We start from the raw sequence: 57,671 nt of genomic DNA, 5'->3' as shown, positions 1-57,671 counted from the left end.
CAGGGACGAACGATGGGATCCTACGAGGCTGGGTCGATGATCAGCTCGTCTTCGAGAAGAGCGACGTGCGAATGCGAGACGTGGACAGTCTCAAGATCGAAACGGTCTGGCTGAACCTCTACTACGGCGGCACCTGGACTGCCAAGTCCGACTACCACGTCTACATCGACGACGTGGCAATCAGCAAATCACGGATCGGCATGGATGACCAGTGAATGACACGTCTGGCGGAACGCATCCAACGTAATAATGACGACAGTCCTGCATCATGAAAGCGATTTGCCTTTTGCTCGTTAGGGACCGTCCGCAAATAAACTATCGAGGTTTGCATCGCTTGCGTGGTGCGATTTCATAATTCCAATCGCCATGGAATGCGTTACGCTTGAGTTTGATTTCTGACATTTCGAAATCTGTAATCTTGCGACCCTTGAGGTACTCGTTCTCATCGAGGTGACAGTGAACTTCCAAGCCCTGTTCTGTGCGAGTGGAACTGACAAGACTGACAACAACTTGATGACTTTCCAATGGAACGCCTCGCCAGTTGCAGGTGATATGGCAAAATAGTCGGTGTTCTATTTTATTCCATTTGCTCGTGCCTGGTGGATAGTGGCACACTTCGATGATCATGCCGGTCTCGTCAGCCAATCGCTGTAACTCAAACTTCCACAAACGATTTCGGTGGCCATTGCTTCCGCCACTCCCCGACGAGAGAATTAAACTTAAGTTCTAGTCCTTCAATAATATGTGCGTCTTGCATCAACGCATTATCGACGAAATAGGTGTTTTTCTCCTATAGCAGTTCGATACTTTATTTGCGGACGGTCCCTTAGCCTTTCGACCGCTAGCCTCGTTGCTGGCGACTACGACCCGCCCTGGGCATTGATCCAACCCAAGCGAACGATCAAGGTTACCGCATTGCCAAACACGAGTGACCGGCAGAACGGCGACGCCCTGCTTGAGGCAATCGAAGGCCTTCGTCCCGGCGATCGACTGGAGATTGGCACGGGGACCTACAGCGTCAGTCGGCTTTGGGATTTGTCCGTCTCAGGAACCGCCGCAGCGCCCATTTGGATCGTCGCCGACCGAGACGCCAACGTCAGCATCACTCGTCCGGATGCTCGACAGAACATCCTAAATGTCGGCCAGGGTAAACCGGTGGGGTATCTTTGTCTGCGTGGTTTGGAGTTCACGGGCGGCAGTCATGGGATTCGTCTCGGTCAATGCCGCAACGTGTGGATTGACCAATGCCATATCCATCACACACAGGAAGTCTGTTTAAGCGCGAACTCAGCCGACACGCATCAGCTTTACCTGACGCGTAACACGATTCACGATGGAAATGGGACCGCGGAAGGAATGTATCTCGGAGGAAACAACGGCGGAGTGATTATGAGCGAGAGCGTCATCGCTCTCAATCATGTCTACAACTGCCGTGGAACTCAGGGAGATGGCATCGAAGTGAAACAAGGTTCGTGGGGAAATCGGATTGCCGAGAACAGGGTCCACGATTGCAACTATCCCTGTATCACCGTTTACGGCACGGGCGGCAAGCAACCGAATGTGATCGAGCGCAATGTCTGCTATCGCAGTCTTGACAGCGTCATGCAGGTACAGGGAGAAGCGATCGTTCGCAACAACCTTCTCATTGATGGCAGGAACGCAGCGTTCGCGAGCACGGATCACCAGGGAAAGACGGTCAATTTGCAGGTCATTCACAATACGTTGGTGAATACGACTCACGCGTTTCGAGGTGGGTCATGGAATGCGCGCCGTAAGATGGTCCTGGCGAACAACGTCATTTACTCGCGTGAGCAAAACGCATTGCACTTCGCCAATGGCCATCAAGGAGTAACGATTGCGGGAAACGTGGTCCTCGGAGATGGACCGAAACGGGGTTGTACGCTTGGTCGCGGCCTTCAGGACTTCAAACAGCTAACTTGGAATGCCGATGATTGCGATGCAACCCCAGTTGCGGAAGCTCCCTTTCATCATGCTGTCGCCGAGTATCGTCTGCCCACGGACCTCTACGGCCAGGCTCGCAATGCCGACTCGATCATCAGCGGCGCGGTGGTCGGGAAAGCGACGCAGAGCAAAAACTGACAAGTGGCGAGAAATGCGGCGGAAGGCCATGCGGATCACCCTCTCGCGGTTGCCTTCACTGACCGATTCTCAGACCGATCGGCCCTGTACTTGTGGATTGTTTCCCGTTGCGATGCGAAGATACGATTCCTCCTCAGGATCCCATGGCGCGAGGAACCGACTATCATGAATGCTTCCCTGCATTCCATTTCGATTACTTCCGACATATAACTGTGCTTTGTCAGGGATGAGAATGAGGATTGGCAGGTGTATTCCTCCTTTCGGGCCATTGATTGTCGCAGTGGAGGAGACACGCGACTTCGCTAAACAACCCTTGGACTCGCCTCGCTACCAAACGCAGTCGTTCTTTTCGACGGTTCTGGCATGCAGATAATCAACTCGAACCTTTCCCGGAAACCTCAATGCAAAATATCAATCGTCGCCAATTCTTGACGCAATCGGCAGCAGTTTCTACAGCCGCCACGATTCTTCCCCGTTATGCCGTTGGCCAGAGTTCACCGAGTGAGAAACTGAATCTAGCGGTCATCGGTTGCACGAATCGTGGTGGGAACATCGGCTCCGAAGCGATCAAGAACAGCTTGACCCACTGCGTCGCGCTCTGCGACGTGGTTCCCTCGCGAGCCGAGGGATTGAAGAAGAAGATGGGCGGCAGGTGCGATGATGCGATCGTCTTTGAAGACTTTCGAGAAATGCTCTCAAAGATGGGCGACAAGATCGACGCGTGCACGATCGGTGTTCCCGATCATGCGCACTTCCCCATCGCGATGCTTGCGATGTCGATGGGCATCCACGTCTACGTTGAAAAGCCACTCGCGCACACGTTCGAGGAATGCGAACTGCTGATGGCGGCCGAAAAGAAATACAAGGTCAAATGTCAGATGGGCAACCAAGGACATTCCAGCGGACAAAGGCTGCAGTTCCAATCTTGGGTAGAAGCCGGAATCATCAAGAACGTTCGCCGAGTCGATGCCTGCATGAACAAGGGGCGACGTTGGCATCCGTGGGGCGATATCAAGGAATTTCCGCCTGCTGAAAAAATGCCTGAGGGAATGAACTGGGACGTCTGGGCCGGGACCGCACCCAAGCACCCCTACAACAGCAAGTACGATCCAGGCAACTGGCGAGGCTGGTACGACTACGGCAACGGTGCCTTTGGCGACTGGGGCCCGCACACATTGGACACGGTTCATCGCTTCCTGAAGCTTGGCCTGCCTCACGAGATTCGAGCCGAAAAGATTGAGAAGCCAAACGATTTGATCTATCCGCACGGAACAACCATTGCGTTCGATTTTGCACAGCGCGGTCCGGATATGCCCGAGATGACCATCAACTGGTATGACGGGACGCACAACCGACCACCGAGCTCGCACGATGTGAAAATCCCAAGTTGCGGCAAAGCCATCTTCAGCGATGACCTAACCTTCGTCGGAGGAACACACAGCGCGTCGCTGAGCATTGTCGGCGGTGAAAGGCAAGACGATGTGAAAGACAGCCTGCCGAAGTCGTCTGCCAGCGAGACATCCACCAACCACATGGACAACTTCTTGCGTGCAGCAGCTGGTCTGGATCCGTATTGCAATTCCTCGTTCGCAATAACCGGTCCGCTGACGCAGGTCTTCATGCTGGGCTGCATCGCACAACGGTTGGGAGAGGACCTGGAATTCGACACCGAGACAAAGCAAATCACGAACAGCGTCAGAGCCAACGAACTCTTGAAAGGCCATGCTCCGCGCCCGGGATGGGAAGCATACTACGAGTTGGCGTAAGGGTAATGCGTAGCTGGCGTCTGATCAATCGTTAACTCTCGTCCGCTTTCATTAAGCGGCGTCGGCCGCAAGAACTCATCCGTAAGCAAGATGGATGGGCGACGCTAACGAGAATTGGCTACAATGAGTGGATGCGAAGATGGTTATCGGATGAGGTTTCGAGTGACATCGACGGAACCACGTTTTCTCCGTGGCGGAATTGCCGTGATGGTCCTGGGCATCCTGTGGTCGAGCCCCGGCACATGCACGGCTCAGTCCGCAGGTGACGAGACGCTGACCGACGATAATCGAGGAGGGATTTTAGGCATGCCTGGGATTCTTGCGGCGACGTCCTTTCCCAATCGCACCAGTCCCGTCATCCGAGGCGTGTGGGTGCTTGAACAAGTGCTCGGGGAGCATGTGCCCTCTGCCCCGCCCGACGTTCCGGCATTGGAGAAACAGGACCAGCAGTCGGTTGCCAATCTAACCCTGCGCCAGCGCACCGAACTGCACCGTACGGATCCTGTCTGCGCCAATTGCCATAGGTTACTCGACCCGATCGGGTTTGGTCTGGAGAATTTCGATGCCATCGGTCGCTGGCGTGAACAGGACGACAACGGTCAGCCGATTGACGCCTCGGGTGAACTTCCCGATGGAAGTCGCTTTTCGAGCCCCCAAGAATTGAAGGGGATGATCGCCGGGCGTCTCGATGTTTTTTCTCGAAATCTGGTAGAGAAAATGTTAGCCTATGCCTTATGCCGAAGGCTGGAAGGCTATGACGAAATTGTGGTGGATGACTTGATGCAGGAGATCGCTCGGGATGGTTACCGCAGGTAGCCGAACGACTCCCAGCACGGTACCGGTTGTACGCCAGGGTGCTGCGACGGCACGACGTTTACTGGTGGAAATGGCCGCCCAGCACTGGAATGTCGAAACGGACAGCCTCAGCGTAGCAAAGGGAATCATCACCCACAGGACGAGTGAACGGACACTTCGTTACGCCGACCTTTCCCAATCGGCTGAAATCGCAGATGCATTCCAGCAAAATGTTGCACCTGATATCGAGTTAACACCACGAATGGATTGGACGGTCATCGGATCGTCGGTGGTCCGTCCCAATCTCCGCGACTTGGTTACCAGTACGCATCGATATCCTTCGGACATCACCCTACCTGAGATGCTTTATGGGAAGATTCTGCGGCCACCGTCCTATGGCGCGACACTCAAGTCGATCGATTTTTCGCCTGCAGAGGCGATGCCGGATGTCGTCGTTGTCCGTGATGGAGCGTTCATCGGATTCGCGGCTCCGACAACTTATCGCGCCGCACAAGCACTCGATGCGGTGGCCTCAACCGCTCGTTGGGAAACGGTCTCTCATCCCTCCAGCGATGAACTGTTTGATTACCTTAAACAACATGTTCGACCCGGCAGAGCTCAGACGCGCGGTGACATTGCGAAGGCTGTTGCCGATGCGCACCAGGTTCTCGAGGCCCGCTATGAAGTGGCCTATGTGCAGCACGCACCGATGGAACCGAGAGCAGCCACGGCGCGGTGGCAAGACGGTAAGCTAACGGTGTGGACTGGCGTGGACGGCCCTCAGCGAGTGCAAGGCGACCTTGCACGTTCGTTGGGGATACCCACCGAACGAGTCCGGGTCATCGTTCCGGACATGGGGGGTGGTTTCGGAGGCAAACATACGGGGGAAGCCGCAGAAGAAGCGGCACGGTTGGCAAGAGCTGCGCGGTGCCCGGTCGCCGTGCATTGGACGCGTGCTGAGGAATTCACTTGGGCTTACTTCCGGCCCGCTGCATTGATCGAAAGTCAAGCGGCGTTGGATCAGAACGGCCGGTTGACCGCCTGGGACTTCACGAACATTAACGCAGGCGGTTCGGCGATCGATCCGCCGTATCAAATACCCTGCACTCGTGTTTTGTCGTCGAATTCAGAGTCACCGCTCCGGCAAGGTGCCTATCGTGGCCTGGCTGCCACGGCAAACAACTTTGCCCGTGAGTCGTTTATCGACGAGTTAGCGCAGATGGCTGCGGTCGATCCGCTTCAGTTTCGGCTTCAACATCTCCAGGATAGTCGGATTCGCACCGTGCTGGAGGTTGCCGCCCAACGATTCGATTGGGCAACACGCCGCGCCAAGGTGACGCCGGAGATCGGTGTGGGTTTGGCCTGCGGAACGGAGAAGAACTCGGTGGTCGCTGCGTGTGTGGAAGTTCGTGTCGATCGGCGCAAAGGCGAGTTTCATGTCAGCGAGGTCTGCGAGGCCTTTGAGTGCGGTCCCATTCAGAACCCAGCCAATCTGACGTCGCAGGTTCAAGGTTGCATCATGATGGGGATGGGCGCGGCGTCACGGGAGGCGATTGAATTCAAGGATGGCAAAATTACGAACGCAGCCTTTTCCGACTACCGTGTACCTCGGTTTCGAGACTTGCCGAAGATCGATGTGCATCTGGTAGACAACACAGAGATTCCGTCGGCGGGTGCCGGCGAAACGCCGATTATCGCCATCGCACCGGCGATCGCGAATGCCATCTTTGCCGCGACGGGAACCCCCGTACGATCGATGCCAATCCGTTTGCCAAGCAGCTAAAGACGGCTTGGTTGTAACATGTAGCCTCGTGGTTTGTCACAGCTACCTAACTCTCGCGATCCGCAATGCATAACAGCTATTCCATCGACGATCTTCACCGGACAATTGCGACCATCGGCGACGACCAACACCTTTGCGCCTTGGCAGTCGTGATGGCAGCAGAGGGACCTGTACCGGCAAAGCTGGGCTCAAAAGCGGTGTTGACTTCGAAGCATGTTCTTTCCGGTACGATCGGAGGAGGTTGGGTAGAAGCGGCAACTCTGCAACGGGTTGCCGAGGCACTCGAAACGGGGCATCCATTGGTTCTTGAATTTAACCTGGCGGGGCACGCTGCGACCGAAGGTCACCCGATTTGTGGAGGCTCGTTGCGTGTGTTACTGACTCCGCTGAATCATGCCTTGTGCAACGCCTGCCGCGCGGCCGCGAACGCCGCTGCCGAGCGGCAACGCGGCGTGCTTGTGACCCACATTCGATGCGGAGGCGAAGTGACCGTGGAAACCGAGTTCTTTCTGCAATCCGCTCTCGCATCGCACGATGGATTTCCTGACTTGGATATGCTACGTCAAGTCGTGACGTCGGAACAAAATCGGCTTTTCCACTGTCCCCCGGACCCGAAGGGTTGCGATGCCTTTGCGCTGGTGGAACCGGTACTTCCCAAACCACTTCTGCTGATTGTCGGTGGCGGGCACATTGGCCAAGCCCTCGCGATGCAGGCCGATGGGGTCGGATTCGACTTAGCAGTGTTCGACGACCGCCCAGAGTTCACTCAGCCGGAGCTGTTTCCCAACAGCACGGCTCTCTACGGTGGCAATGTCGTACAGCAATTAAAGACTTTCCCCTGCGACTCGGATTGTTACATCGTCATCGCAACTCGCGGACATCAACAGGATGCGGCAGCACTCGCCGCCTGCATGAAGCAGGCCGTGGCCTACATCGGTATGATCGGCAGTCGCCGCAAAGTGGCCATGTTGCGCAAGGAACTGACCGCGACGGGATGCTGCACTGTCGAACAGTTCGATCGGATCTACGCTCCGATAGGGTTGGATATCGGGGCGGAGACCGTACCGGAAATTGCGGCGAGCATCGTGGCACAACTGATTCAGGTTCGCCGCACCAGTCACGCGTCGCGGCTTTAGAGACTAAAAAGATGATATCCGCCATTGTCCTTGCCGCCGGTCGCTCACGACGCATGGGAACGCAGAAAATGGTCTTGCCGATGCACGGCAAACCGATGATCGCGCACACCGTCGATACGCTGCTGCAAACCCAGGTGGAACAGGTGTTGGTGGTTGTGGGGCGAGACAAGCAGCTTATCGTGGATACGCTACGTGATCGCAATGTGCAATGTGTTGTTAGCCCGGATGCGAATGAAGAAATGCTGACGTCCGTTCGCACGGGGCTACATGCCTTGACCGAACCAACGACCGCGGTGATTGTGGCTTTGGGGGATCAGCCAGCGATTCAGGTGGATGTTGTGACGCAAATGATTCGCTGCTTCCTGGATACGGGTGCTGGAATCATCGCTCCCGTGTTCGAAGGTAGAAGAGGCCATCCACTACTGATTTCGATCCGATATCGAGACGAGATTCTCACCGAGTTCGAGGGGCTGGGACTACGCGGGTTGCTGGTCAAGCATGCTCAAGACGTCGTTGAGTTGCCCGTTGCTTGCGCTTCGATCCTCGATGACATCGATACTCAAGCCGACTACTGGCGAGTGCTTCAGGCGATGCGCAAAGGATGCCGTGAGTGACCAATTCGGTGATTCCCTATGATGCACGATCGCATTCGGAATAGGTCGCGGAACTCGGTTTCCATCGAATTCTAAAATGAGTTTTGAGGTAAACTATTTTTCGATTACTCTCTGATCTAATGGAAGCGGTTTTGAAACACGAACTCGAGGCGAACAGTGGCTTCGATAGCACTCGGCACACCAGACCCAGTCGCCTGCATTCGATTTGCCCATGGCCAGGCGGATTGGGTATCGCCACTTAAAAAAGCATCCGACGTCAACAGATCTCAAGCAACGTTCGATCTGCTTCTTGCTGTTGAGAGTGTTGGACAGCAAGAATATGAATCCAGATGGCAAGAGATCCATGAACAACAGGACGATCCAAAATTGGCATTGAATGCTCTCTATGTGGCGTTTGTGGAGGGAGCATCCCAAGAAGAAATCAAACGCGCAGCGCAAGAGACGCTGCAGAGCCTTGACGACACGAACTATCAAACAAGCCAGATGAAGAGGATCGTGAAGACAAGCCTGCGTTATCTGGCGGAAGGCAAAAGCGACGATTGGTTGCTATCGCAAACAAAAAACGAACGAAATGCATTGGTCGAAGCAAACTTTTTGATCGCGATGAAACGATTCTCAGAGAGGGATTTCCCCAAAACAAAAGAGCACCTATCTGCTGCGGAAAATGTCTTTGCGCCCTGGGTTAACGAGTACCACTGGTCACGCGCGATCCTTGGATGGTTAGTTCGTCAAAGAACAGAATGAGTAAGCCGTGAAAAACCTGTGCATTTCACACTGGTGACTTCCACTGGGCAAAAGCGTATCTTGAGACAATCGATTGACCGATACGAAACGTGCCAGCGGCCCAGTAGCTTGACTCACATTCCCTCGGCCACTACGTTCGTTATTGATCCCGCGATGCGAATACTATCGGCTAAGCCAAAAAACACAGAGGCTTAACGAATGTCTGAGATTACAAGATTGCTTCAGGCGGCTGAATCAGGCGACCAGAAGGCCGCCGAAGACCTATTGCCACTGGTATATCAGGAGCTGCGGCGATTGGCCAAGGCTCGGCTCTCGCATGAAAAACCCGGCCAGACTCTGCAGGCCACCGATCTGGTCCACGAAGCCTATCAGCGACTGGTGGATGTCACGGGTGGAGACGATGCGAAGTGGAACAGTGTTGGGCACTTCTTTGCCGCGGCAGCCGAAGCGATGCGGCGAATCTTGATTGATCGGGCTCGGGCCAAGGCGGCAGTGAAACGAGGCGGTGACCGACAACGGATCGAGTTCGATGCGATTGAGCATCCGGCGGCCAAACGTCCCGAGCGCTTGCTGCAACTGGATGAGGCTCTGGTCAAACTCGAACAGAGCGATCCTCAGAAAGCGCAACTTGTCAAGCTCCGGTTCTACGCTGGACTCACCGGCGAGCAGGCTGCACAGGCGATGGGGATCTCGTCCGCAACTTCCGATCGCCATTGGGCTTACGCACGCGCCTGGCTCAAGACGGCAATGGACTCCGAGGAGGCGGATTGATCATGGTCAAGAAACGAAGTGTCGATCGCATCCCTTGCCGCGCAAACGAATCGAAAGAGTTCCCCAACTTCTCGGGATGGTTGCGTCTCATCTTGCTGTACGTCGTCACCCTGATGCTACTGGGGCTGGTCATTTACCCTCTCGATGTAGTCGAGGTGCCGTCTTGCGTCACTCACGGCTTCGGTGCGTTTTCAATTTCCGATCGAGTCGACTGCAGCCATTGAGTGAGTTCCTCAATGGCAGCATGGATTTCCGGACGGCGGTCGGCAAACAGGTTGTGAGTCTCGCCGGGGTCTTCCACCAGATCGAAGAACTCGTTTCGTCCCTCATTGAGAGAATCGACGACGAGTTTGAACTTTGGCGTTCGATGAACTTCAACGCGTGGTCAGTCAGGATGTCGATCGTCAGTCCGGTGAATTTCCGAACTTCACCCTTTTCTTCGAGCTCCGGATTGCTTGGCGTCGTTCCACCTCCGGTCAGCCCCATGAAGTAATCGAAACCGTGATGGGTCGGATGAAAACGTTCGCTGCCCTTTGCCGTCCAATCACCCAAATGCCACTTGCCAACCAATCCGGTTTGGTAGCCGTTTTGCTGCAGAACTTCTGCGAACGTAACGCTCTTGTCGGGATCGAGAGCCATTTGATTGTCTGGATCGTACAACTTGTGGCCCGGCTTTGGAATGAAGTCCGTGATTCCGAATTGACTGGCATAGCGTCCGGTCATGAATGCGGCGCGAGCGGGGCTGCAAACCGGCGTCGTGCAAAAAAACTGGCTCATCCGGCGGAAGCGTGCGCAGGAGGTTTTCGAGGCATCTCTCCGGTGTCCCATCATTGCTGGCAGGAGCTATTTTCACTTGTTATCGTGCAGTTGCCGGTAGAAACGGAGTCGAGCTCTGCAGAGTTGCAACTTGACAAGGGATATCCCGGTCGACGGTGCGCCAAGGGTGCTACCGGTTCCCGGCGGACGACCGACCGTCGGGGACTCTTTTCTAAGAGATCATTGGACACCGCAGCCATACCTCCAAAAAACCTCGAGTCTGGGTTCCGCGTGCTTCCGTCGGATGTGCAAAAAAAGTTGCGGAATATCACGCCTTGGTTGGCGAGCGGATCCATGTTCGGCGTTTCGGCTTTTGCCACATCATCGAACGAGCCACGCTGAACTGAGCATGTCAGCCAAACGATAACGTGCACACCAACGACCAATCCACCGCGGCTGCGAGAGTCGAGGTCAAGTGACAAAAAAGTTTTAGCGGAAACGCGTCCAGCATTCCAGCGCTGAGTACGCCTAACATTGACCACCAAACATCCGGTAAAGTACGCTGTTGATACGAATCATTGCCAGCGACAAATCCGTTCCTGCAACTCCCCTGATGATCGCGCGAGATTCCGATGGGTCTCGATCAACCAACCCGTCTGGTGAAAAAACTGAAACCGGCGTTTTGGCTGACCGTTTCCAGGCATGCCACGGCAATGATCGCCCCGAAACAAAGTACTTGGCGATTTTTGTTACCGAGGGCCTTGATCGAAGATAAGATAACGTCATGGGCATTGCAAACAACCTCTCGCCGATCTTGATTGCCGACTATCTGGCCTGAGAATTGCAATCGCATCCCATCCACGAGTACCACTTCAAGGAGAGACAGCGATGAGAAAAGTTCTTTTAGCGGCTATGGTGATCTGGCTTTTGGCACCCTTCGATCTGACCGCGTCGGCGGCGGACATCGAGGAGGGCTACACCTCCCTATTCAACGGCATCGACCTAGCCGGCTGGGTCAAGCGTGGCGGGTCGGCGGAGTACGAAGTCGAGAACGGCTCGATCGTCGGGAACTGCATTCCAAATACGCCGGGCAACACGTTCTTGTGTTCGGAAAAGAAATTTGGCAACTTCGTCCTGAAGCTGCAATACAAGTTCCTTGAAGCCGGGAATTCGGGCATCCAGTTCCGCTCCGCCGCACGTGCTGAAGGCGATGGCCAGCGTGTCTACGGCTATCAGTACGAAATGGGTCCTGGTGGTGACGCGACCGGCCGCATCTACGACGAAGGACGTCGTGGCCATAAATTCGGCATCGTTTGGCTCGATGCCTACACCCCACAGGATCGCATAGACGCCGCTCAGGCAAGCTACCGGGAAGGTGAGTGGAACGACGTGGAAATTCAATGCGTCGGACCGTCCATCAAGACTTGGCTGAACGGCAATCTGGTTGTCGATCTGTTCGATAGCTTCTCGATGAAGGGCTTTTTCGGCCTGCAGATTCACGCCGGAGAGTCCGGCTCGGTCGCTTGGAGGAATATCCGTGTCAAGGATCTAGGCGAGAGCAAGTGGGATCCCTTCTTCGTCAAGGGCGACGATGGCAACTACCAGCTCGCCAATGCCAAGTTTGTCCTCCCCGAGGAATGGTCCTTCACCGAGGACGGCGTACTGTGCGGCGTCCACTCCAAAAGTCAAGGCAAGGACGGACTTGTCATTTCCAGCAAGAATTATGACAACTTCATCGCTCGCGTCACGTATCGGATGCAGGGCGGCAATAGCGCCTTGTATTTCCGCGCCGAGGAAACGAGCGCCCCGTGGGTGCTGCGCGGGTTTCAAAACGAGATCGCCAACAATGGCAAGGACTCCGCCCTCTGGCACACCGCTGGAATTGTTGACGGCAAGACGATTCCGGGGCGCGGATGGGTCGTCACGAACGACGAGTTCGTCGAAAAGGTCCGCAACAAGGATGGCCAGTGGAACACGACCTGCACGGCCGCGTACGGCGACCGTCTGGTCCAAACACTCAACGGGTTCTGCACTTCGGATCTCGTCGACGAAGCGTGCGAGAAGACGGGCAAGCTCGGTCTGCAAATGCACGGCGGGACCGACTGCGAAATGTTCTTCAAAGACTTCGAGGTCATGCCCATCACCGACGACATGATGAAGCTCATCGAGCGGAAGTGAGTCACGGTAGGGGCTGCTCGAACTTTCACGGGCACCGATGATGAATAAATCCTCCGAGAAAATGAGTTCGCGACGGTTGATGCTGAAAAGCGGGTTGGCTGCGATGCTTGCGTGCGACGCAGGGCTGGATGTGTATTGCGAAAAGCCATTAACGCTGACATTGGCAAAGTGGCAAGTGTTGAGGTGCAGAATTGGCTCGGCCCGCTTGCCGATGTGTTGTTGCCGGAAGAACCTGTCCTCAGGGGCCTCGATTGGGATCTATTCTTCGGCCAAGCCGCGATGCGTCCGCATCCTTGGCGGCGGTGGCTGAAAGACGAACGAGAATGGAACGGCGAACAAGTCAACAAAGTTCCCTCTTCAGAAAGTGACACGGCTTTCGCCAACACTTGGAAAAAGAGCGCCTAAGCATGCGACGCTACGAAGACCGGCAATACACCCTCAACGAGTTGGCCAGTCGGCGAAGTGAGCGAAGTCAGATTCATCTCCAAACTTCAGGGGGAGCTGTCATTGCCTAGGCGGGTTTGCATTTAGGCCGGCTTCCACGAATCGCTTCGAAGGATCCGACAGTTTCCCTCCCTTATACGATAGTTGTAAATTGCCCAACTATGTTCTACGATTTGCTGCGCAACACGCTCAAAGTGAGAGCGCGCATTGGTAAACCTCGGCCAATCTTATCTACTTCTTCCGCAACATTAGTGAACCGAAATGAAGACGAACAGAATCTCGACCTTTCTCGTGCTGACGGCTGGCATCCTCGCCGGCTTGGCAGTGTTCCAGGCGGCTCAAGCCCAAACCACGAAGAATCCCAACATCCTCGTCATCTGGGGGGACGACATCGGTACGGAGAACATCAGCTACTACAACCGCGGCATGATGGGCTACCAGACGCCCAACATTGACCGCATCGCTCAGGAAGGTGTTTTCTTTACCGACTATTACGGCCAGCAATCTTGCACCGCCGGCCGCGCCGCCTTCATCAACGGCTCCGTCCCGGTCCGCACCGGCATGACCAAAGTCGGCATCCCCGGCGCGCCCGAGGGCTGGCAAGAAACCGACGTCACGATGGCCACGGTAATGAAGAGCCTCGGCTACGCCACTGGCCAGTTTGGAAAAAACCATCAGGGCGACCGCGACGAGCACCTGCCCACCATGCACGGATTCGACGAGTTCCTGGGAAACCTGTATCACCTTAACGCCGAGGAAGAGCCCGAGAACGAGGACTACCCCAGCGACTTGGTTTTGCCCAGCGGTAAGACCTTTAAACAAGTCTTCGGACCGCGCGGTGTGCTGCGTTGCAAAGCGGACGGCAAGGGCGGCCAGACGATTGAAGACACCGGCCCGCTGACCAAAAAACGAATGGAAACCATCGACGAAGAAACCATCGCTGCCGCCAAAGAATTTATCACCCGTCAAACCAAGGCCGGCAAGCCATTCTTCTGCTGGTGGAATGGTACCCGCATGCATTTCCGCACCCACGTCAAAGCCGAGCACCGTCACAAGGGCAATGACGAATACACCGACGGCATGATTGAGCACGATATGCAAGTCGGCCAGCTTCTAACGCTACTTGATGAACTCGGTATCGCTGACAACACCATCGTTCAGTACTCAACCGACAACGGCCCGCACTACAACACTTGGCCCGATGCTGGGACCACTCCTTTCCGCAGCGAGAAGAATTCGAACTGGGAGGGGGCCTACCGGGTTCCATGTTTCATCAAATGGCCCGGCCATTTCCCAGCTGGTGAGGTCCGCAACGGCATTGTCTCTCACGAAGACTGGCTACCTACCTTCGCCGCTGCGGGGGGCAACGCTGACATCGTAGAGCAGTTGAAGAAAGGAGTTGAATTGAACGGTCGCCCTTACAGGAACTTTATTGATGGTGCGAATCAGATCGACTATATCAGCGGTAAGACCGATCAGTCGCCCCGCAAACAGTTCATGTACGTTAACGACGATGGCCAAATCGTTGCCATGCGCTATCAGGATTGGAAAGCTGTCTTCCTTGAAAATCGAGGCCAAGCGTTCGAGGTCTGGCGTGAGCCGTTCACCGAGCTTCGTGTGCCGCTATTGTTCAACCTGCGCCGCGACCCGTTCGAAAAGTCACAGCACAACTCGAACACTTACAACGACTGGTTCCTCGACCGAGTCTACATCCTCGGACCGATGCAGCGAGTCGCTGGCCAGTTTCTGATGACGATGAAGGAGTATCCGCCGAGCCAGGCCCCCGGGTCTTTCAACCTGGAAGGAATCCAAAAGAAGATCGAAGCCTCCATGGGCGGCCGCTAATCGTGGCGAACAGCTGAACGTGGTTTTGGCCGCCGTCCGTGAGGGGGGCGGCCTTTGCCTTTGGCTCTTCCGCGGAATGGGTGGGTGATCGTAGTCGCCGAACTCCAAAAAAATGAGGTTGAGCCCTGGCTCAGCGAGCACCTCTCGTTTCATCAGCGAAATCGCAGGCCCGGGATTGGAACACTCGGACAACGACACAGAGAGAGGCGTTCAAGGTAAGAATAAACCAAATCGATAACGGTCGTTTCACGTCGTGTTTTCTCGGTATCCGTTTTCGTTACTCTTGATGCCGTTTTCTCATTGGAAACCAGAGTACTGCTGAACGTCCATTTCAACTTCCCATGCCTTCAGTTTTTCCAGTAACAGTTGAACCTTCTCGGGATTCGTGTTGGCCAAATCATCCTGTTCGGATCGATCGTCAACAACGTTGTAAAGACTGACTCGCCCGTCGCGGTAACCAAGCAATTTCCAGTCGCCCTCGCGTACCGAAACGTAGAGATCTTCATAGGCGCGGTAGCCGTAGATTGGCTTGTCTCGCTGAAGTTCGGTGTTGTCTCGAAGGGTAGAAAACAGCGATACGCCATCCAGGTCTCCGTAGTCGGCCGGATTTCCTCCGACTAACTCAACCAGCGTCGGAAGAACATCGGTCGTTTGGATGATGCTGTTGTTGGTCACGCCACGCTCGGTAACACCCGGCCAGCTCACAATGAACGGTACTCTCGCACCCCCTTCGCATAGAGTGTCTACCCGTTTGCCGCCGCGGTAGGGTTCCCACTCGTACAAGCTCCCCTGGTCCGACGTAAAGATGACAAGCGTGTTCTTGTCGATGCCTTTATCTTTGAGTGCTGTACGAATGCGACCAACCGATTCATCGACTGCCGCGACTTGTGCGGCGTACTGTGCTCGCTTGCCCTCGAGACCGGCCCGGCCCTTGAAACGAGGAACCAAGTCCTTCCGACCAATGTTTGGCGTGTGAACATTGTAGTACCACATCGAAACCATGAACGGCTGGTCTTCGTCGTAACCATCAATGAAATGGATCGTTTCGTCGGTGAGTTTGTCTGTCAGATAGGCCTCGGTCTGTTCCTCGAGCACGTCCTCGTCTTGGAAGTAGTCGGGATAGTAACTCGAAGGCGAGCCATGATCCGTCGTGCCGATTTGACGGTCAAAGCCTTGATGGATCGGATGAAATTCCTTCGGCCCCAGATGCCACTTACCGACAAACAAGTTGTAGTAACCGTGCGATTTCAACGCTTCGGCGTAAGTGACGTTTTCGAGATCCACCCAGTTCTTGCTGGGAAATTGTGCGGGATCACTCAGCAACAGATGGTGCGAGGCGCGACCCTGTTCGTCGTAGACCATCTTCACGTTCTTTGCGTTGCCCGAGATATGCCGAACCAGATTTAGTCGTGCGGGATGCTTACCGGTAAGTAGCGTGGAACGACTCGGACTACAGGTCGGACTTGCGACATAACATTGTTGGAAATCAATCCCATCGTTGGCAAGCTGATCGACATTCGGCGTTTCAAACAGGTTCGGATTGCGATAGCCGAGATTGTTCCATCCTAGGTCGTCAACAAAGAACAAGACGATATTTGGATTTTCTAGCGCCTGCGTCGTGCCACAAAGGCCACAAACAAGCAGCGCGAAGGATAACAGTTTCTTCATAGGGTTACTCGGTTTAAATCTCTTCGTTGGGAAAAAGGGGTTTGAAATCACGATAGGCAACGAGCGGTCAATAAGTGTCGGATGCGTAGCACAGGCACCTCTTCTTTGTCGACTACTTGTCACTCCGATTCGAAACGCCGTGCTCGGACTTCCATTTAGCCACGGCAGCCCCCCATTTCCCAGACGGCGAGTCTCTCTCGGTCATGATCGGCTTGTCCGCGTTGTACTTGAAATCCTCCATCGTTACATCCTCAACGATGACTTTGTAATGACCTTCGGTAGTGTCCCTCACTGCGCCAATCGAGGGCCCCTCAAAGAACTTGTTCTCCCATCTCAGATCGAGTTCGTTGCGGTATTCTTCTGGAATACACAGGAAGACGTGGGTCTTCACTTGCGCATGTTTTCCAAAAACTGCGTGAATGTCTTTTACATAGCTACCTTTCGCGAAAATCCCATCCGTCGCATCAGGATTGTTCTTCAGCTCGGCTTCCTTCACTCCGCCCTTCCCGATGGTGACCGCAAAAGCACTGCTGATGGATTTAACCCCATCAATCTTAACGACACCGTTCATCGCGCTGTGCGGGCCAAGCATGACAGCACAACGTCCATTCTCATTGACGATATTCTTGCCGGTGATGTCATAGACCGCTGTTTTGTCTCCCACCGCTCCGGTTTCCAGGCGAAGCGTCACACCACCCTCGGCATACAGATCCTCGAAGTGGACCGACTGTGCGCCGTGCAGTTGCGTCAGCCCATAACCCGGGCTGGCGTTGAAGATGCGACAGTTGCGAACCGTTCCGTCGGTTGCCCGCGAGACCGGCCAGTCGCTTGTCTCGCTCATCGTCTGGATTGGCGTCAGCGTGATGCCGCAATAGACGCTGTAGTTGTCCTTGATGTCGAGATCCGCGATCAGGAAGTTTCGCACCATTTTTGCAAGAATACCGCGGACACCTTCACCCTTCGCTCGCTGTCGGTCGGAATAGTCAATGATCCACCGACCACCAAGCCCACGGATACTGACGTTCTCGATAAACACCTTCTCATGCTCTATCGTTACCTGCTTCCTTTGGGTGGGACGTTCGGAGTCCAGGTCAAAGACGACCGTCTTTTCGCCCGCAGGCCAATACGGTTTGATGACGGTGTCCTTTTCGATCAGCAGATGCACGTTTGATTGGAGACGGACACGTGCGAAACGATAGGTTCCCTTGGGAACAATCAGTCGCCCACCACCCGTAGCGGCAATGTCGTCGATTGCTTTCTGAATAACATCGCTTTGATTGGCTATCGCGTTGTCATCGACCAGTCCATAATCAGCGCCGGCATTCTTCGTCAGCCCATTGGGGTCCATGGTCTCTACGTATTCAGCATTGGCGATTCCCGCAAAGCGGATCAGCATCATGGTGAAAATCGCGAGTTGTCTTTTGGCTTTCAATTGTGATTTCCCGTATATGCAGGTTGTTGATTTACGAAATGAATGTATTTAGTTCTTGAAATATGCGACTCTCGGCATGTTTGGCAGGCAACAAACACAACACTTGGTTTCGGAACATCGGTGCAGCCGAGATTTGCGGGCGTTACCATGAAGTCATCGTGTGCCGCCAGAAAGTCTGGCTGCACACCGGCTAGGATATCGCCTGGCCACCTTTCATGCTTTCCCAGTTGGGTCAATTATCCCGTTTTCATCGGAATCACCTGATTGCTGCCTTTCAAGCTTCCGCTGAGCGATCTTGTCGTTGAAGGTGACCTTGAAGCGAGCCATTCGCGACACGGCAGGCCGTATCGGACGTGACGTGGAGGATTCTCTAAGTCATCCTGAACCAGTACACTGATAAGAATTGGGATGCACGTCTAAGACAACCGATGGGAACGCAAGTGATCAACTGCGGTGAAAAACTGGATCAGGTGCGAGGCGAGATCGGGCAGTTGGTCGTCGGTCAAACGACGCTGATTGACCGTTTGCTGCTGGCCCTCCTTTGCGATGGCCATGTGCTCTTGGAAGGCGTCCCCGGAATCGCCAAGACACTGACCGTGAATAGTCTCGCCAAGGCAATTCATGCCGACTTTAGTCGCATCCAGTTTACGCCTGACCTCTTGCCGAGTGATCTCACTGGCACCTTGGTCTATGATCCTCGCAATCACTCCTTCAGCCCTGAAAAGGGGCCTGTGTTCGCTAACTTGCTGTTGGCCGACGAAGTGAATCGCTCTCCGGCAAAAGTCCAGTCGGCTCTGTTGGAGGCGATGCAAGAAAAACAGGTTACACTTGGCAAGGAGACCTTCAATCTTCCCTTGCCGTTCCTTGTGCTTGCCACACAGAATCCGATTGAACAGGAAGGCACCTACGCGCTACCCGAAGCGCAGGTCGATCGGTTCATGTTCAAATTAAAGATCGGTTATCCGTCGATGGATGACGAACTGCAAATCATGCAGCGGATGGCGACGACCAAGGCGGCTTACGAGATCAATCCGGTCCTTACGCTCGATGAATTGATGCAGATGCGTGAAGCGTTGGAGTCGACGTTTCTGGACGAGAAGATCGAGCGGTATATCGTTCGCTTGGTCGACTGTACACGACACCCCAATCACTATGGCATGGACATTGATCGGTACCTGCGTTTCGGTGCGTCCCCACGAGCTTCGATTTATCTTTCTCTGGCGGCACGAGGCAACGCGCTGATGCAGAAACGCGACTACACCGTCCCTCAAGATGTGAAGGATGTCGCACACGATGTGCTTCGCCATCGGTTGGCAATTTCCTATCGCGCCGAGGCGGAGTCGATCACGTCGGACGACTTACTCGAACAAATGTTATCGACCGTCCCGGTGGCGACGTCATGATCCAAGACGCGGTTACACAACTTTCGCTACTCGAACTGCGGTGTCGTCGACCCGTCGAGCACTTGCTCTCTGGTGAATACCGCAGTGTGTTTCGCGGTCAGGGGATCGAGTTTGAAGATGTGCGGCAATATCAACCGGGCGACGATGTTCGTGCGATGGATTGGAAGGTGACCGCGCGCACGGGCGAGCCTCACATCCGCAGGTACATCGAGCAACGCGAGCAATTCCTCTATCTGCTGGTCGACCTTTCATCTTCGATCCTGACGGCATCGAATGGTCGAAAACGAGCCCTGATCGCGGAACTTGGTTCGCTATTGACCATGGCTGCGCTAAGAAACAACGACCGGGTCAGCTTGATTCTCTTTACGGATTGCGTCGAGTTGATGATCCCGCCTGGCAAAGGCACATCACAGGGATTGCGGATCATGGACGCGCTGCTGAATTTTCGCCCGCAAGGACACGAAACACGGTTTTCAAATGTGTTGTCCCACTTCGGACATCTTGCTCGTAAGCGTTCGATTGCGTTCGTTTTGTCCGATTTCTTTGCTGCTGACTATCTCGAAGAGCTACGAGCCTTGGCGCACCGACACGACATGAACGCTGTGAACGTGCTCGACCCTCCAAGCCAAGCGTCATCGAGCACGGAACTCGTCTTTCTGCAAGATGCCGAATCGGGCGAGAATCGGCATATTGACTTGCGGAAACATCATTGTCGGGACCAGAGTCACCATCTGACACTTCAGGAGGAAATGTTGCAGAGCGGAGTGGACTTGATGGAGATTGCAGTGGGAGAAGATTGTGTGACCGCGCTGACGAGTTTCTTTCGATCCCGCCAACGACGTGTGGCGGACGAGACAGGAGGGTGATGCGTGTTGCGTTCTCCGTCGGCTTGCAATGGACAAGAAAAGACAGCCCTTACGTTTTCGTTCGCAATCGGAGTGTTCCTTTGTTTGGCACCGGTATCGGCCACGGCAACGGATCACTCAGGGATCTCGATAAGATTCTATCCGTCGGCGGTTCAACCCGGAGACGTGTCTGAACTGATTGTCCAGATGGATCGCCAAACGTTTGGCGAATTTGAGTTGCATGTTCCGTCGCATCCGCAACTCCACCTCGTATCGATGCAACGAGCTCCAGTGTCGTTTGAGGACGGTCGATATCGACAACGCCAAATCCTAATATTACAACCTCTGTCGTCGGGGAAAGTGACGATCAACGAAGCCCAAGTCGAATTCACCGATTCCAATGGGCCCCAGTCAATCTTGCTGCCTGCAGCGACACTTGACGTGCTTCCGTTTAATTCGGCCGACCTCAGCGATGTACCGCAGTCGTTGCCGGCAGCGGGTCACGACGTGGTTTCAACAACCATGCCGATTGTCTATGGCGCGGTCCTCCTCGTCTGCATTCTAATCATCGCGGTGGTAATCGCTTACCGGATGCGGATGCAAACTTCGATCACAGACGCAAATCCAAATTGGGAACCCACACTCGACGCGATCGAGCGATTGCAATCAGGAGAGATTCCAATCCGGCTGCTGGAACGCATTTTGGTCCAGGACGGCTACGACTTGTCACCGGAACTGCGCCGCGAAATCGAGCATACGGTCTATGGGAAGCGACGCGAGCCAGCCGCACTTGTAGCGCTATTACGCAAGGAGACGGTGCATTGAATTTCGCCTATCCTTGGCTGCTGCTGCTCACGTCGGTTCCGATTGCATTGACTCTACGATGGCGTCAACAACCTAGAAGTCTATCGGTGCCATCGCTCAGACAATGGGACGATAATGGCCAGGGTCGAGCACGTTACCTTTGGGTTCCGCCAACACTTCGCGTGGTTGGCTTGACACTGCTGATTCTTGCACTTGCACGTCCCCAGGCGGATTCGACGCATTCGACTCATGTCTCCGAAGGGATCGCCATTGAGTTGCTGGTCGATGTATCGAGCAGCATGAGCATGGACATGAAACTGGCCGAGGGTGAGTCGCACAGTCGCATTGATGTTGCCAAGAAACTCGTTGAGCGGTTCATCGCCGGCGATGGCCGACATTTGCATGGGCGTGACGGGGACCTGTTAGGGTTGATCACGTTCGCACGCTATGCCGATACGCGAAGCCCACTCACCTTGGGGCATGATGCGTTGTTAGAGCTAGTCCGAAACCTTGAAATCCAGGAGCGTCCGAATGAAGATGGCACCGGTTACGGTGACGCCTTGGCGATCGCCGCTGCTCGGCTGAAACAACTCGATGACCCCGAGATTCGGCAAATGCAGTCGTTGGAGGGCGAGATAACGAGCCGCGTGATCATCCTGCTGACCGATGGCGAAAACAATTCGGGCCAACACATGCCTGTCGAAGCGGCGGGACTCGCGAAAGAGTGGGGATGCCGTGTCTATTGCATCAGCCTTGGTGATCGTCCACGCGAGTTTTCGGGCCAGGTCATCGAATCCACGCAATTAACGGAAGCGGAACGAGTGCTCAAGCATATTAGTCTCGAAACGGGCGGAGTGTTTCGAACCGCCTTCGATTTTGATTCACTGCTGGCGGTCTATGCTGAAATCGATCAACTCGAACGTTCCCGGGTTGCGACTCGCGGCTTCACTCAAATTGCTGAATGGTTTTGGCTCCCACTGGCCGCTGCAATTTTTGTTTTCTTCTCCGCCCTATTGGTCGAAGCGACCTGGTTGAGGGCAGTACCATGACGCCAATCACGTTCCACAACCCAGCTTTGACATTGCTGCTTCTGCTACTCGTTCCACTCGCTGTGTTGCTGAGACGTGCGAGATGTCGTCGCAATGTGGTTTTGTCGGAAATGGGGGCAGACGAGTCGCTGCGGCGCAGTGTGTGGCCCGATCGTCTTCGGATCTTCGCGGTTACACTACTGATCGTTGCGGTTGCTCGCCCAGGGTACAGTCCACAGCGGCACTCGATTTCGAAACGGGGACGGGACGTTGTGTTTGTCCTGGACGTTTCACGCAGCATGTTGGCCGAGGATGCATATCCGTCTCGGCTAGAAGCAGCCAAGAATGGCATTCGCGACGCACTCGACCACTTTCAAACAGAACGAGCCGGGTTGGTCATTTATGCAGGAAGTGCAAACATCCTTTGCCCCCTGACCTATGACCATGACTTCGTTCGTTTCATGTTAGACCAAGCCATGCCTCGTGCGGTCGATTTTGGTGGCACGACGCTATTATCAGCCGTCGAAAAATGCACCGGCAGCATGCTTTCGGATGATCGAAAAGGGATGCAGGATTTGATTGTTCTCACCGATGGCGAGGACCATGACACCAACAATCGTCGCGTTGCTCAATTGCTCCGCGACCACGAATTGGGGCTGATTGTTATCGGAATCGGCGATGCAAGCTCGGGTTCTCGGATCCCGATCGAGGATGAACAGGGGAAGAGGGTTTACTTGGAGCACGACGGTCGCATGGTCACCACTCGTCTCAACGACGAAGGCTTGCGAGAGTTGGCTTCTCTTGCCGTCGACGCGGCCTATCGCCCGATAGGAACGGCTGGTTACGATCTTGGCACGATCTACACAAGCTACGTCATCAACAAACCTGTTTCTGGGACGTCCGGTTCTGATACTTACATCGTGTACCACGAAGCCGCATTTGGTTTGATCGCTCTTGCGTTAGTTTTGTTGTTGCTGGCTGAACGGATGATCGCCAAGCCACATTCTCTTGCGATAGCAACCCTCATCGCATACTGTGCGGTGAGCGGCACTGTGGCGAAAGCCGCTGATCCTCAGACTGCGCAGCGATTTGCCGAAGCAATGCAATTACACCAACAAGGACGGCATACCGATGCGTTTGCAGAATATGAGCTGCTCGAAAAGGAATTGCCATTTCGCAATTGGACGCTTTCCGAAATCGCAGTGTTGAAATTCAATCAAGGGCTTTGTCGACTAGCCGAAGCGGAAGCAAACGCAACGTTGGAACCTCGAACGGCACTCTCGATGGCACATCAAGCTCAAGCTGCATTCCTAGCCGCTCGACGTATGAGCCCGTCGTTTCGCCGGCCTGCGATGAGACTGGATTCCACGGCTCGACTCATTGCGGACTATCAAGCCCGCATTCAAGAAGAGGAAGCCCGTAATCGGCAGTTCCAGGATCAGATGCAACAACTTGTTGAGCGACTGCGAGAGTTACAACGCAAACAGAGCGAACTGCAAAATGATGTCCCGTCGCGTCCAAATCCGCCTGCGAGGCGACGACGTGACCAGTCCGCTTCGAATCCCGCTCCAACCGTGCGCGAGCCGGAAACAGCCGGCGTCGACTCAAAACGGTTTGCCGACCGCCAGCGAGCGATACGACAAGAAGGCGTCGAAATCGAGAAGCAAATGCAAACGCTCGACCAAGCGATGCTGCCGCCCGGAACTGAGAATCGAGAGGCACCGACCAGCATCCTGGCGGAGCCACTTCGTTTCATGAAGGAAGTGATTGCGACTCAAGAGTTGGCAACGACGATGCTTGCTCAGTGGGGCAGTTGGCACGACGCACGAAATCAACAACAGCTTGCGGTACAAAAGATCCAAGAGATCCTGGATTTATTGGCTAGTGATGATTCAGAGGAGTCGGATGAGAGTGAATGGGATGAAGAGGAGGAAGATTGGGACATGATGGAACCGAGTGATTCCGATCCGTCTATGTCGGAATCGATGCAGGGCCAAGGAGACTTTTCGAGTGACGCCGCGATGCAGCCGTTGCCAGTACCGAACTACTCCGTCGACGACATTTTGCAACAAGAACGTGGCAACCTGCAGTTCCGTCAACAACAACGTGCCCAAGGCAACCAGAAAAGCGTGGAGAAGGACTGGTGAAATCTCGCATCTTCATCGCTCTACTGCTTGCCTTGGTGATTGCGAGTCTCGCACAGGCCAACGAAACCGACTCGGATGCCGCAACGCCTGTGGAACTGGAATGGGGTCAGCATTCTTGGTTCACGGACATCGTGGCAACTGCATGGGTGCGATTCCCTGAACGGGTTGAGCAACCCGATGAGCTACCCAACGAACTGCTGGATGGAGGTGATGACATTTCTCTGCTAAGCGTTGAAGTCGCAAGCGACAAGGGAGCCACGACCAATGGTTCGGTGGCGGCAATCCGTTTCATCCCTCGACATACAGGCCTTGTTGTTTTTCCGTCGCTGGTGTTTGTATCGGGCTCGAATCGCTTCCAGACTTCGGCCACTCAGATCATGGTAAGTCAACCGCAGCGAAGCTCGGAGATGACCTTTGAGCTGACTCCAGAGAAGTCGGTTGTGTATGTGGCACAGCCGCTGCGAGTGGATGTGACTTGGGCAAGTCAGCTGTCGACCAACCAGATACGTTCGTTGCGTTGTTTGCCAGAGTTCTTCAATGACTCGTCGATCGAAACGCTCGTACCTCGCGCTACGGCACCGGAAAAGGAACAGATGGGTCTGCCGTTTGGAGGACGCCGAATCATCGCGAAACGCGTTGCTCCGACGGATTCGCCGGAACAGCTTGGCGTTGTCAACTTTTCGCTGTTCCTGCGATTCTCCAAAGCGGGCACCGTGTCGCTGTCGGCGACCCGTTTGGAGTGTGCGTACCTCAAGGGCGACGGCAGCGATTTCTCGCCGTATGCGGCCTATTTCAACAACGGTTTGTTTGAACCGATGTCTTCGCTGACGGCCTATGATCGGATCTTCACCGAATCGCAACCGCTAACGCTGGACGTCCTGCCTCTGCCGACCGAGGGACGCTCAGAGAATTTCAGTGGTCTGTTCGCTCCGTGTGACATTGATGTGACACTCCGCACCAATGACATCGAAGTGGGCCAAGTGATGGAAGTTGACTTGAGGATGCGTTCGAATGCTCCACACGGTATGTTGGAACTTCCTGCAATGAACCGGCAGCAGAGTCTGCGCGGGCGGTTCTCGGGGGCGAGTGAACTGGGACGCAGGTGGTATCCTGATGGGACCGGTTTTCGTGCTCGGGTGAGACCGTTGACGACAAAGGTAACGGCGTTTCCATCGCTGCAGATTCAGTTGTTTGACCCCGACCTGCGCAGTTACCGTTTTTTGCAGACATCGACCATTCCGCTTCACGTCCGCCCTCGCGATGGTCGCCAATACTTTGACATTCGATCCTTGCACTCCGAAGCGACGCTAACGGATCAGCCAACGGGGATCTGGCATAACCGAGAACCCAATTGGATGAACGATACCTTCAACATGTTAATTGGATTGCTTGCAGAGTATTTCTGGGCACTAATATTGTCCGGCCCTATTCTGTTTGCGTCATTACTGCCATGGGTAAAGGAGCGACGAAAGCGATCGGTCGACGATCGCTACCGTGCCTGTGCTGATGCGTATTACCAACTTCGGAAACAGCCTGATGGAACGCGTGACAAGTGGAACGCGTTTCAGCATTTCCTGGCGATCAGTTTTTCCGTTCCACCCGACGCTTGGACATCAGGTGATGCCGAGAGGTGCCTTCATTCACTGGGGATACCCGAGGACGAGATCCGGCTGATTCTCGACACACACATGCTCAGCGATGCCGCTCGCTATTCATCGGAGAAACCTGCACCCAAATTCCCGAACCTCGATTCGGTCTCGCGACGCTTGTTCGACCGTCTTCGCCGCACGACTCCGCTCCTTGTGATGGCGCTTGCTCTATCGCCAGCGGAATTACGGGCATCGGATTGGTCGGACGCTCAATCGCTGTTCGACACCGCTATCGAGTCGCCAGCGGGGTTTCCGGAGACAGAATCGTTGTATCGTCAGTCCGCATTGAAGTTTGAGGCGTCCGCTCAGCAACGACATCGTATCGGTGAATCCTGGTACAACGCCGGGAACGCATGGTTCCAATCCGGCGAGCTTGGGCGAGCCATCCGTTGCTACCGCCAAGCGGAAATCTACCGACCGTTTGACGGCGAGATCGAACAGAATCTGCGGGCGGCTCGTGCGTTAACTCTCGATGTGGTAGAGCCAGACAGTTCACTTCACATTTCCTCGCTACCGATTCGCTGGATCTGTGCCGCCATCGCCATCACTTCGCTGTTGTTCTGGGGGCTACTGCTGGCTCATCTTCGCTACCGGAATCGGCTGAGTTTGGCTGCATCGCTCCTTTCGCTGGTCGCAACATGGACCTTGCTTCTTGTCTGGTTCATCGCGAATCATCACGCTGGTAAAGAGGGCGTGGTGATCGTCAGCGAAATCTACGGGCGAAAAGGCCCTTCGTATCACTACAGCACTGCTTTTCATGAGCCGCTACATAATGGGCTTGAATTCCACATCACAAAACGACGGTCTGACTGGCTGCTGGTTGAGTTAGCGGATGGCCGCAAGTGTTGGATACCGTCATCGGAGGCTCGGGTGATTCACAACTCACGCTTATAATGTGGCGAACCGCATCCCTTTCCTAGCTCTTGGGTTTGAAGTCGTTGTGCATTACATCACTCCGGTTGAAGCACGCTATATTAAAGTGAACATGCTGGTCAACCGTGCTAACCCCGGCGTGCATGTCAATGAACGATTGGTTAACGAGGCGGAATCACAACTGGAGCGCCGAGCAAATGAGGAGAGAGATGAAGTTGAAACAAACTGCGGTACTGGCGCTGCTGGCATCCTTTTTTGCCCACCAGGGACTGGTTGCCCAGACACTTGATGACAACAACGCCCTGGACCTTCCTACCGGGCAGAAGCCAAACATCATTCTTGTCATGGCGGACGACCAGGGTTGGGGCGATGTCGGCTACAACGGCCATCCATTTGTGCAAACGCCTGAGCTCGACGCAATGGCAGGCGATGGCTTTGTGCTTGATCGCTTCTATGCCGCCGCGCCGGTTTGTTCACCGACCCGAGCGAGTGTCATGACGGGCCGTAACCCGATACGAAGCAAGGTGTCGAACCACGGCCGTTACATGAGACCGCATGAGCAAACCATCGCCGAGACTTTGAAAGACGCCGGGTACGTAACCGGTATCTTTGGCAAAGTCCATTTGGGTTCCGGTCAACCTGATTCGCCTTGTAACCCAAGCGGAATGGGTTTCGACGAATGGGTTGTGGGGCTGAACTTTTTTGATAACGATCCCTACCTCAGCCGCATCGGCAAGATCGAACATCGTAAGGGCAAGGGGTCCGTCCTGGCGATGGACGACGCGCTCGAGTTCCTCAACACGCATCAAGACCACGATCAGCCGCTGTTTATGGTTGTCTGGTTCCCTTCGCCACACGACCCGCATCAGGAAGTCCCCGAGGGTCCTTCGCTTTACGACGGCGAAGACAAGGCCGGATACTATCGTGAGATTACGCTGCTTGACCTACAACTGGGACGACTCCGTCGCCGACTTCGCGACATGGAAATCGCTGACAACACCATTCTTTGGTATTGCAGTGACAATGGAGGCCTCAATGAGTCGACTTCCGGCGGTCGCGAACGGAAAGGAAGCATCTATGAAGGGGGGCTGCGAATCCCCGGGATCATCGAGTGGCCTGCACGAAAACTCAATGGGCGATCCGCTGTGCCAACGTGGACATGTGACATCTATCCGACACTCTTGGCGATGGCCGGAATTCAGTCGGACGCTCCGCACCCGCTTGATGGGACGGACATCAGCAACATCATCGCAGGCAAGGCTGGCAAACGCAGCAAGCCGATGGGTTTCTGGCACAACTTCCAACAGGGCCAGGCAACGTGGAGCGATCGCATCCAGAAAGCCATCATGGAAAAGCAACAGGCCGGAGCACCGTTGCCGCACAACGAGGACCGGATCCGCAAGGATGTCGACGAGTTTCCGCAGTTCCCCGAAGAGACGACAACCGGGCACGCGGCGTGGAATGAATGGCCGTGGAAGCTGCATCGCATCAACGGCAAGAAGTATGAACTGTACAACCTGGCGGACGATCCGATGGAAACAACCGATCGATCCACCGACCCAGATCAGCAAGTTCGACTGACACGCATGCAGAAGGAACTGGACGACTGGATGCGCTCCGTGGTCCGCAGCATCAACGGACAGGACTATCAAGACATCAACACGACCAGCACGCTTCAGCCATCCACTGCCGACTACAGCCAACTGGCTTTCTACCCGGATCGCTGGAGAAAGGCGGGTGTCAGTTTCACGAATTTGGGTTCCGGCGAAAAGGCCAATCGACTGGAAGACACCACGGGACAGGCCATTAGCCCGAGTGACCAGCCGGGCATGTACGCCACAGCCATGCTAGAGCTTCGGCGGGACTATGGGGGCGATAAATGGGTCACGAAGTTCTGTCACGCGCTTCGACGATGCAAGCCCGCGCGAGCAACAGATGTTGAATCGGCTAAATCCCAAGTCTTGAACTGGCGAGTGTGTGCATCCTTTGCAGCGGGAAAAGATTTGACGCCAATCTTTGCTGATCGTTGGCGAATGCCGCTCACGGACAATCAACGTCAGATCATGAAGCGGACCGCTTGGTCTGAGCACAACGTCAATGTGACGAAACTTGTCGGCGACCTGGTCGCAGATACGCCTGTCGCTCGCCCGCAAAAGGATTCGCAGACTCAATCCGCCATGCCGCTGGCGCCCCAGATTCACAGCACCGACGGATGCTGCTGGCCCAAGTTCATGAATCAGAACGCGACGCAGAGGTAAGAGGCCCCCTATTCGACCGGGAACGTGAAATAAAGCCATGAGATTCCGCACAGCGGGAATCGAACTGCGTCGACGACCGGGGTGTGCCTATCGAACACAATCCAGCAGGAAACTTTTTTGAGGAATAATCTCCAAATAGGTGACGCAACTGCGATTACCTTTCCAGGAAGCGAAGTTTTGTCGAGTTGAGCTTCCCCCCCGCGCAGCGGACGTCCGACTGCAGGGTTTTCAACCACGAAGAGGACCGCCAAGGAACTGAGCACTCATGAACAATAGTTGCTACCTGCATAGGATCCGGTTATTCGTTTCGGTCCTGATCATGCTTTTGGTTTCGGCCAGGTCGTTCGCCGACGAACTTCCCAATGTTCTCTGGATCGTCACGGACGATCAAAGAGTGGATTCGATTGTGGCGTTCAATCAAATGCGTCATGGCACGTCGGACAGTCCCTTGGGGCATGTCCTTTCGCCGAACGTTGATCGACTGGCGAAGATGGGAACGACGTTCATCAACACCTTCAACCAGAATCCTGGTTGTGCACCGTCGCGGACGTTGATGCACACCGGGCGCTACTCGCACCGCACCGGCGTTTATGGATTCGAATACTACAATCCTGTCGGTCAGGATCATTGGCGACCGATGGTGCCTGAGATTCTGCGAGACAAGGTGGGTTACCAGACTCTAGCGGTCGGCAAGCTTGGAATTCGGGCGCAGCATTTCGCGACCAAGGGAGGCTCGATACCGCCGCTGTACCAAACGAATCTTGGATACCGAAAAGAGTTCGCAGCAAAGGGGCTGGTGGACTGGAACCCGGAAACGAAATGGACCAAAGCAGGGCCGGGTCCAAAGAACGAGATGTTCTATTTCGCCGATGGCACGCAGTTGATCTGGCCGGAAATCCCTGATGCGACACCGAACGATCGAACGGAAATCCTGAGGCGACTTGATCTTCTCCGCGAGTACGCTCCGGGCGATGAGCATCAAAATGGTGGCATCCTGGGCGGCGTGAACCCTCAAACGGGAGATCGCACCCGCGACGGCAGCTTCACCGGCGCATTGCTCGATCATCTCGCTCACCCGGGGTCGCAATACACCGACATGCTTGGCCGCAAACAGCGCGGTCCGGATAACGACAAGCCTTTGTTCGCCTATGTTGGTTATGAATTTCCGCACACACCGGTGCTTCCGCCGGCGGAGTTTCGCGAGAAGTTTCAGGAACTCAAATATGAGATCCCAACTTTCACCGACGAAGAACTGGCGTCGTTTCCGCCGCAACTGGTGAAGCTCTATAAGAATTCGCAGAGCAATCACTTCACCGACGACGAGAAACATCAGATGATCGCGGACTACTATGCCTTCTGCGCCTTCGGTGACTCGCTAGTCGGTCAAGCGGTGGATGGCTTCATCGAGTTTTCCAAGAACCAGAAACGACCCTGGATGGTCCTTTATGTCTGTGGCGATCACGGCTGGCGGCTGAACGAGCATGGCATGGTCAGCAAGTTCTCGCACTACGATACCGACCTGCACAACCCGATCATTGTGGTCTCTTCGGACAAGCGGCAATTTCCAGCGGGCAAGGTTGTGAAGGACTTCACGTGCTTCGTCGACATGGCCCCAACATTTCTGGCGGCGGCAGGCATCGATATCTCATCGCCCGATTACCAATACCTCGATGGCCGCGACCTGGCGAAAACAGCGGCCGGAACCGTACAGCCCCGCGACTACATCATCGCCGAGCCCACGTGGGTGATTGGCCCGCGAGCGGTCATCCGCACGAAAGACTACAAGTTTGCAATGAAGATTCGCCCTCGCACGGGCCACACGATGACGACGGCGACGGCGGGCAAAGATTTCAAGTGGGCGATCACAGCGGAACTGAAGGACATCGAACCCACGCTCTTCGATCTAAGCAAAGATCCCGGTGAAGTGAACAACGTCGCCTTTGATGAGCGTTATCGGCCCGTGCTCGATGTGCTACGCACAAAACTACAAGACATTGTGCTTGGCGATGGTCGAGTCGAAGTTGCCTGGACCAAGCAAGGCAGAGACACGGCACATCTCAGCAACTATGCTTCGGGTGCCAACGATGGTCGAATCGAATTGCCCGAGACTATCAGAACAAAGTAACCGCCATAAACCGGTACTTGGATTAGCTGGACAGCGCCGCTCAGCCTGATAATGTTTGGGAAAATCACTGAAAATCGCCCACAAAGTGGTGCTGGCCAGTTAGCGCTGGTACTCGAATACCAGCACGCGGCGCCAGCAAGTGAGTCCTCGACCTACTTAAACGTTTCCAATTTCAATTTCAGTTTTCAAAGGTGAATCGAATTGATCAAAGCACTCACGATAGCGTTAATTGCCGCGACAGCTTGTTCGGTGGTGGTCGCAGACGAAAGGCCGAACATCGTATTCATCCTCGCCGATGATCTCGGCCTCGGGGACATCAGCTATCATGCTCGCAACATTGAGAAGAAGGAACCGCTGTTCGAAACGCCAAATATGGATGCGCTGGCAGCGCAGGGGCTCTGGTTTACCGACGGGCATTCGGCCACCGCACTGTGCGCACCGACGCGCTACGCGGTGATGAGTGGAAACAACAACTATCGTTCCTATGCGCCTGCTGGTGTCTGGAGCACGTTTGCGCCGACCGCGTTTCAACCTGGCGAGGTGACGCTGGGAAAGATCGTTCGTGACGCCGGCTACAGCACGGGCTTTATCGGCAAGTGGCACCTGGGCGGTGACTTCTACATCCCCGGCACAAAGGAGATTTACCGCGGACCAAAAGCCGGCGACCTGACTGGCAAAGTGGATGTGACCCGCTGGATCGACAGTGGCCCAAAGTATTGCGGATTTGACTATGACTTCACGACACCATGCGGCATTCAGGGCCCCATGTATCTGTTCTATGAAAACCAGCGGTGGCATCCATGGGCTGAGGATTCCGAGATTGTTTTTTTCAACAAGCAGAACGCGAAGAATCCGAAGGATGTCAGTGACAAAGGACCTGGGCCGGGAGATTCCAACTGGGACACACGCGAGGTGGGTAAAATCCTGTCGGCCAAAGCAGTGGACTTCATTAAGTCCGGCGCAGAGAACGACAAACCGTTCTTCCTCTACTACTGCAGCCCGATGGTGCACCTGCCGCACTGTCCGACCGATGAATTCGACGGCCGGAAAATCAAAGGCAGCACGGTCTCCTCGCATCTGGACATGACCGCAGATCTCGATATGCAGGTGAAACGAATCGTGGATGCTCTGAAGGCCGCCGGTGAATATGAAAACACGCTTATCGTTTTCTCTTCCGACAACGGGGGGCTGACGGACGGGAAGGCAACCAAGGAAATCGGATACCAGCCCGGAGGCGGGTGGAACGGTTCCAAAAACACGCCTTTGGAAGGCGGGCACCGCGTCCCGACCTTTGCGGTTTGGCCGGGGCACATCAAGCCGGGCATCACGGACGAATTGGCCGTTAACCAAGATATGGTCGCGACCTTCGCCGCGCTCGTTGGCACCGAGATTCCAAAGGGACAGGCCCGAGATTCGAACAACCTGCTACCGCTGCTGACCGGAACAGGAACCTTCCGGCAGCGTGACTTTTTCATCAATCAAGCCGGTGCCAATCAGGAGTTGATGCTGCGGAGGATGCCTTGGAAGCTGATTATCCAGAGCAACTTCAAACGGACCCGTTTTGAGCCATTGGCACTCTACAACTTGAAGGATGATCCGCACGAAGATCACAATCAATTAAACAACCCGGAATTCAAAACCGTGGTTGATCGCATGTTCAAAGAGTATATGGACATTGTGAAATCTGGCCGGCCAACCGCTCCCCGTCAATGATTCGGAACGAGAACAATAAGACGCCACGACTCGATCAGCTGGGGCAAAAGAGGGAACATGTTTTACGTCCTTCTATTCGCAAGCGGTGTTTGGACCGTCGCGATCGGCGCTACTGACGGGCCGGCATCCGATCCGCAGCAAAGGCTGGGGCATGACGGCATCGGAAATGACGTTTGCCGAGGCGATCATCTCGATGTCGAGTTGCCGCCACCGGACGCAGGTCTGCCCGGCAGCGGTTACTCGAAGCGAGGAAATGCGAGTGGCGGAAAATGAAAGACTTATAATACAAGCACGAAGCGCAAGCGAGTGAGTCGCTTCCGACACGACAAACACACTTGCTTGCGCTGCGTGCTTGTAAGTAGGAGATGCAAATGAACGACCGTGAATTCATAACTGGCGAACCGCTCGCCTATTTCCTTACGTGGACGAGCTACGGAACGTGGCTCCCCGGAGACGAACTCGGCTGCTGGCATGAAGGTGAGTGGCATCAAGCGAGTGAGTTATTCCGCGAGATGGCTGCCTCTGAAATGAAAGAGCCAGCGTTTGCATGATCACCCAATGACCGCGACATTGTTGAGCAAACGATCGCGAAGCATTGTGAAATCCGCGATTGGTCACTTCACGCCGTTAGCGTCAGAACGAATCACGTCCACGTTGTCACCACCGCACCAGGCTACAAACCTGAAACGGTTCGAGACCAATTAAAGACATGGTGCACTCGCAAACTCAAGCCTAAGCACTCCGGGCGAGCGAGGTTCTGGACCGAGGGCGGCAGTCGGCGTTGGATCAATCACGAGAAGGATCTAGAAGCAGCAATCGTTTACGTCATCGAAGCCCAGGATCGAAAAAGACTCGACATACAAGCACGACGCGCAAGCGAGTGAGTCATTTGCGTCACGACACACTCGCTTCCGCGTTGCGTGGGTTAGGATTCGTGATCTTTGAGAACGCTCTATAATTCCAGAATATGTTGTCTCAAACTTGTTGACACGTTCCGGTGGGGGACGTACCGGTCGCCTGAATTGTTGAAAGCACGAGGTGCCAACCCGACTTGACCGATTATGCATCTTTGGCTAAACTGCCAAATACGCATTGCCGATACCGAGAAGACCATGAACAAAAAAGAATTTGCCAAATACGAAGCCCGCGCCCAAATCTTCAAGGCGCTCGCCCATCCCGCTCGATTGCGGATCATGGATGAGCTTGCCCTGCATCAAGAACGCTGCGTTTGCGATTTGACTGCGATCATCGGATCGGACATGTCAACCGTGTCACGGCACTTGTCCGTACTCAAGAACGCTGGTTTGGTTGGCGTCGAAAAACGTGGACAAATGGTTTTTTATCGTTCGACCGTCTGTTGCCTTGCCGGATTCTCCGAGTGCGTCGAAAAGATACTGGCAAGCAACGCGGCTGAACAACGGGCGGTGCTGAACTAGCGGCCTCAGTCAGACCCGTGTTTTTTTCGCCCCTTCCTTGGCCATTACGCCAAGTAACCCACTGTGAGCCATTGGCTCAGACCCAGGATTCATCGGATGAATACGAAACAGTTGTCGATCCTTGCCTCACTCGTAGGCGTGTTCCTGTTCGCCTATTACGTCAATTTCACCAGCCCAGAGATTCAAAACGCAATCCACGAAGCGTTCTATCTGTTGCAGTGGTACGTTCGCTACCACACGCTCGCCTGCGTTGTTCCAGCCATGTTCATTGCCGGTGCCATTTCCGTCTTCTTTTCAAAGGAAGCGGTCCTACGGCATTTAGGGCCAAACGCGAACAAGGCCGAAGCCTACGGAGTGGCTTCGATCTCGGGCACCGTGTTAGCCGTTTGTTCGTGCAGCGTCCTGCCAATGTTTGCGGGTATCTATCGCGTCGGCGCCGGGCTGGGTCCGGCATCGGCTTTTCTTTATGCCGGACCAGCCATCAACGTGATGGCGATTTTCCTAACCGCTAGGGTGCTCGGCTTTGATCTCGGTATTGCCCGCATCATTGGCTCGATCGTGTTTGCGGTGATCATTGGTTTGATCATGTCGTTCCTGTTTCGCTCGGATGAAGAAGAGCGAACCGCAGCGGTGATGCAATTACCTGACCCGCCGCCAGCAAAACGAAAGTTTTGGCAGACCTCGCTGTTCTTTGTCTGCATGATCCTGTTTCTCGTATTTAGCGATTGGGCAAACCCTAGCCAAACCGAAATCGTCAAGACTGACGGCACGAAAATAAACGCCTCGGTACTGATTCGTACCGCACAAATCTATCGAGTTCAGCTTCAAGAGCCACTCGGAGATTTGCCCAAGGGCGCGAAGCTATTACTCGACGTGAAGGAAATTTCATCCGAAAAAGACCTAACGCCTGAGAATTACAAGTGGGTTGCCTGGATCTATCACCATCGTTGGTATTTTGCGGGTGCGTTGTTCTTAGCGGTGCTGGCGATGTCTTGGGGATGGTTCGATCGCCAGGAGCTTGCCGATTGGATGGCAGAAACGTGGAGTTTTTCTAAGTCGATCATTCCGCTGCTATTCGGCGGTGTTCTGCTAACAGGTTTTGTGGGTGCTTTGATTCCTGAAGAGATTGTGGCAAGCTGGGTTGGCGGCGACAGTTTTCGAGCAAACTTGGTTGCGTCCATGATCGGTGGAATGTGGTACTTCGCAACGCTGACGGAGATTCCGATCCTCGAAGCACTGCTTGGCCTTGGAATGGGGCGAGGGCCAGCGCTTTCGCTGTTGCTTGCAGGGCCAGCACTTTCGCTGCCCAGTATCGCAGTGATCTACAGCGTCATTGGATTTAAGAAAACGCTCACCTTCGTGGCTTTGACCATTGTGATGAGCACGGCAGTGGGAATGATCTTTGGTTGGTTCTTCGTTTAAGGACAACCGGCCGTTTATTAACAACAAAGAAAGGTATGTGATGAAGTTGATTCAAATTTTGGGAACGGGTTGCACTAAGTGCGAGAACTTGAAATCGAATGTCGAGCAGGCGGTTCAGCAATCTGGCGTTGAAGCCAGGATCGAAAAAGTGACGGACATCGTCAAGATCACCAGCTTTGGTGTGATGATGACACCGGCACTGGCGGTCGATGGTGAGGTGAAAGTGGTTGGAAAAGTTCCATCGCCCGACGAGATCGCCAAACTGCTTGCTTAGGGGAAACAAACCGATGGATTTGCAAAAAACTCTAAGTATCTGTCTGATCTCGTTCTTTGCAGCGACTGTCGTGGTCTTAATCGCGCGAGCGTTCGACTCACAAGCGGCAAGTCGCTTAGAGCCCCAATTGACTCGGATTGCTGACGAGCTTGAGGCGATCCGGGCCTCCGGTGGATTCGCAAGTATTCCAGTCGACGGTGTCGACAAGGTTGCGGTAAGGGACGGCCTCGTCGTCTATTACTTCTACAGCAACACACGCTGCACAACGTGCCGAGCCATCGAAGCACAAACGGAAGAAACCGTTCGTTCGGATTTCGCTGAAGAGCTACGAAGTGGAAAGGTAACTTGGAAGACGCTCAACTACGAACAAGACAGAAACGCAGATCTGGCGAGCCAATTTGAAATCATCATGCCCGTCGTCGTACTCGCTCGGTTTGAAAATGGAGCGATGGTCGATTGGAGTCGGCTGGACCAAGTTTGGGGACTGGTCAGTGACAAACCAGCCTTTGCCGAGATGATTCGCGACGCAGTGAACAAGATGCTTTCTGAGTCGCAAAACAGCGATTCAGAAACTGCTGAATCAGAAACCAAGGAGTCACAAGACCTTGATTCCATTCCATTGCCCGACAGCAATGGAATTCCGTTGCCGACCCCGTGAACGCGGAGTTAGCTTTACTTTCCAGGACCTACCAGGAGCAATATCATGTACCGTTTTGCTTTCATGACGATCGTAACGTTTTCCGCCATGCTGGGTTCCATTGCGAATGCGGCTGATCCACCAGCGGATCGAGTTTTGGCAATGTACTTCCATCGCACCGAGCGCTGCCCAACCTGCAAGATGATGGGGGCTTACTCAGAAGAAGCCGTCAAAACGGGCTTTGCCGATAAGCTGAAGGATGGCACGGTTGAGTATCGCTACATTGATTATGAAAAGAAAGAAAACGCGGAGTTAGCAAAAGCCTACAAGGTCGCTGGGCCTGCCCTAATTGTCGCGAAAATTGAAGACAAAAAAGTTGCCAAGTACAAGGACTTGAAAGACATCTGGACCAAGGTTCGCGAAAAACCTGAGTTCATCAAATACGTGCAAGAGAACGTCAAAGCTTTCACGCAGTAACTGAAGATTAGCGAAAGGTGGGCCAGTTCCTACCGGCCATACCTGACAAACCGTTTGCTCGCGATGGCCGGTAGGAACTGGCCCTACATCATTTACGATCAAGGTACGCCACCCAAAGGATTGGCAATGCTCACTTACCTACTTTACTTAATCGCGGCGTTGTATTTAGGCATCCTGACGTCGATCAGTCCATGTCCTCTCGCGACGAACATCGCTGCGATTTCGTACATCGGAAGCAAGGTTGAGAATGGTCGTTTGGTCATTCACGCTGGGCTGCTTTACACGCTCGGACGCTGCGTGCTCTACATCTCACTCGCTGGGCTACTTACTTTAACCAGTCTCTCCATCCCAGCGGTGTCTCTTTTCTTGCAAAAGTACATGCACCTGATTCTGGGACCGATCTTTCTGATACTCGGAATGTTCCTGGCTGGTTTAGTCTCGGTAACGTTTGGTGGCGGCATGATGAACGAGAAGCTTCAAAAGCGAGTCGATTCGATGGGGATCTGGGGAGCACTACTTCTGGGTATCTTATTCGCCGTTTCGTTTTGCCCGACATCAGCCACTTGGTTCTTTGGTCTCTTGGCATTGACCCTCGGTGCGGACTCAGGTGCAATCACGAGTGTGCTAAGCAGAATCGGACTCACACTGCCATCCGCGTCGGTTCCAGGCGGTTCGTTTGTACTTCCGTTGGTGTACGGCATTGGCACGGCGCTGCCTGTCTTGGTCGTCGCGTTTCTTTTGGCCTACAGCGCCAAATCGCTGGGCCAAACGTTTAAGGTGCTCACCCAAATCGAGTGGTGGGCGAGAATGACTACCGGATGGGTGTTTATCTTACTTGGTGTCTATTTCTCGCTCTCATATGTCTTCGAGGTCTCTTTCACTTTTGCTTAGGACACTTCAATCATGTCACAGATCAATCGACGCAGAGCGTTCACGTCGCTTGGAATGATCGGCGGTGCTACCCTATTCGCGGGATGCAAAGAAGCCGGTCTCGGGGTTGCGACCGCACAATCCCCCGCGGTTCCACTTTGGAACTATGTTAAGCTTAATTCGGGTGAGGTTGCCGACCGCACGTATCGCATGTATCCAGAAGGCGGGTGCATGTACAGCGTTGTTGGAGGAGTCCTAGGTGCATTGGCAGACAAGGTCGGCGAACCGTTTCGATCCTTCCCAATCGAGATGATGCGATACGGCGATGGGGGTGTTGGAGGCTGTGGTTCGCTTTGTGGTGTGATCAATGGTGGATCGGCGTTGATCGGAATGTTTCACAACGAGAAGCCAAAGGAACAGCGAGAAGCCATGATTGCCGAGTTGGTTGTCTGGTACGAGACAACACCGCTGCCACATTACAAACCGGCGAAACCGGAATGGGCAAACGACGCGATACCCAGCATATCGGGTTCCATTTTGTGTCATCTTTCGACAGGCAAGTGGTGTGAAGCGAGCGGATGTGAAGCGTTCAGTATGGAAAAGAAGGAGCGTTGCCGACGTCTTGCTGCCGATGGAGCAAGCAAACTTGTCGAGTTGCTCAACCATGACTTTGATGGCGTTCCAATATTGGGCGAGCTGACTCCGAAGGTGCAGTCATGCATTGATTGCCATGGCAAGCAGGAGATGGGCAACGCCATGGTAAAAATGAACTGCGCGAGTTGCCATTCGTTTGAAGGCGAACATCCATAATGCGAATCCCTACCTCCTTGTTGACTCATGGGGCACGATCTACATTCCAAAGTTGTGCTGCGCACCGTGGGGCTCGACCGGAGTGACGGTCGGTTTGGGCCGCGTCTTACCTCGCGGCCAGAATAGAACCGAATTGCCGGGCCCCGTCTCGATGCCGTAGACGCCCTTCCCGTCTTTGCTAACTTGAGCCCCTTTCGAGGCGATCCATTGGGCATCGGCGATTTCCGGTTCCACCTCCACGCGACCTCCGGCTTCGGACCGGATCAAAACCCATTGCGTTTTGCCTCGCTCACGACGGGCGCTGACCAGAAAGGCACCCTCTCCTCGGAGTTGATGGAATTGGACGTCCGGCCATTCGGTGGGCACAGCGGGAAAGACACGTAGCCGCCCGCCCCAACTCTGCAATAGCATCTCCTGCATTGCGGTGGCACCGTGCAGCGGCGTTTCCATTACGGGCAGGCCGATTTCCGAATAGAAGGTATTGGGCTGCAAGAAGGACTTGAGTCCATTCAGGAATTCCAGTGCCTGGTCGCCGTCGCCGAGCAGCGCGGCCATGCACGCTCCTGCTGTGAAGGAATAGCCCATGGCCCGTCCGAAGCTGTGCCAGTGGGTCAGGCTGCGATCAATGAGCTCTCGATCGGCTGGGATGTCGGGTGCGAGAGTGCGCAATGGATAGATCGCCAGCAGATGCGACCAATGGCGGTGTCTGCCGGTCAACTTGACATCACGGCCAATCATGCGCCCGGTCGCTTCATCAACATGCACCGGGACGAGCTTACGTTGGATTTCTTTCCAGGCGGGAATCAACGGTTCATCCTTCTCGGCAAGGTCCCTTTCATCAGCCAGTTCGATCAACCGTCCGACGCCCCAATGCAAGAGGTCAATATCGTAGGTGCAGTCCGTCGCTCTTCGGTATTCGGGGCTGTAAGTTTCCGGCAGACTCAACTGACCTTCATCGTTTTCCACCAGGAAGTGACGATAGTAGTTGACGGCCCGTGCCAGCAGCGGGAAAAGCACGTGGTCCCGGAGTTGCATATCCTGCCAATAGCGGTACTCCAGGTCAACGTTATGCAGCGCCCACAGCAGGTTACCGCATTCTCTACCTATGTTGCCATCCATCGGCTCGCGTCCGTCGGGTTGGCCTGCCTGCCCCAGAAGATCCCAACCGGAACTGCTACGGCCGATGGCGTAGGAATCGGCGCGATAGGGCTCGGCCACATTCAGGGACAGGTTTTCACGGTTGATATCGAGCCGATGGCTCATCGCCGACACCATGCCGCGACGGTTAGCCACGTATCCGCCGCTATGCGATAGTTGGGCATTGAGATTCCACCAGATTGCGGCCCAAGCGGTGGGCTGTAGCCAGGGACCTTGGTTATCGATGATCCACCCTTTGTCGCGAGTGGCACAAGCAAGCTTGTATTGCTGGATCCAATAGAACGAATCCCAATAGGCATCGCCAACCGAAACGAAGCTTTGCGGATAATAGTTGTGCCACCAATTGCGGTGGGCCTGCAGCCAAACGTTTTGGTCGGCTTCTGCGGCGGCATTCACCGCCGCGACGGCTTCATCCAAGGCTTCATTGCCGGGGAAGCTGTGCTGAACGCTCAACCACAGACGCGTGGAGCCGCCCACCTCTTTCTGCAGCCAAGCCACTGCGGTCTGTCCTCCCGCATACAGGTGCTGCACCGCGGTTTGCACACCGTTGTCAAGCATTGAAAGCACGGGCGACGGATTGGCTGGAACTCGCAACTCATTGCGAGGAACGCGTAACGTTGTGCCGCGTACCGCGCGGGGGTTGCGTGCCTGTTCCGCGACATAGACGAACTTTGCTCCCTTGAGTTTCTCCGTGGCGGTCAGATCGAAGCGCATGACCGGTTCGGTGGCGTGTACCAGCGCTGCCCACTCGGCCGTGCCGCCCTTGGAAGTGAGCGTGCCCGTTGCTTCGGCATCCCATAACGAAAGACGTGATGTCCCTCCGGTCAGATCGACCGGCAGCTCCAGCCGCAGATGGCCAATGAAGTGCCGCCCGCGGTTGAGAACCACTACGTTTTTTTCGGCAAGGTCATCCTCATCCATTGGTCGGTGGTCGTGGGCGGCCGAGCAACCGACATCCCATCGCAGCGTTCGATCATCCAATTGATACATCAGCGTGCCCTGCTCCCCGTTGCCCAGGAAGGGGCCCTCGAACCACGTGCCGGGAAGCTTCTCCCATCGCATCTCCTGCGCGGCCATAAAATCGGGCCAGTCCACAGCGTCAGGGAGGGGCGACCCGTTTACCGGTTCAACCGGTATCTCCCCTGCCTGAAGCGACGTAACCAAGATCAGTAGCGCTGCCAGTGCGACGTTTGTGTAGATCTGTTTCATGGGGGGCCTCACCTATATTTTTTGTGATGGCGTAGCATACACTGCGGGTGGAAAGAAGCGAAATCGATGGACTGGATTGCTGATTGCGAGTGATGGGCCGAACGAATCATGAACGGAACAGCCGATGCTCTGCCAGACCTTTCCTTTGACGATGGCGATGACGAGCGGACTTTCGACCCGTTCGCCTGGTATTTGTCCAAGACGATCTGGGGATTCCGCGTCGTCCGGCCTTGGGTCGATCTTGGCATCAGCAAGAAAATCAGCAAAGATGAGTGGCTACACGTTTCCCCGTGTGATTCTCGGACTACCACGAAGTGCGATGGTGGAACTGCTGCATGCGTCCGACAATGAAGGTTTTCAAGCGTTTATACCACCCCCGCGAAACGGTTGCCGTTCCGCCTCAACAATGGACTTGCCATGAAGACGATTATTCTCCGTTGCACTCTTTTTTCGTGCAGTCTTGTTTGCCTCTGCCAAGCTCTCCTCGCAGACCATCCCGTCCGCTTCTATGTTCGGGTTCTGGCTCACGACGGCAACGAAGGTTGTGACGTCGCAGACATTGACGGCGATGGAAAACTCGACATCGTTGCGGGTCGCAATTGGTACCGCAATGGCGAGTGGACCCCCCGGGCGATGCGAATCATCGAAGACAACAATGGCTATGTTCGAAGCAACGGCGATTCGATCTATGACGTGAACGCCGACGGACGTCCTGATGTCGTTTCGATTGACTTTCTCGGCAGCGAAGTCTACTGGTACGAAAATCCAGGCGGCGAACCCTTGATGCAGGGTTACCTTTGGCCAAAGCACTTGCTCGGGGATACCGAGTGGGCCAACAACGAAGTCAGCTACCTGATCGACCTGAACCAGGACGGCAAGCCCGAGTTCATTTCGAACCAGTGGGTGAATAAGAACCCGATGCTTGCGTTCAGTTTCACCAAGGAGACTCGACAGATTGAGGTCACCGAAGGACGCAAAACAGAATGGGTTGAGAAGGAGATACCCACGTTGATCAAAAACAAAATCGGCGAAGTCAATGGACACGGAATCGGTTTTGGTGATGTTAACGACGACGGTCGCGATGACATCGTGTTCGGAAACGGTTGGTACGAGTGCCCCGAAGGCGATCGATTGGCCGGCGTTTGGAAATACCATCCTGATTGGGAAAAGAAACACGCCGCGTGTCCGATGCTGGTGTTCGACGTTGATGGCGATGGTGTGACCGATGTCATCAACAGCGTCGCTCATGGCTATGGAATCCACTGGTGGCGTGGCTTGGGGCCCGGTGACGACGGCAAGTTGCAGTTTGAAGAACACTTGATCGACGATTCGTTCTCTCAGCCGCACTGCTTGGCCCTTGCCGATTTCGACGGCGATGGCACCCAGGAATTGATCACCGGCAAACGCGTTCGTGCTCACAATGGCAAGGACCCCGGTGGTTTGGAGCCTCCCGTTATGAAGTACTACGTCTGGGATCAGGAATCCAAGTCGTTTGAAGTGTTCCCGATCGTCGAAAGCACCGTAGGCATCGGATTGCAGATACGAACGGCCGACCTGGATGATGATGGGGATGTCGACATCGTCGTAGCCGGGAAAGAAGGAACGCAAATTCTATTCAACGCACGATTGCATCAACGCTGAAAAGGAAACGCCCTGATGAAACGGATTCAGAAGCCTCATGAATCCCAGGGACCATGAAAATCAACCGTTGAAGTGGCGAATTTGTTTTTGCGATCACGGTCTTCACGATCGCGTTTGGGGATTCCCCCGTCGTCTTTGCTCAGCTTGACGCGTCTACCACGCAAGGCCGCCAAGCGACCTTACGGATCCAGCGGCTTCCCTACCGAACGATCTACCATTCAACCGCTGCGATCAACTCCCAGCGCGAATTGAAGCTGATTCACACCACCATCGATGGTAAAGGATCGCGTCACCGGATCGATGGCTTCCATTTCATCAAACGAAATCGCATCTAGATCGTTCTATTCAAAACGGATCTCAACAGCGAATCGGATTCCGGTAAACTGCCGCGGGTCAGGGTTTGCATGTCTGGCGGTGTGACGGTTAAGGGAAAAAAGCGAATCCGCGCTTCGCCGCCGGCGGTACGGGATCTATCTAAAGAGACACTTCGAATCTCAAGTCCTGGAGCACCTCTTCCCATGATCACTCAATCCTCGGGTCCTCGCAGCCAATCGATGTTGTTGCCTCGAATCAAGCCCCTCGCCGTCCTGGCGTCGATCTTCATCTTCTCCGCCGTCGCTCGCGCAGGTTACACCGTGCTCAGCGGGGCCCCGGTCACACAGGGGCAAATGCGGGTTGCGGAAGATGATTTTGATCAACTTAAAGCTAAGCTGCCGGCCCCCAGTCCATGCTTTACTTTGAAAGAGACTCGCGTGGAAGCCGACATCTCGGGGGTGCTGGCCCGAGTTCGCGTTTCTCAGGTGTTTAAGAATCCCCATTCCGACCGCCTGGAAGCGTTGTACGTGTTTCCGCTGCCTGAAAACTGCGCGGTCGACGCCTATTCCTTTCAGATCGGAGAGCGTTTGATTGTCGGGGAGGTAAAACGGAAAGACGAAGCACGACGCGAATATGAACAAGCCCGAGACGAGGGGCGAAAGGCGGCGTTATTGGAGCAGGAACGGGCCAACGTGTTTTCTCAGTCGGTGGCCAATATCCCTCCTGATAGCGAAGTAATTGTAAACATCGAGTACGTGCATCCGCTGGAGATCGACGAAGATCGTTACGTCTTTCGATTTCCGATGGTCGTCGGTCCCCGCTATATCCCTGGAACTTCGTTGAGTCGGCCGAATGTCGGTCGCGGTTGGGCAAGCGATACCGATCAAGTCCCCGACGCGTCGCGAATCACGCCCGACTTTCTTCCTGAAGGAATGCGAAACGGCAATGACGTGTTTGTCTCGGTGAAGGTTGACGCGGCGATGCCGATTCAGGAGATCGTTCCGGTCACACACGAATTAGACATTCAACAGACGTCGGAAACCCATGCGGTCGCCACGTTGAAGAATCAGTCGACGATCGCCGACAAGGACTTTATCATCGAATACCGTTTGGCCGGTGAGGAGAGCACCTTAGCGTCGTTAGTTCACCGCCAATCCGATGCAGACGATGGCTACGTGATGCTGGCTTTGCAACCAAAGTGGTCCATCAAGCCGGTGGAAATCACGCCTCGCGAGGTGATCCTGGTTCTGGATACGAGCGGATCGATGAACGGGCCGGCGATCAGCCAATTGCGTTTGTTTGCCGACCATGTGCTGGATCATCTGAACCCACAAGATGAGTTTCGAATCATCGCGTTTAGTAATCACGCGACTGCTTTTCGGCCGAATCCGATCGTGGCAAGTGACGCCAATGTCCAGGCCGGAAAGCAATTCGTACGCGGTCTGCGTGCGAGCGGCGGAACAAGATTGCTGTCGGCACTGCAAGTGGCGCTCGAGGGCAACGGTGACGAATCGGTTCGCCCTCGCTACATGGTTCTGATGACGGATGCGCTTGTTGGCAACGATCATTCGATTCTTCGTTACCTTCAGCAACCAGAGTTTCAAGATGCTCGCGTGTTTCCCATCGCATTTGGGGCTGCACCGAATGATTACCTGATCCGCCGGGCGGCCGAGATGGGGCGAGGATTTTCGATGCAAGTCACCAACCAAGACAATTCGCCAGAGATCGCTCGGCGTTTCAACGAACTTACCAACCAACCCTACATGACGGATCTGCAAATCGACTGGGGAGGACTTGTCGTCAAAGACCAAGTTCCTTCGCGACTTCCGGATCTGTATGCCGGAAAACCACTGATCGTTTTGGGCCGTTACGACACGCCAGCGTCAGGCACGATCACATTGAAAGGCAATGTGCTGGGGCAAGCTGTCCAAATGGGACTCGACTTGGACCTTCCGCAGCAAGCGGCAGCTCACGACTCGATCGGTCCGGTTTGGGCACGCCAACGGATTCGACAGATTTGGAATCGCGACGTTGGACATGAAACTCCGCAAGGGCGTGCTGAGATCACCGAGTTGGGGCTGAAGCATCAACTGATGACGCAATACACGTCATTCATCGCCGTCGAAAAAGAGCTCGCCGACACTCCTCAGGGTCAACTCGTCCGCGAGACCGTGCCGGTGATGATGCCTGAAGGGATGACGGAGCAATCGGTCGGTCGCTCCCGCGCCGTCGCGAAGCCGGTCCGGATCGCTCAGCAAGCTGATTTACGAGTCGCTACGGAGGCAGCACCGCGACCGTCGGCTGATGCCAACTCGCCGCCCGCGATGCCCACATCGTCAAGGCCGTCCGCGAAATCGTCGACGTCGCACACTCCGTCCGGGGGAAGCGCGCCTGCGAGTGGAGGTACATCGCGAAGTGGTTCGGGCGGTTCCGGTGGCGGTGGCCCAATCGGCCCAATCACCGCGATCTTCTCGCTAGGCGGAGCGGGTGCTGCCGCGATGATGCGGCGCCGAAACGCTCGAAACACGACGGAGCGCACACGATGAGTGCTGGCGAATCCCTGTTTGCAACGCTTCCCCAACAGAACGATGCATCTCTTCCAAGAATGTGCCACAGGGGAAGCAGTAGGTTCAACCCTTATCTTGTGACGACGATCGTTTCGGCAATTGCCATCCTGGCGTCCCTCTTCCCGAGCCTGGCCGATGGGTTGCAGTTGGACTTTGCACGCGTCGCTGACGGTCAATGGTGGCGTCTTCTTTCCGGTCACCTCACACACTTTGGCAGCCAGCATTTGTTTTGGGACCTGTTGATGTTTGTGGTGTTGGGCGCCGCCTGTGAACGACAACATCCAAGGCTATTTCCAGTCTCGTTGATCGTGATGGCGCTGGGGATATCGGTGGCGGTCACCTTCGCGTGCAAAGATGTCTCCGGTTACCGGGGTCTGAGCGGGATCGACACGGGACTCTTTGTTTGGTTTATCGGCGATCAGATTCGACAAAGCCTTAGCGATTGCGATCGAATGTTTGCGGGCTTTTGGACGACGGCGGCAACGTTGTTGGTCGGGAAGCTTCTGTTTGAATTCGTTACAGGCGACGTGCTGTTTGTCGACGCCGACGGTTTCAAGCCGTTGATTGAGTCTCATCTGGTAGGCGCCGCATTCGGCGTCTTGTTCGCGGGCGTGGGGATCTTGGCGGGGGAAGCGGGCGCAGCGAATATGTCAACCTAAGGCTCAATGTCTCAGAGCAAGCCTACTTCGACCAGACCTTCCCGATAAGCAAGATTGATAAACTGAAGAACTAGAGAATAACGATACCCAGCAAAAGCTGGCCCATCATCCTGCGAAAGTATGGCCCGCTCGAACCGTGACTCAACACGGCCCGGCGCCCGAGCCAAATCGAATTGGCGAGAAGCGATTCGTACGGCGTTGGCATACGGGAGTGACCTGGAAGCAACCTCACTTGGTCACGGTTCTCCGATGCTGGACATCGTCGATTCACAATCAACGGAAGTGATTTGGAGCGCCGCCGCCATTTCTGATATGTTGGTCGATGTCCACGATGCCGAGAAAGAGCGTCGCAATCGACGAAATGCCGCGACGCCAAATGGGAGCGTGCCATTTTCAAGTCCCTTGGCCGCCAATTCTCGATCAAGCAACACTCCGGTCTGGAACGATGAGCCTTCGCCACGACAGCCTGTTAAACAAGCATTTTCGCGAGACGCGAGGTCAAGTCCGAGGCCTGCTGCTGAAGATTTGGGGAGGCGGCTTCCTTGTCGTGCTGATCGGGTTCGCACTGGCGTGGTTCTTCATCCAGCCAGCGCCACCGCGGACGATCGTGATGGCGACCGGTTCGCAGGAGGGTGCGTATTTCCAATTCGCCAAAGATTATGCGGACTTTCTGCGGAATCAAGGCATTGAGCTCGAACTGCGTCCGACTGCTGGATCGCTCCAGAACTATCAGTTATTGCAATCGGATCCCCAAGTGGATTTGGCCATCGTGCAAGGTGGGACTGCGCCCGACGACGTGCGTGGCGCGAGTGATATCGAATCGCTGGCGAGCTTGTACTTCGAACCGGTTTGGGTCTTTTACCGGGGTGACGAAACCTATTCCGACCTGCGTGGGCTGCGCGATAAGAGAATCGCCATCGGACGCGTCGATAGCGGAACCGACTCGATGGCAATGCTATTGCTTGGCGAAAACGGCATCGATGCTTCTTCGGGTGCGACATTTGTGCATGTGGGCGGTCTCGACGCAATGCGGCAACTGAAGCTCGGTCAGGTCGACGCGGCTTTTTTTGTCACCTCCCCACACTCGAAACTGATTCGCGAGTTGATCGGCATGGAGAATGTTCGTTTGCTGAGCTTCGATCGACATGCGGCCTATGCCAGACGCCATCCCTTCTTGACATCGGTGACATTAGAGCGTGGCGTCATCGACCTACAACGAGATTTCCCACGCTCCGATGTGCTCCTGATCGCACCGGCTGCGAATCTGGTGGCAACGAGCGCGCTACACGATGCCTTGATCCCGCTTCTACTTCGCGCAGCGAACGAGACGCATCGCCGCGATGGCAGCTTGCTCCAACGGGGACGGTTGCCTTCGACCGAGTTTGTCGAGTTCCCGTTGAATGAGTCGGCACGCATGTACTTCGATGACGGTCCTCCCTTTCTGCAAAAGTACTTGCCCTTTTGGATCGCCTCAGCCGTTGACCGTGGCAAGATTTTGTTATTGCCGGCCTTGACGTTGCTACTTCCCCTGTTTCGTGTCGCGCCGCCCCTGTACCGTTGGCGGATTCGCTCTCGCATTTATCGCTGGTACGAAATCTTGCGAGGAATCGAGTCCGACCTGCGATCTCAGGCGGACGACGATACGTTACAAAAACACGCGACCACACTCTCCGCCATGGAGGGTGAACTTGACGAGCTGCGCAGCGTACCGCTGGCCTACATGCAAGAGTTCTACAACCTACGGTTGCACGTCGAGTTTGTTGAACGCCGAGTGAAGCGAGTCCTTCGCGACACCGAATCGAAGACACCTAGCGAGGATGAATGAGCCGAAGGCCAATTGTGATCGTTGATATTCACAATACGCATTCAGACCACCCCGTTCGATGAGCCCCGATACCCAACCCATTCTGTGCTCGACGCGATTGTGAATGAACAAACAGAATGGTCACCAGAATGAACATTCCGTAACTGTTCACGGCTTTCAACCGCAAACCGTTACCGTTCCTTTTCGTGTATAGTCATGGGGCTCGTATTGCCTTCCGAATTCTGGAGTTTGAAATGAAAAGAACCGCACAGATCGGTTTGTTGATTGTCGCATTACTGGGTGTCGATGCCGTTGCGATGGAGGGGGCAAGACAGGGTTACGGCATATCGAGCTGGGCAGGATGGAAGCCCGGACAGGTATCGCGAGCAGAGTGTCCGGAGCTGCGCAGCGTACCCCTTATTCTCAGATGGAGCCAGATTGAGCCGGCGCCCGGGAACTACGCGTTCGATAAGTATCTCGGTGAGCCACTCAAAGCGGCGCATGACGATGATCTGTACGTCACGTTAATGATCTGGGTCAGACCCGGGACACCAGAATGGGTTTTCGACAGGGGCGTTCCAAAGGTCTACACCGATCGTGATGTCGATCCGCTTGGCCAAAAGATGGATAGGGAGGACAACCTTCATCCCTACTATCTTAATCCGGAATACAAGAAACGGTTCTTCTCGCTCGTCGACGCATTCGGGGCCTATATCAAGGACTTAGCGCCGGAGTATCGCAAGCGAATCGTTTTCGTGCAAAGTGCGGAAGGTTCTACCGGTGACGGCCAACCCTACAAGGGCAACCCGCTGGAGGAACAATACGTCATCTCGAAGGATGCCTGGAACGCCTACCGTAAGGAAACGTGGATCCGCTATCAGAAATCTCTTCCCGATATTCCCGTTTTGGTCAACTCCGATGCAAACACCGCGGAGGAGACGTCGTGGCTGCTGGAGAACATGGAGACCATCGCGCTGAAGCAAGGTATGTTCAGCCACGGCTACCACGTCAGTGACAACAACCAGCGACTGAAGAATTTCGAAACGATCGAAGCTGCGGCCAAGAAGCGTGGCATCCCCGTTCTAACCCGAGGGGAAATGGACGGCGAGATGTTCGTCTACGGCTGGTCAACCCGCAACATACCGCAAGCACTCTATTGGTCGGGGCTGTTTGCCACGCACTGCCGACTCGACATTTGGAACATTCCCTCTATGGCGCTCAAGGACGAAGCCAACCTACCTGCCTTCAGATTTTTCAACCGCTATGCGGGACATCTCGATCCCGCCACTTCGCCGCGAGCCTTCTGCGCCCTTCGTGACGGTCTCGACGCTTCCGACTTTCAACGGTTCCCCGCCGATACGTTTGGCGGCAAGCCGGGAAAGAAACGGGATATGCAGCGTTACCTTCGCATTGCCAAAGTCTATGCTCCACAAGGCGCGCGAATGGACGATCCCGAAAAGGCGATCGGTGGCGGGATGCTCAACCGAAAACGCAACGGATCGAATGACGTGGGTTGGGGCATCTGGCCGAGTAACTATTGCCGGTTTTTGACGCAGATCGATCCAGGGTCCGGCGACATCGGCCTGTGGAATATTGATGATTCCATCTATGGGCGTTTCGCCCGTTCATTTGATCACGCATCCGGCAAGACGCAATTGCGATTCAAACTCGATGAGGCGTTCCTGGCCACGACCGTCAAGGTGAACGTCACCTATCTCGACAGGGGGACTGGATCCTGGTCGATTGGGCTTCCGGGTCAGTCCGGAAGAACCCATGTCCAGAATACCGACGGCGGTGTCTGGAAAACCCAAACAATCGAGCTGACCGATGTCGCGGAACTTGTACTGAAGCATGAAGCAGGAGACGACACCGTCTTCCATATGATCGCGGTAGAGAGGACCGAATGAAAATTGGAAAGGAGATGAAATTCAGAGCATCGCGGTGTAGATTGTCCTGGTGGCGACACAACAAGACCAGTCATCGTCGGCTTGGAAAGCGGAAGCACGAGATCACATTCTCCCCCCACCCACTTACACGAGAAAACCGGCAGAGAGTCCGTGGAGACAAGAAAATGTATCGAGCCGTATTGGCCTCAATCATCCTAATGTGGACGATTCCCGTTTCGGATGCGACGGAAGGGCCATCGAGTCATTCGACAAGCAAACGCTACAACGTGCTCTTTGTCGCGATCGACGACCTGAACGACTGGGTCGGCTGTTTCGGCGGCAATACGCAGGTCAAGACGCCGAATCTCGACAAACTGGCCTCCGAAGGGGGGATGGTGATGACAAATGCGTACGCACCCGCCACAGTCTGCTGCCCGTCGCGGTCGGCGCTATTGACCGGGGTGCATGCACATAGAACGGGTGTCTACGGCAACAAGAACAACCTGAAGAATGCCCCCAAGGCAAGGGACCTAGTGACCTTGCCAGAGTACTTCAGCCAACACGGCTACCACACACTTTCGATGGGAAAGATCTTTCATCGGCATCCGCTTCCTGGAGAAAATGGAAGCCACAAGTCCGACGCAGGCCAGTGGGCGTTTGACGAGTACCACAACACACTTGGCGGCATCGGTCCGGCGAGCAAGGAGCGACCCGTCAATGGCCTACCGAATCTGCCCAGCGAGAAGCCCTCGTACCACTATCACGCATTCGACTGGGGACCGACAGCCCTGAACGACGCGGCCGAGATGCTGGACTACAAGACGGCCAGTTGGGCCGCGGAACAGTTGCAGACGCGTGACTTCGACGGCAAGCCCTTCTTCATGGCGATCGGGATCAGCAAGCCGCACCTGACGTGGTACGTGCCGCAAAAGTACTTCGACATGTATCCCTTGGACAAGATCGTGTTGCCGAAAACATTAGCAACCGATCTGGATGACATCCTCGACCACAATGGGAAACGCGTCTATGAACCAAGCACGGCATGGCTGCGGGCAGAAAAGAATGGAAGACACAAGGAGGCCGTACAGGCGTACCTGGCTACGATCACTTTCGTGGATGATTGCATCGGCGTCCTGCTCCGTGGCCTTGCTCAGAGCAGGTATGCGGACAACACCATTGTGATGCTGTGGGGCGACCATGGTTGGTTCCTGGGCGAAAAATTACGTTACGGGAAGACCCAGCTTTGGCAGGAATCGTGCCGCGTTCCGCTGATGGTCAAGGTGCCTGGGGTCACTCCTAAGGACAAGCAATGCACGGGTGTGGTGAACCTGATCGATCTGTATCCGACCCTGATCGAGCTTTGCGACCTGCCAGAGAACCCGGTGATTGACGGGCGTAGTTTCGCACCGCTACTTCAAAACCCGGACATGGAGTGGAATCACCCCTCTTTGACCAACGGATGCTCGCCCGGTTTCTACCGCGTGTACGATGGGCGGTACAGCTACATCAGCAATCGACAGCGCGGCGCCGAGGAACTCTACGACCACGAGAGGGATCCGATGGAATGGACCAACCTCGCCAGCAACTCCGAATTCGCCGGGATCAAGTCGCGAATGAAGGCTCTCATGCCGAAAACCGATGAGCCCAAATCACCAGAGAATCCAGATGGATAGGGAAACAAAGTATCCTGGGGGCGGTAACTGCTCAATCACCAAGTTTCGGAGTCATGAAGATGAGATACGCGTTTCTGTGGATTGGATTGGCATCGGCCCTGGTGACGGCTACGGCGCGCGGCGACGACTGGGTAACGGTCAAGCCAAAGGAGTTTGCGGGCGCGATCAACAATCCGCTCAAAGGGTTCCGTAGCTATCACGTCGACGGGTACGGTCTGCTGCACCGACAATACATCGGCTGGAACGCCCTTGAGCTGAGTGCCGATGATTCCGTTGAGCGCATCATCGCTCGTACCAACGAAATCACTCGTCTTGGAGGTAAGAGTTTCGGCGAATTGAATGTCAAATTGGTGCCACGCGTCTACCTCGACTGGGACGGCACATTGGGCGCGGCGGACCGCCCCAAGCAGCACTGGCCTGCGGACATGGCTGAGTTTGACTACGACAGCGCGGCTTTTCAAGCACGCCTAGAGCGTTTGATCGCGAAGCTGGGAGAGGCATGGGACAACGATCCGCGCATCTTCGCTATCCAGATGGGACTGATCGGCTACTGGGGTGAACATCACACCCCGGCCCCGACCCAGTCACAGCGCCGGCTGTTGGTCGCTGCCTTCAAAAAGGCGTTCAAGAACAAGCCGATCCTCGTAAGGCACACCGACGCAGAGTTCGTGGAAGCGGGGTTCGGAATCTATTACGATACCTTCGCCAACTTGAGCCGTGAGCCGCCACACGGGGATCCGCATCAGCTTCCCTGGCAAGCGACGCATGTCTACCCGAACCTTTGGAAACACGCGCCCATCGAGGGCGAGGTCGAGTACAACTGGCAGAAGGAGCGAAAGGACGCTGATCCTGAGGGCACATTCGGACGCACGCCTGAGGATACGATGACGGTGCCTGCCTACCGCCGCTATATGATCGACAAGATTCGCCGTTATCACACGACCTATCTGGGGTGGATATCGAACTATATGCCATCCGATCCGGCTGTGCTTGAGGGCGCGGCCGAATTGCAGAAGGCATTCGGGTATCGGTTTGTGATCGACTCGGTGAGTTACCCCGTGGCGAGACAACCGGGTGGGGACCTGCCTGTTCAGATCACCGTCCGGAACACCGGAAGCGCCCCGTTCTACTTGGACTGGCCCTTGGCCGTGGCCCTTCTCAATCCAAAAAACAGGCAACCGGTATGGTCCGGCCCGCTCAACGGGATCGATGTTCGTCGTTGGCTGCCTGGCGAAGACTGGGACAGCGACGCCTTTGCCTACCAAATTCCGGCGAAACAGTCCCATGCGTCCGGCAGCGCAAAGCTTCCAGAGGAAATACCCACTGGGGAGTTCATTCTCGCCATCGCGATCCTTGACCGTGAAGGCGGCATGGTGCCCAGCGTCCGCTTCGCTATTGAGAACTACGTTACCGGAGGTTGGCATCCGATCGGGTTGATCGGCATCGGTGTCACACCAAAGGACACGGCGATCAAGGGCTTTTCGTTCGACAGCCCCGCCTTTGACCACACGCTTTCCTACCAAGTCTCGGACGCGTTGCTGTCCATTCAGCCGCCACCAGCACCAAAGGTCACTCCCGTCCCACGCTGGTCGCCCGATCCCGAGGTGGAACTGATCAATCCGTGGCGCTATTGGGTGCTAACCAAGCGATCGGACACCCTCGACAAGCGCGGCAGCGCGGACGGTCCGACAGATGGGCCCGCCGGACGACGGGTCATCAGCGTGGAGGGCCAGTTCGGGAACGGAAGCAATCTCAGCTATACGTTTTTCGACCGCGGGACGCTCGACCCCGGCCGCTATCGGTTTGCGTGTCGCATCAAGGGGACCAGCGGGTTGACTGTGCGGTTCGATGTCGCCGACGGCTGGCGAGGTGTCATCGACGGAGTCAAGTTGCCGCTGTCAACGCAGTGGCGTCAGCATCAGTTTGATTTTGACGTTGAGGTCGGTTTTGAAAACGAGACACGCCTTCGATGGAGTCTACCAGCCGATGCCACGGGCGAGTTCCACTTGACTGACCCACATCTGCGGAGAATCGATTGAGCGAACAGCCCGCAGCAGCGAGTCGTCAGGCACCCGCTGATAGCGGTGAACAAGCCGTGCGGACGCATTGAGGCGTCTCCGTCAAAATGATTCATCGGGCGACCAGGCGTCAGACCACTCCATGGCAAATCCGTTTTCGGTGAAAACAATCGGCAGCCAGTAGTATCGTCCATCAATCGGGTTCTTAGGTCGCCACTCATCAAACATCGCTACGAATGCATCCTTCTTGCCCGGCATGGGCAAGACAAAAGTGCTCTGTCCTCCGAAAGTTTTCTCCGGTCCAAGATTGTTCTGCGGATTGGTTCCTCGGCATGGATTCCCCAGCGGTTCATAAGGACCGAAAATGGTATCGGCAACAAATGATCGAGCCTCATTGGGAGCCCAGCCGGTGCATCCAGAAGACAACAGATAGTACTTCCCGTCGCGATTAAAAATCGCGGGGGCCTCGTTTTTGCCACCGGGTTGTACGCGAGCCCATTGGCCGCTGTGGCTCAGGTAGTCGTCCGACAATCGGCTGATATGCAGTGTCTGATTTTCTTCGGATGCGAAAAGATGATAGGCCGTTGCATCATCATCCACAAACAACGTCATGTCGCGACAGAACTGACCCGTCGAGAAGTCTCTGCGGTAAATTTCCAGTCGGTTATCCTCATCATGCCAGTGCGTCATGAAAGTCTTGTAGGTGTTGGAGTCCTGCTCACCCGGCGCGAATTCTTGCCCCATCAAGCCCTTATGCTCTTGCTCGAAACGGGCCATCGCTTTGGCATCGGTCACCTCCTGGGTTGCGTTCAGCGGCCACGTCCCCGCATTGGGACGCAGACTATGAAGGAAGGTGAACGGCCCGGTCGGCGAATCGGCGACCGCCACTCCGGCACGCGCCGAACTGTAGCCACATCCGATCAGTTCCAGATGAAACCACATCACATACTTTCCGGTCTTGCGGTTGTAAATCACCTTTGGGCGCTCCAACACGCACCCTTTGAAGATATCGCTCTTCGGATTGTCCGAAACCTGCAGAGCAATCCCCTCGTCTTTCCAGCGTTTCAAATCCTTTGACGAATAGACGTGCACGCCGACCTGCGCGCGGTTTCCGGAGGGTCCGGCCACCTTATGCTCGCCGTACCAGAAATAGGTGCCTTGATGGAATAACACACCGCCGCCATGAGCATTCACATGCACGCCGTTGTTGTCTGGCCATAAACTGCCTGAATCGATAAAAAGGTCCTCAGCTCTCGCGTTTGCCGCCAATACCGCCAAGCTGATGGTTCCATACAGCATACAAACAGCACCACACCGCAAGCTCTTCATCACAATCATTTCCTTTTCATTTAGTTAGTTTGCATTCGATTTTCGCGTGTCCGCTTCCTTCTGAAAGACACGCACATAGTCGATTTCATACCGTGTTGGGAAAGTGGTTTTCGACGGGTCACCGCCAGACTTGCCGCCGATGGCGAGATTCAGCAATAGGTAATGGGGTTGTTGGAAGGGGTTGGTCGGACCGCGATCCGTTACGTTGATGGTCTCCGTCAGGTCGATCGTATTGAGCAGCATGTCGTCAACATAAAGCTCGATGCTGCTGCTGTCCCAATCCATTCGCCAAACGTGGAACTTCTCGTCCCACTTTGGGTCTGCGAACGACATGACCGGTTTCTTGCTTTCATCCCACTTCACTCTTCCTCGTGTGTTACCGCCCCAGCAAGCATTGGCAAGTAGACACCCACCATAGAACTCCATCAGGTCGATCTCACCGTTGCTGGGCCATCGTCCATTGACACCCAGAAACCAAATCGCTGGCCACAATCCTTCTTGAGTTTTGATCCTCGCTTTGACCTCGAAACGTCCGTACTTCCAACTGTGAAGTCCCTTGGTGATGAGACACGACGAAGTGTATTGGATGTTTTCTCTTTTCTCCTTCCAGTTCCCACTACCCGTTTTGCAGCTCGGATTCGGTTTGACTTCTCTGCGACCTTCGACAACGAGCATTCCGTTATTACAGATCGTGTTGTCGCGTTGAATACAGAACACACGTTCTACGTAGCCATTTAGAACCTATCCGAAAAGGGGTCTGACCCTTTGTCGACCAACGTTTCGATTGCTCAGAAACTCGTTGTTTTCCAATGGAATCGCTACCGATACGCTCAGCCCAAGAGAGGGTCAGACCCCTTTTCGGATGGGTTCTAAGCTCGACTTTTTCCGTTTCTGCAGGAGGTCGTTGCGAAGAAAAAGTAGGGCAAGAAGAGTATGTTCCGCGTGATTCTATCTCGAAGTCCAAAAAGAAACCCCAGAAAAACACGCTCGTTCGACCGGGGCCCAGCGAGAAACTCTTCCCTCCCTGACCCAGTTATTTCCCGCACGCTGCTTAGGATCGATCGGGAAATTACTTTCGGACTTGAACATTGAGATAGGCTTCCACCATTTCTTCCGCACGTCCCGAGCGATTTGATTCCAAATCGCCGCATTGCTGCGGCAGGAGGCATTACCGCGAAGCGGTTAGATTCCATAGCCTAGGGTCGACGCGAAGCGGCGCACCCTAGGGCCACGGTGTCGACGTCGTTCTCATACGCTGCAAGCGTTGTACAGTGACATCAACGACAGATGGGGAGGCCACTGCCAATGGGCTTCCGATTGGGGCGTCGATGCCGTCAATTGTAAAACCTCTTCGAGGTATGCTGCCAAATGCGGTCGGTGACCCAGGGTGCGCTATCGCGACCCTGGGCTTCGGAATCTAACCCCTGTCGGGGTAGGAATCGGTTGGTAGCAACCGCATGAAGATAGGCTAATCTGGAAGCCACGGACACGACAAAAACAGACACTTAGTTTCCGCTCGATCCTAAGAAAACCGCCAGCCTGGATACGATCACCCACCCATTCCGTGGGAGGGCCAAAAGGAAAAAGTCGAGCTTAGCAAGCTTATCACCAGGCTCCACTTTCGTTTATGTCGCCAGGAATTTGCACCACACAGTGACTTTTATAACCGGCTCTTCCACAGAATGGGTGGGTCATCGAAACCTGGCTGGCGGTTTTGCGAGGAATGCTGGCGGAAAAAACAATGGGAATGCGGAGGATGGATTGTTCGAGAATATCGAACCCAACCGGCCAAGCCTTGACAATCCCGCGACGATTCTCGACCTCGTTAACCATCCGATTCCATCGAAGTACCAAGGCGCAGCGCTAACGCCCTTCGTGAATGGCGTCGAGCTATTGCCCGACCGCGAAGTCGATCCGACGCAACTGGTCGATGTGGCGGTCGATCCCGAATACAAAGCGATGCTCGGCAGACGACGAGAAAAGTGCATGAACTACAAAGACAAATACACTCGACCAGGTCGCGTCGAAGAGTAGCTGGACAGCGCCGCGTTGCGGGCAATTTAACGTAAACTGCCGAATCAATCTCGGATTGAGCGGCTAGACGCTAGCTCGCCGGTATTTCATGGTCCTAAACGGCCCGCTAGCGTCTTGCCGCTCATCAAGTGGCGCTGTCCAGCTAGTGAACCACTGAGACACTGCTCGCGCACGCTATTCTCGATGACGGGAATCCGAAGGAATCGCCACTGACATCAGCATCGTGGTTGTGGAGAACCCTAGCGCGCGAGCCAAAGGAATGATGTTCGTTTCGCGACCAGGTTGCTTCGTAGGCATACAGGTCGGTGGGCCGTTTCCAAGTTTTTGCTGCAAAACGAAATCGAAAACGCGTTTGGCACGGCAATCGCGTTTGCAAGGGTTCACTCGCCGGGCAGTGTTGTTCACCGCCGCGATACAAACCATGACACCTTTGGAGATTGCCATGTTAGGGACCGTCCGCAAATAAAGTATCGAACTGCTATAGGAGAAAAACACCTATTTCGTCGATAATGCGTTGATGCAAGACGCACATATTATTGAAGGACTAGAACTTAAGTTTAATTCTCTCGTCGGGG

At 54.9% G+C, this 57,671-nt stretch carries 46 protein-coding genes and 1 pseudogene (1 of these 47 running past the window's edge); 40 read left to right on the top strand and 7 right to left on the bottom strand.

The window, feature by feature from the left end:
• Positions 1–215, top strand: the 3' end of a protein-coding gene (locus tag Poly41_RS12765) for a polysaccharide lyase (RefSeq protein WP_146526584.1). It extends 619 nt beyond the left edge of the window; 215 of the gene's 834 nt are visible here — the last part of the coding sequence; its start codon lies off the left edge, out of view; it ends in the stop codon at positions 213–215.
• Positions 216–315: 100 nt separating this feature from the next.
• Here the strand turns inward: Poly41_RS12765 and Poly41_RS12760 are convergent.
• Positions 316–717 (bottom strand): annotated as a pseudogene (locus Poly41_RS12760) (ISAzo13-like element transposase-related protein); the annotation flags it as partial.
• 198 nt (positions 718–915) lie between these two features.
• Between Poly41_RS12760 and Poly41_RS12755 the strand changes: the two are divergent.
• The 8 genes from Poly41_RS12755 (at position 916) to Poly41_RS12720 (ending at position 9,709) form a co-directional block, all read left to right on the top strand.
• On the top strand, positions 916–2,100 hold the full coding sequence (locus Poly41_RS12755) for a right-handed parallel beta-helix repeat-containing protein (protein WP_197231287.1): 1,185 nt from the start codon (positions 916–918) through the stop codon (positions 2,098–2,100).
• Between the two features lie 401 nt (positions 2,101–2,501).
• Entirely contained in the window at positions 2,502–3,866 is a 1,365-nt protein-coding gene (locus tag Poly41_RS12750; RefSeq protein ID WP_146526581.1) for a Gfo/Idh/MocA family protein, read from the top strand.
• A gap of 123 nt (positions 3,867–3,989) precedes the next feature.
• Positions 3,990–4,682: a DUF1588 domain-containing protein gene (locus tag Poly41_RS12745; RefSeq protein WP_146526580.1), complete on the top strand. Its 693-nt coding sequence runs from the start codon at positions 3,990–3,992 to the stop codon at positions 4,680–4,682.
• Complete coding sequence (locus Poly41_RS12740) at positions 4,666–6,444, top strand: xanthine dehydrogenase family protein molybdopterin-binding subunit (protein ID WP_146526579.1); 1,779 nt, start codon at positions 4,666–4,668, stop codon at positions 6,442–6,444. The genes Poly41_RS12745 and Poly41_RS12740 overlap by 17 nt, the downstream gene beginning before the upstream one ends.
• Positions 6,445–6,509: 65 nt before the next feature.
• A complete protein-coding gene (locus tag Poly41_RS12735; RefSeq protein WP_146526578.1) occupies positions 6,510–7,580 on the top strand; it encodes an XdhC family protein in 1,071 nt (356 codons plus the stop codon).
• A gap of 11 nt (positions 7,581–7,591) precedes the next feature.
• Positions 7,592–8,194, top strand: coding sequence for a nucleotidyltransferase family protein (locus tag Poly41_RS12730; RefSeq protein WP_197231285.1), 603 nt, complete (start codon positions 7,592–7,594; stop codon positions 8,192–8,194).
• A gap of 156 nt (positions 8,195–8,350) precedes the next feature.
• Complete coding sequence (locus Poly41_RS12725) at positions 8,351–8,938, top strand: hypothetical protein (protein ID WP_146526576.1); 588 nt, start codon at positions 8,351–8,353, stop codon at positions 8,936–8,938.
• 198 nt (positions 8,939–9,136) lie between these two features.
• On the top strand, positions 9,137–9,709 hold the full coding sequence (locus Poly41_RS12720; RefSeq protein ID WP_146526575.1) for an ECF-type sigma factor: 573 nt from the start codon (positions 9,137–9,139) through the stop codon (positions 9,707–9,709).
• A gap of 168 nt (positions 9,710–9,877) precedes the next feature.
• Here the strand turns inward: Poly41_RS12720 and Poly41_RS12715 are convergent, their stop codons facing one another.
• Positions 9,878–10,486, bottom strand: a complete 609-nt coding sequence (locus tag Poly41_RS12715) for a sulfatase-like hydrolase/transferase (protein ID WP_231615630.1) — start codon at positions 10,484–10,486, stop codon at positions 9,878–9,880.
• 867 nt (positions 10,487–11,353) lie between these two features.
• Between Poly41_RS12715 and Poly41_RS12710 the strand changes: the two genes are divergently transcribed.
• The 3 genes from Poly41_RS12710 to Poly41_RS12700 all read left to right on the top strand — a co-directional run bounded on the left by Poly41_RS12710 (position 11,354) and on the right by Poly41_RS12700 (position 14,932).
• Complete coding sequence (locus Poly41_RS12710; RefSeq protein WP_146526573.1) at positions 11,354–12,643, top strand: 3-keto-disaccharide hydrolase; 1,290 nt, start codon at positions 11,354–11,356, stop codon at positions 12,641–12,643.
• A 135-nt stretch (positions 12,644–12,778) separates the two neighbouring features.
• Positions 12,779–13,048, top strand: a complete 270-nt coding sequence (locus Poly41_RS12705; protein WP_146526572.1) for a hypothetical protein — start codon at positions 12,779–12,781, stop codon at positions 13,046–13,048.
• Positions 13,049–13,348: 300 nt separating this feature from the next.
• Positions 13,349–14,932: an arylsulfatase gene (locus tag Poly41_RS12700; RefSeq protein ID WP_146526571.1), complete on the top strand. Its 1,584-nt coding sequence runs from the start codon at positions 13,349–13,351 to the stop codon at positions 14,930–14,932.
• A gap of 297 nt (positions 14,933–15,229) precedes the next feature.
• On the opposite strand, the gene Poly41_RS12695 is transcribed toward Poly41_RS12700, so the two are convergent.
• Both Poly41_RS12695 and Poly41_RS12690 read right to left on the bottom strand, forming a co-directional pair.
• Positions 15,230–16,600, bottom strand: coding sequence for a sulfatase (locus tag Poly41_RS12695; RefSeq protein WP_146526570.1), 1,371 nt, complete (start codon positions 16,598–16,600; stop codon positions 15,230–15,232).
• 112 nt (positions 16,601–16,712) lie between these two features.
• The gene (locus Poly41_RS12690; RefSeq protein ID WP_146526569.1) at positions 16,713–18,032 is read right to left on the bottom strand and encodes a right-handed parallel beta-helix repeat-containing protein; all 1,320 of its coding nucleotides are present in this window, start codon (positions 18,030–18,032) and stop codon (positions 16,713–16,715) included.
• Between the two features lie 428 nt (positions 18,033–18,460).
• On the opposite strand from Poly41_RS12690, the gene Poly41_RS12685 reads away from it, so the two are divergent.
• From Poly41_RS12685 to Poly41_RS12595, 19 genes are all read left to right on the top strand, one after another.
• Entirely contained in the window at positions 18,461–19,435 is a 975-nt protein-coding gene (locus Poly41_RS12685; protein ID WP_146526568.1) for an AAA family ATPase, read from the top strand.
• Positions 19,432–20,301, top strand: coding sequence for a DUF58 domain-containing protein (locus Poly41_RS12680; protein ID WP_146526567.1), 870 nt, complete (start codon positions 19,432–19,434; stop codon positions 20,299–20,301). The genes Poly41_RS12685 and Poly41_RS12680 overlap by 4 nt, the downstream gene beginning before the upstream one ends.
• 3 nt (positions 20,302–20,304) lie before the next feature.
• The gene (locus tag Poly41_RS12675; protein ID WP_146526566.1) at positions 20,305–21,105 is read left to right on the top strand and encodes a hypothetical protein; all 801 of its coding nucleotides are present in this window, start codon (positions 20,305–20,307) and stop codon (positions 21,103–21,105) included.
• Entirely contained in the window at positions 21,102–22,133 is a 1,032-nt protein-coding gene (locus Poly41_RS12670) for a vWA domain-containing protein (protein WP_146526565.1), read from the top strand. The genes Poly41_RS12675 and Poly41_RS12670 overlap by 4 nt, the downstream gene beginning before the upstream one ends.
• Complete coding sequence (locus Poly41_RS12665; protein ID WP_146526564.1) at positions 22,130–24,259, top strand: vWA domain-containing protein; 2,130 nt, start codon at positions 22,130–22,132, stop codon at positions 24,257–24,259. The genes Poly41_RS12670 and Poly41_RS12665 overlap by 4 nt, the downstream gene beginning before the upstream one ends.
• Entirely contained in the window at positions 24,256–26,802 is a 2,547-nt protein-coding gene (locus tag Poly41_RS12660) for a tetratricopeptide repeat protein (RefSeq protein WP_146526563.1), read from the top strand. Before Poly41_RS12665 ends, Poly41_RS12660 begins: the two co-directional genes overlap by 4 nt.
• 188 nt (positions 26,803–26,990) lie before the next feature.
• Positions 26,991–29,039: a sulfatase family protein gene (locus Poly41_RS12655; RefSeq protein ID WP_231615629.1), complete on the top strand. Its 2,049-nt coding sequence runs from the start codon at positions 26,991–26,993 to the stop codon at positions 29,037–29,039.
• Between the two features lie 265 nt (positions 29,040–29,304).
• Complete coding sequence (locus Poly41_RS12650) at positions 29,305–31,164, top strand: sulfatase-like hydrolase/transferase (protein WP_146526562.1); 1,860 nt, start codon at positions 29,305–29,307, stop codon at positions 31,162–31,164.
• 201 nt (positions 31,165–31,365) lie between these two features.
• Positions 31,366–32,877, top strand: a complete 1,512-nt coding sequence (locus tag Poly41_RS12645; RefSeq protein WP_146526561.1) for a sulfatase family protein — start codon at positions 31,366–31,368, stop codon at positions 32,875–32,877.
• A gap of 57 nt (positions 32,878–32,934) precedes the next feature.
• A complete protein-coding gene (locus Poly41_RS34050; protein WP_197231284.1) occupies positions 32,935–33,150 on the top strand; it encodes a hypothetical protein in 216 nt (71 codons plus the stop codon).
• Between the two features lie 98 nt (positions 33,151–33,248).
• A complete protein-coding gene (locus tag Poly41_RS12635) occupies positions 33,249–33,428 on the top strand; it encodes a hypothetical protein (protein ID WP_146526560.1) in 180 nt (59 codons plus the stop codon).
• A gap of 18 nt (positions 33,429–33,446) precedes the next feature.
• Positions 33,447–33,761 (top strand): transposase, encoded by a 315-nt coding sequence (locus Poly41_RS35675; protein WP_146527097.1) that lies wholly within the window; start codon positions 33,447–33,449, stop codon positions 33,759–33,761.
• Between the two features lie 228 nt (positions 33,762–33,989).
• On the top strand, positions 33,990–34,313 hold the full coding sequence (locus Poly41_RS12625) for an ArsR/SmtB family transcription factor (RefSeq protein WP_146526559.1): 324 nt from the start codon (positions 33,990–33,992) through the stop codon (positions 34,311–34,313).
• Positions 34,314–34,409: 96 nt separating this feature from the next.
• Entirely contained in the window at positions 34,410–35,735 is a 1,326-nt protein-coding gene (locus Poly41_RS12620; RefSeq protein ID WP_146526558.1) for a permease, read from the top strand.
• A gap of 40 nt (positions 35,736–35,775) precedes the next feature.
• Complete coding sequence (locus Poly41_RS12615; RefSeq protein ID WP_146526557.1) at positions 35,776–36,009, top strand: thioredoxin family protein; 234 nt, start codon at positions 35,776–35,778, stop codon at positions 36,007–36,009.
• Between the two features lie 13 nt (positions 36,010–36,022).
• Positions 36,023–36,667 carry a nitrophenyl compound nitroreductase subunit ArsF family protein gene (locus Poly41_RS12610; protein ID WP_146526556.1) on the top strand — a complete coding sequence of 215 codons (645 nt, stop codon included), beginning with the start codon at positions 36,023–36,025 and terminating at the stop codon, positions 36,665–36,667.
• A 45-nt stretch (positions 36,668–36,712) separates the two neighbouring features.
• A complete protein-coding gene (locus Poly41_RS12605) occupies positions 36,713–37,123 on the top strand; it encodes a nitrophenyl compound nitroreductase subunit ArsF family protein (RefSeq protein ID WP_146526555.1) in 411 nt (136 codons plus the stop codon).
• Positions 37,124–37,186: 63 nt separating this feature from the next.
• Positions 37,187–38,014 (top strand): aromatic aminobenezylarsenical efflux permease ArsG family transporter, encoded by an 828-nt coding sequence (locus Poly41_RS12600; protein ID WP_231615628.1) that lies wholly within the window; start codon positions 37,187–37,189, stop codon positions 38,012–38,014.
• Between the two features lie 12 nt (positions 38,015–38,026).
• Entirely contained in the window at positions 38,027–38,803 is a 777-nt protein-coding gene (locus Poly41_RS12595) for a C-GCAxxG-C-C family protein (RefSeq protein ID WP_146526554.1), read from the top strand.
• A gap of 39 nt (positions 38,804–38,842) precedes the next feature.
• Here Poly41_RS12595 and Poly41_RS12590 read toward each other — a convergent pair whose 3' ends face one another.
• The gene (locus Poly41_RS12590; RefSeq protein WP_146526553.1) at positions 38,843–41,170 is read right to left on the bottom strand and encodes a glycosyl hydrolase family 95 catalytic domain-containing protein; all 2,328 of its coding nucleotides are present in this window, start codon (positions 41,168–41,170) and stop codon (positions 38,843–38,845) included.
• 108 nt (positions 41,171–41,278) lie between these two features.
• Here Poly41_RS12590 and Poly41_RS12585 point away from each other — a divergent pair, with 108 nt between their 5' ends.
• The 8 genes from Poly41_RS12585 (at position 41,279) to Poly41_RS12550 (ending at position 53,754) form a co-directional block, all read left to right on the top strand.
• Complete coding sequence (locus Poly41_RS12585) at positions 41,279–41,521, top strand: hypothetical protein (protein WP_146526552.1); 243 nt, start codon at positions 41,279–41,281, stop codon at positions 41,519–41,521.
• 66 nt (positions 41,522–41,587) lie between these two features.
• Complete coding sequence (locus Poly41_RS12580) at positions 41,588–42,811, top strand: FG-GAP repeat domain-containing protein (protein WP_146526551.1); 1,224 nt, start codon at positions 41,588–41,590, stop codon at positions 42,809–42,811.
• Between the two features lie 518 nt (positions 42,812–43,329).
• A complete protein-coding gene (locus Poly41_RS12575) occupies positions 43,330–45,672 on the top strand; it encodes a VIT domain-containing protein (RefSeq protein ID WP_146526550.1) in 2,343 nt (780 codons plus the stop codon).
• Complete coding sequence (gene rrtA, locus Poly41_RS12570; protein ID WP_146526549.1) at positions 45,669–46,352, top strand: rhombosortase; 684 nt, start codon at positions 45,669–45,671, stop codon at positions 46,350–46,352. The genes Poly41_RS12575 and rrtA overlap by 4 nt, the downstream gene beginning before the upstream one ends.
• A gap of 445 nt (positions 46,353–46,797) precedes the next feature.
• A complete protein-coding gene (locus Poly41_RS12565; RefSeq protein ID WP_231615627.1) occupies positions 46,798–48,177 on the top strand; it encodes a TAXI family TRAP transporter solute-binding subunit in 1,380 nt (459 codons plus the stop codon).
• Positions 48,178–48,410: 233 nt separating this feature from the next.
• Positions 48,411–50,063, top strand: a complete 1,653-nt coding sequence (locus Poly41_RS12560) for a hypothetical protein (RefSeq protein ID WP_146526547.1) — start codon at positions 48,411–48,413, stop codon at positions 50,061–50,063.
• A 164-nt stretch (positions 50,064–50,227) separates the two neighbouring features.
• On the top strand, positions 50,228–51,715 hold the full coding sequence (locus Poly41_RS12555) for a sulfatase (RefSeq protein ID WP_146526546.1): 1,488 nt from the start codon (positions 50,228–50,230) through the stop codon (positions 51,713–51,715).
• 59 nt (positions 51,716–51,774) lie between these two features.
• Positions 51,775–53,754, top strand: coding sequence for a DUF4832 domain-containing protein (locus Poly41_RS12550; RefSeq protein ID WP_197231282.1), 1,980 nt, complete (start codon positions 51,775–51,777; stop codon positions 53,752–53,754).
• 81 nt (positions 53,755–53,835) lie between these two features.
• Here Poly41_RS12550 and Poly41_RS12545 read toward each other — a convergent pair whose 3' ends face one another.
• Positions 53,836–55,062: a glycoside hydrolase family 43 protein gene (locus Poly41_RS12545; RefSeq protein ID WP_197231281.1), complete on the bottom strand. Its 1,227-nt coding sequence runs from the start codon at positions 55,060–55,062 to the stop codon at positions 53,836–53,838.
• A 24-nt stretch (positions 55,063–55,086) separates the two neighbouring features.
• Positions 55,087–55,779, bottom strand: a complete 693-nt coding sequence (locus Poly41_RS12540; RefSeq protein WP_231615626.1) for a glycoside hydrolase family 16 protein — start codon at positions 55,777–55,779, stop codon at positions 55,087–55,089.
• Between the two features lie 969 nt (positions 55,780–56,748).
• Here Poly41_RS12540 and Poly41_RS12535 point away from each other — a divergent pair.
• Positions 56,749–57,096, top strand: coding sequence for an alkaline phosphatase family protein (locus Poly41_RS12535; protein ID WP_197231280.1), 348 nt, complete (start codon positions 56,749–56,751; stop codon positions 57,094–57,096).
• Positions 57,097–57,671 lie beyond the last annotated feature (575 nt).

The sequence above is a fragment of the Novipirellula artificiosorum genome, assembly GCF_007860135.1.
GTDB lineage: Bacteria > Planctomycetota > Planctomycetia > Pirellulales > Pirellulaceae > Novipirellula_A > Novipirellula_A artificiosorum.
Note: the sequence above shows the minus strand (reverse complement) of the source record. Positions and strands in the feature narration are given on the sequence as shown.

Bases quoted from the DNA above. Each gene is read 5' to 3' on its own strand.
- Poly41_RS12715 (WP_231615630.1), bottom strand. From the start codon at position 10,486: ATGAGCCAGTTTTTTTGCACGACGCCGGTTTGCAGCCCCGCTCGCGCC.
- Poly41_RS12680 (WP_146526567.1), top strand. From the start codon at position 19,432: ATGATCCAAGACGCGGTTACACAACTTTCGCTACTCGAACTGCGGTGT.
- Poly41_RS12695 (WP_146526570.1), bottom strand. From the start codon at position 16,600: ATGAAGAAACTGTTATCCTTCGCGCTGCTTGTTTGTGGCCTTTGTGGC.
- rrtA (WP_146526549.1), top strand. From the start codon at position 45,669: ATGAGTGCTGGCGAATCCCTGTTTGCAACGCTTCCCCAACAGAACGAT.
- Poly41_RS12655 (WP_231615629.1), top strand. From the start codon at position 26,991: ATGAAGTTGAAACAAACTGCGGTACTGGCGCTGCTGGCATCCTTTTTT.
- Poly41_RS12620 (WP_146526558.1), top strand. From the start codon at position 34,410: ATGAATACGAAACAGTTGTCGATCCTTGCCTCACTCGTAGGCGTGTTC.
- Poly41_RS12565 (WP_231615627.1), top strand. From the start codon at position 46,798: ATGAGCCTTCGCCACGACAGCCTGTTAAACAAGCATTTTCGCGAGACG.
- Poly41_RS34050 (WP_197231284.1), top strand. From the start codon at position 32,935: ATGTTTTACGTCCTTCTATTCGCAAGCGGTGTTTGGACCGTCGCGATC.
- Poly41_RS12610 (WP_146526556.1), top strand. From the start codon at position 36,023: ATGGATTTGCAAAAAACTCTAAGTATCTGTCTGATCTCGTTCTTTGCA.
- Poly41_RS12745 (WP_146526580.1), top strand. From the start codon at position 3,990: ATGAGTGGATGCGAAGATGGTTATCGGATGAGGTTTCGAGTGACATCG.
- Poly41_RS12710 (WP_146526573.1), top strand. From the start codon at position 11,354: ATGAGAAAAGTTCTTTTAGCGGCTATGGTGATCTGGCTTTTGGCACCC.
- Poly41_RS12650 (WP_146526562.1), top strand. From the start codon at position 29,305: ATGAACAATAGTTGCTACCTGCATAGGATCCGGTTATTCGTTTCGGTC.
- Poly41_RS12700 (WP_146526571.1), top strand. From the start codon at position 13,349: ATGAAGACGAACAGAATCTCGACCTTTCTCGTGCTGACGGCTGGCATC.
- Poly41_RS12625 (WP_146526559.1), top strand. From the start codon at position 33,990: ATGAACAAAAAAGAATTTGCCAAATACGAAGCCCGCGCCCAAATCTTC.
- Poly41_RS12615 (WP_146526557.1), top strand. From the start codon at position 35,776: ATGAAGTTGATTCAAATTTTGGGAACGGGTTGCACTAAGTGCGAGAAC.
- Poly41_RS12720 (WP_146526575.1), top strand. From the start codon at position 9,137: ATGTCTGAGATTACAAGATTGCTTCAGGCGGCTGAATCAGGCGACCAG.
- Poly41_RS12585 (WP_146526552.1), top strand. From the start codon at position 41,279: ATGAACGGAACAGCCGATGCTCTGCCAGACCTTTCCTTTGACGATGGC.
- Poly41_RS12730 (WP_197231285.1), top strand. From the start codon at position 7,592: ATGATATCCGCCATTGTCCTTGCCGCCGGTCGCTCACGACGCATGGGA.
- Poly41_RS12605 (WP_146526555.1), top strand. From the start codon at position 36,713: ATGTACCGTTTTGCTTTCATGACGATCGTAACGTTTTCCGCCATGCTG.
- Poly41_RS12545 (WP_197231281.1), bottom strand. From the start codon at position 55,062: ATGAAGAGCTTGCGGTGTGGTGCTGTTTGTATGCTGTATGGAACCATC.
- Poly41_RS12600 (WP_231615628.1), top strand. From the start codon at position 37,187: ATGGCCGGTAGGAACTGGCCCTACATCATTTACGATCAAGGTACGCCA.
- Poly41_RS12685 (WP_146526568.1), top strand. From the start codon at position 18,461: ATGGGAACGCAAGTGATCAACTGCGGTGAAAAACTGGATCAGGTGCGA.
- Poly41_RS12740 (WP_146526579.1), top strand. From the start codon at position 4,666: ATGGTTACCGCAGGTAGCCGAACGACTCCCAGCACGGTACCGGTTGTA.
- Poly41_RS12555 (WP_146526546.1), top strand. From the start codon at position 50,228: ATGTATCGAGCCGTATTGGCCTCAATCATCCTAATGTGGACGATTCCC.
- Poly41_RS12575 (WP_146526550.1), top strand. From the start codon at position 43,330: ATGATCACTCAATCCTCGGGTCCTCGCAGCCAATCGATGTTGTTGCCT.
- Poly41_RS12590 (WP_146526553.1), bottom strand. From the start codon at position 41,170: ATGAAACAGATCTACACAAACGTCGCACTGGCAGCGCTACTGATCTTG.
- Poly41_RS12550 (WP_197231282.1), top strand. From the start codon at position 51,775: ATGAGATACGCGTTTCTGTGGATTGGATTGGCATCGGCCCTGGTGACG.
- Poly41_RS12595 (WP_146526554.1), top strand. From the start codon at position 38,027: ATGTCACAGATCAATCGACGCAGAGCGTTCACGTCGCTTGGAATGATC.
- Poly41_RS12735 (WP_146526578.1), top strand. From the start codon at position 6,510: ATGCATAACAGCTATTCCATCGACGATCTTCACCGGACAATTGCGACC.
- Poly41_RS12635 (WP_146526560.1), top strand. From the start codon at position 33,249: ATGAACGACCGTGAATTCATAACTGGCGAACCGCTCGCCTATTTCCTT.
- Poly41_RS12665 (WP_146526564.1), top strand. From the start codon at position 22,130: ATGACGCCAATCACGTTCCACAACCCAGCTTTGACATTGCTGCTTCTG.
- Poly41_RS12580 (WP_146526551.1), top strand. From the start codon at position 41,588: ATGAAGACGATTATTCTCCGTTGCACTCTTTTTTCGTGCAGTCTTGTT.
- Poly41_RS12750 (WP_146526581.1), top strand. From the start codon at position 2,502: ATGCAAAATATCAATCGTCGCCAATTCTTGACGCAATCGGCAGCAGTT.
- Poly41_RS12560 (WP_146526547.1), top strand. From the start codon at position 48,411: ATGAAAAGAACCGCACAGATCGGTTTGTTGATTGTCGCATTACTGGGT.